The following is a 56,340-nucleotide window of genomic DNA, read 5'->3' as shown; positions in this document are numbered from 1 at the left end:
GGCGTGGGCCGCCTCGGCGGGGGCGGCCTCCGCGATGCCGGCGGTCGCCAGGAGACACACGCCGACGACCAGTGCCGAGGCGATGACGAGGGTCTGAACGCGGCCGGAGAGGCGGAGCATTCGGGTCGCACGGTGCTTGGCGATTGCGAGGCGGGTCATCGGGTGTCTCCGTGGTTGGCGGCTCAAAACCGATGATCCGACTGTCGGCGGTCAATGGGACGGTGATGGGGGCGCGGCGGGACAATGCGCAGGCAACTTTGTGTCAATTTGGGCCACTCGGTGGCGCGCGCGCCTCACAGATTAAGCGGGAGTTAACGGTCGGCCTGCGAGCTTGTCGTCGGGGCGTAGAACTTTAATGATTTAAATCGGCGGGATGATCGACCATCATCGGGCCGGACCGACGGCCAGGCCGCCGGATGGGGCGACGACGATGGAGCCGGCATCGACCGGCGAGTTAGGGAAGGTCCCGGTCTCGACGCGTGAGGCACGGGCAGACGAGGGGCTTGGAATGATTCGACACACCCACGCGGCCACGGAACGGAGCACGCGCGCGGTCGCCGCGACGGCGATCGCCGGCCTTCTCCTCGGCCTGGCGACGGCACCGGTGCAGGCCCAGTCCTCGACCGCGACGCCCGCCCCGGCCGCCACTCCGGCGGCCCCCGCCGCGAAGCCGGCCGCCGAAGCGGCGCCGGCCGCAGCCGCCGCGCCCACCGCCAAGCCGGCCGCAAGCGCCGCCGACACGTTGATCGAAAAGGGCAAGTATCTGGTCACCGCGGCCGACTGCTTGCCCTGCCACACCGGCCCGGACGGTCCGGACTTCGCCGGTGGCCTGATGCTGGACACGCCGTTCGGCGGCATCTCCTCGCCGAACATTACCCCGGACAAGGCGACCGGCATCGGCTCGTGGACCGAGGAGGAGTTCTACAAGGCGCTGCACCTCGGCATCGGCAAGGATGGCGAGTATCTCTATCCGGCGATGCCCTACACCTCCTTCACCAAGATCACGAAGGACGACGTGGCGGCGATCTACGCCTACCTGCAGTCGCTCGAGCCGGTGAACGCGCCGCGCAAGCCGAACACGCTGACCTTCCCGTTCAACGTGCGCGAAGGCCTGGCCGCCTGGGACCTGATGTACTTCACGCCCGGCACGTTCGTGCCCGATCCGAAGCACTCCGATCAGGTCAACCGCGGTGCCTATCTGGTCGAAGGTCCGGGTCACTGCGCCGAGTGTCACACGCCGCGCAACCTTGCCGGCGCCATGAAGAATTCCGACATGCTCGGCGGCGGCAAGCTGATGGGCCAGCCCTATTACGCGCCGGACATCTCCGGCTCGCTGCAGGACGGCATCGGCGACTGGTCGGTCGACGAGATCGTCGACTACCTCCACACCGGCGCCGACAAGACCAAGGGCACCGTCTTCGGTCCGATGGCCGACGTGGTGACCCACTCGCTGTCGAAGCTCACCGATGACGACATCACGGCGATCGCGGTCTACCTGAAGCAGACCAAGGCCGAGGGCGACACCGGCACGAAGCTGGCCGACGGCACCACCAAGGCCGGTTCCGAGGTGTATCTGAACAACTGCTCCCAGTGCCACCAGTCCACCGGCCTCGGCATCCAGGGCGCGATCCCGCCGCTCGCGGGCAACGACGCCGTCATGGCTGGCGGCCCGCAGGACGTCATCACCGCGGTGCTGGGCGGATTGCCGGGCGAGGGCGCCTACGGCCAGATGCCGGCGTTCGGCGGCCAGTTCGACGATCAGCAGATCGCCGACGTGGTGAACTTCGTGCGCACCAGCTGGGGCAACGACGCTTCCGCCGATGCCACCGCCGACATGGTCAAGCGCCTGCGCGGAGAGGTGACGCCGACGGGCGCCGCCTCCCAGTCCGCCCGCGGCTTCGGCTGTCCGGCGGTGTCGGCCTCGGGCTCGCAGGACGCGATCCCGCTGCCGGCACAGGACATCATCAACGGCTTCGCCGGGGTGACCGACGCGGAGATGGCGAACCGCGTGGGCGAGGTCTTGCGCCTCGTGAAATCCGCCAATCCGGGCGCCCAGGACGCCAACATCGTCGACGAGATGGTCGCCGCCTACTGCCCGGTGGTGGCCGCCGATGCCGACCTGACGGTTTCGGAGAAGCACGCCCGCATCAACACCTTCCTCAAGGAGGTGAGCAGCCAGCTCGGTGTCGGCCAGCAGACCTCCGCCGACAAGATCCTGGTGCAGGTGCCGCTGTCGCAGGACGTCGTCAACGACGTCAACGCGGCGGCGAAGGCGGCCAACGAACAGCCGGACGCCTATCTCGGCAAGCTGATCGAGGATCAGGTGAAGGCGCCCGCCGCCAAGTAGGCGGGGCGGCCAGACCTGCGCCCCGCATTGACACTGAGCGCCCCGCGTCGGCCACGACGCGGGGCGTTTGCTTTTCGCGCAAGCCATGGTCGCGGCGGCCAACGGCACCGGACCGGGCAGCTCGGTGAGAGCTAATCAGTCGGACCTTTTCCCATGAAGCCTTTCTGGAAATGGATCATCGGGTTCGGGATCGCCATTCCCGTTCTCTTACTGGCTTTCCTTCTCGCAACCGGCGAAAGGGGGCTGTTTTCGAGCAACGGGCCGAGAGTACGCACGTCCTTTGAGCCCCGGGATGTCGCGACCTATCAGCTGACGGGGCCGGAGGCCGAACGGCTCGGCTGGTCGCCGGAACGCCTGGGGACCATGCTCGACTACCTGTCCCGGCTGAGCGCGGATGCGTTTGTCATCGTGACGGAGGGCGAGATCGTTGCGTCCCTCGGGCCCCTCGACACGGTCTACAGCATCCATTCCGTGCGCAAGGCCATGCTCAATGCCGTTGTCGGTCAGCATGTCGGACACAGGCCGACGGAGATTCCGCTCGAAGCGACGCTGGAACAACTCGACATCGATGACGCGCCTGACCCGCTCACCCCTTTGCAAAGGCAGGCGACGGTTCTCCATCTGGTCAGGAGCGTTTCGGGTATCAATCACCCGGCCGCGGCAGAAGGCGGCATGAACGCCGACAAGGACGAGCGCCTGGGGCACAAGGAGAACCAGCCGGGATCGGTGTGGGCCTACAACAACTGGGACTACAACGCGCTGACCACGATTTTCGAACGGCGCACCGGCCTCACCGTCGCCGAAGCCTTCAGATCGGGCATCGCCGAACCGCTCGGGTTCCAGGATCTCTCGGGGGATTCAGTCTCGTACAGCGTGGAGCCGGAACGATCTCAACACCGGGCCGCCGCCTTCAAGCTGTCCGCCCGCGATCTCGCCCGGTTCGGACAGCTCTATCTCGATGGCGGCGTCGTCGATGGGAAAGCCGTGCTGCCGGCGACGTGGATCGATCGCATTTCGGACGACTATGTGGAGACCGGAATCTCCGGGCTTCGCAGCGGCCATGGCTATCTTTGGTGGATTCCCGGACCGGACACGGGCCTTCCCGAGGGGAGCTTTTTCGGCTGGGGACTGGGGCAGCAGGCGGTTTTCGTCATTCCCGCCTGGGACACGGTCATCGTGCACCAATCGGATACGGGGGAGTTCATCAAGCGCTGGCTGAAGCTTCAACAGGAGGGCGTCGACGGCGATACGGCGCTCGAGCGGATCGTCGTCCAGTGTCTCGAGAAAGGTGCACAGACGATCGAATTCTGCAGGGAAGACAGGTTCACCAGCCGCAGGGAATTCGACACCCTGATATCTCTGATCGCCGCCGCGCGCATTGCGGAATAGGCGGAGTTCCCCAGGGGCCCGTCCCCGGTGGGGTCGCTCGTGTCGCGCTCCGGTGGTGGCTGCTGATCCTGACTAGAGCGCCGACGCGATCTCCTCGACGATGGTCTCCGCTGCGCGGCGTCGGTCGTCGGCTATGATCACCGGCCGGGCGACGACGAGGTAGTCGGAGCCGGCGCGGATCGCGTCGGCGGGCGTCATCACCCGTTTCTGGTCGCCGGTGGCCGCACCCGCCGGGCGGATGCCCGGGGTCACCAGCACCACGTCGTCGCCGAGCCGGGTGCGCAGGTCGGCCACCTCCAACGCCGAGCAGACCAGCCCGTCGGCCCCGGCGGCCACCGCCTTTTCCGCCCGGTGGGCGACCAGTTCGCGGACGCCCGTCGCATAGCCCGCCTCGATGAGGTCGCCGTCGTCCATGGAGGTCAGCACGGTGACGCCGAGGATCATCAGGTCGCGGTCGCGGGCGGCCTCGGCCGCCGCGGCGATCGCCTTCGGGTAGGCGTGCAGCGTCAGCATCGCCGCCCCGGTAGACAGGATCGAGCGCACGGCGTTGGCCACCGTGTTGTCGATGTCCAGGAGCTTGGCGTCGAGGAAGACGGTCTCGCCATCGTCGGCAAGGCGGCGGGCGAGATCCAGCCCGCCGGCATAGATGAGCTCCAGCCCGATCTTGTAGGCGCCGACCATGCCGCGGGTTTCGGCCACGGCGGCCTTGGCCTCCGCGACGCTCGGCAGGTCGAGGCCGACGATCAGGCGGTCCTTGGCATCCTTCGGCTTCAGGCGCATCGCTCGGGCATCCTCCTGCGGGTCCATCGGACCGGCGACCTCCGCCCGACAAAGGGGGCGTTAAGGCACCGGCGTCGCCATTCTTTTCATTCGGGCGGCGGGTTGATACAAGGCGCGGTATCAAATCTCCACCCATGAAGGGCTAGAGCAGGTGCCTCGGACCGCGAAGATCGTCCGTCAGACCAACGAGACGTCCATTTCCGTCGAGATCGATCTCGACGGACGCGGGCGGACCGCGATCGCGACCGGCGTCGGCTTTTTCGACCACATGCTGGACCAGCTGGGCCGGCACTCGCTGATCGACATCACGGTCAAGGCCGAGGGCGACCTGCACATCGACGACCACCACACGGTGGAGGACACCGGCATCGCGCTCGGCCAGGCGCTGCGCGAGGCGCTGGGCGACAAGCGCGGCATCACGCGCTACGCCGATGCCGCGCTGCCGATGGACGAGACGCTGACGCGCGCCGCGATCGACATTTCCGGCCGGCCGTATCTGGTGTTCCGGGCGCCGTTCTCGGCGCCGAAGATCGGCACGTTCGACACCGAGCTGGTGGCGGAGTTCTTCCGGGCGTTCGCCATGAACGCGCTGGTGACGCTGCACGTCGAGACGGTATATGGCGACAACAATCACCATATCGCCGAAAGCGCCTTCAAGGCGGTGGCGCGATGCCTCGGCGCGGCGGTGGCGATCGACCCGCGTCGGGCCGACGAGGTGCCGTCCACCAAGGGGCGTCTGGCCGAATAGGCGGACCGGCCCGGCCGCTCCGTTTCCGGACAGGCCGCGCAGTCGAGATCGAGGAAATCGCGACATGGCCGTGTACACGGTCCTTCTTCCACCCCCGGCCAGGGCGTCGGGCGTCGAGCAGACGGCGGAGCGCACGGTGTTCGTGCGCGACGGCTTCTCGTGGCTGGCGATGCTGTTCCCGGTGCTGTGGCTGCTGTTCAACGGGCTGTGGCTGCTGCTCCTCGCCTTCATCCTGGTGGCCATCGGGCTCGAGTTCGGGCTGTCGCTGATTGGCGGCCCGGTGCCGGGGCTCGCCGGCATGGCGCTCGCCGTGCTCTTCGGCTTCGAGGCGAACGGGCTCCGGCGCTGGGCGCTGATGCGGCGCGGCTACCGCTTCGCCGGCATCGTCAGCGGCGCCAGGCGGGTCGACTGCGAGCGGCGCTTCTTCGACAGCTGGCTCGCCGAGGGCGCCGTCGTGGCCGAGCCGGCGACGCCGGCCCGCGCGGCCCACGTCGACGGCCGGCCCGCCGCACGGGTGGCTCCGTCGCCGCTTTCTCCCGGAGATCCCGGCATCTTCGGACTGTTTCCCGACACAAGGAATGCACGATGAACGTCGTCATCGTCGACTACGGCTCCGGCAATCTGCGCTCCGCCGCCAAGGCCGTCGAGCGGGCCGCCAAGGAAGCGGGCATCGACATCGAGCTGCACGTCACCGCCGACACCGACCGGGTGGCGCATGCCGACCGCCTGATCCTGCCGGGCGTGGGCGCCTTCGCCGACTGCCGCCGCGGACTGGAGACCGAAGCCGACATGCTGGACGTGGTGCGCGACACGGTGAGCCGCGTCGGCGTGCCGTTCCTCGGCATCTGCGTCGGCATGCAGCTGATGGCCGATCGCGGCCTCGAGCACGAGGTGACGCCCGGCTTCGGCTGGATCCACGGCGACGTGAAGCGCATCGAGCCCGCCGACCCCACCCTGAAGATCCCGCACATGGGGTGGAATACGCTCGACGTCACCCAGCGCCATCCGGTGCTGGAGGGCATCCCGACGGGTCCGGACGGCTGGCACGCCTACTTCGTGCATTCCTACCACCTCGACGTCTTCGACGACGAGGACCTGGTCGCGACCACCGATTATGCCGGCCCGGTCACCGCCGTGGTCGCCCGCGACAACATGATCGGCACCCAGTTTCATCCCGAAAAGAGCGAGAAGCTCGGCATCGCCCTTCTCGCCAACTTCCTGAAGTGGAAACCGTGATCCTCTTTCCCGCAATCGATCTGAAGGACGGCAACTGCGTGCGCCTGTTGCAGGGCGACATGGCGCGCGCCACCGTGTTCAACGACAACCCGGCGAACCAGGCGGCGGCGTTCGCCAGTGCCGGCTTCGAATGGCTGCACATCGTCGACCTCAACGGCGCGTTCGCCGGCAAGAGCGTCAACGTCGACGCGGTCGAGGCGATCCTGGCGGCGGTCGAGGTGCCGGTGCAGCTCGGCGGCGGCATTCGCGACATGGCGGGCATCGAGGCCTGGCTCGGCCGCGGCATCACCCGGGTGATCCTCGGCACGGCGGCGCTGCGCAATCCGGAGCTGGTGATCGAGGCCTGCAAGGCCCATCCCGGGCAGATCGCCGTCGGCATCGACGCGCGCGGCGGCCGCGTCGCGGTCGAGGGCTGGGCGGAAACGGCGGAGACGCTGGCCGTCGACCTCGCCCGGCGGTTCGAGGACGCGGGCGTGGCGGCGATCATCTACACCGACATCGCCCGCGACGGGATGCTGTCGGGCCTCAACCTGGACGAGACGCTGGCGCTGGCCGAGGCCGTCGACATTCCGGTGATCGCCTCCGGCGGGCTCAAGGACATGGCCGACATCGAGGCGCTGGCGGCGCCGCGCATGGCGCGGCTCGCCGGCGCCATCGCCGGCCGCGCGCTCTACGACGGACGGCTCGATCCGCAGGCCGCGCTCGTCCGCATGAAGCAGGCGGCCTGACTTTCCGATCCGCCGGGGACATGCTCTAGTCCGGATGTCCCCGGCCGCACCCACACTGCAGCGAACAGGCAACACGACGTGCTGAAGACCCGCATCATTCCCTGCCTCGACGTCCACGAGGGACGCGTCGTCAAGGGCGTCCAGTTCGTCGACCTCGTCGATGCCGGCGATCCCGTCGAGGCGGCGATCGCCTACGACGCGGCCGGCGCCGACGAGCTGTGCTTCCTGGACATCACCGCCAGCCACGAGGAGCGGGCGATCCTGCTTGACGTGGTGCGGCGCACCGCCGAGGTCTGCTTCATGCCGGTGACCGTCGGCGGCGGCGTGCGCACCAACGACGACATCCGCCAGCTGCTGCTGGCCGGGGCCGACAAGGTGTCCATCAACACCGCCGCGGTGAACGACCGGGACTTCGTGCGCCGCGCGGCGGAAAAGTTCGGCAGCCAGTGCATCGTCGTCGCCATCGACGCCAAGAAGGTGAGCCGCGAGGGCGAGCCGGACCGCTGGGAGGTGTTCACCCACGGCGGCCGCCGCCACACCGATCTCGACGCCATCGAATACGCCAAGGAGGTCGAGGCGCTGGGCGCAGGCGAGATCCTGCTGACCTCGATGGACCGGGACGGCACCAAGGACGGCTACGACATCGCGCTGGTGAAGGCGGTGTCCGATGCGGTGACCATCCCCGTCATCGCCTCCGGCGGCGTCGGCGACCTGGATGATCTCGTGGCCGGCGTGCGCGATGGGCACGCCTCGGCCGTGCTGGCCGCCTCGATCTTCCATTTCGGCACCCACTCCATTCGCGAGGCGAAGGAGCACATGGCGTCCGCCGGCATTCCGATGCGCCTGACATGAGCGGCGCGACAGGCAACGGCTTCGATCTGGCGGCGCTTGCCGCCATCGTGGCCACCCGCGCGGCGGCCGATCCGGAGACCTCCTACACGGCGAAGCTCGCCGGTCGCGGTCCGGCCTACTGCGCCCGCAAGTTCGGCGAAGAGGCAGTGGAGGCGGTGGTCGCCGCCGTCGAGGGCGACCGCGACGGCTTGCGCAGCGAGGCGGCGGATGTTCTCTATCATCTCCTGGTGCTGCTCCAGGTGAGGGACGTCGCCCTTGCGGATGTCCTCGCCGAGCTTGAGCGGCGGACGGGCCAGACGGGCCTGGAGGAGAAGGCGGCGAGAGCCCCGTCCGGTCAGGCGTCGCCTGGCCGATAGGAAGCGGCTCCGGCCAACGTGTCCGGAGCCAGTCGTGGCCGTCGGGGATCGGAACGATCCGGGCGGGAAGATCGCCAGGCCGTGAGGGCCGAGCGGGCGTCGGACACAGTCATGGACACATCCAATCCGATGGAGCTTTCGCCCTATCGCGTCTTCTCGAAGGCTGAATGGGCGCGGCTGAGGGCCGACACGCCGATGACGCTGTCGGCGGAGGAGGTGCAGGAGCTCCAGGCGTTCAACGACCAGGTGGACCTGGAGGAGGTGGAGGCGATCTACCTGCCGCTGGCCCGTCTCCTGTCGATGTACGTCGAGGCCACCCAGGCGCTGCACGCCACCACCAACCGCTTCCTCGGCCGCAACGACGGGCAGATCCCGTTCGTGATCGGCATCGCCGGATCGGTCGCGGTCGGCAAGTCGACCACCGCGCGCCTGCTGCAGGAGCTGCTCGCCCGCTGGCCCACCAGCCCCACCGTCGATCTGGTCCCCACCGATGGCTTCCTGTTCCCCAACGCCGTGCTGGAGGCGGAGGGGCTGATGGAGCGCAAGGGCTTTCCGGAAAGCTACGACCTGAAGACGCTGCTCGCCTTCCTGCACGACGTGAAGGCCGGCAAGCGTCACGTCGAGGCGCCGGTCTATTCGCACCTGACCTACGACGTGGTCGAGGGCGAGCGGATCACCGTCGACCGGCCGGACATCCTCATCCTGGAAGGGCTGAACGTGCTGCAGACGAGCCGGCTGTCGCGGGAAAGCCGCGGCGTGCCGTTCGTCTCCGACTTCTTCGACTACTCGATCTACATCGAGGCCGACGAGGACGTGCTGCACAACTGGTATATCGACCGCTTCATGCGGCTGAAGGGCACGCGCTTCCACGATCCGCGCTCCTACTTCCACAAGTACGCCGACATTTCCGAGGAGGAGGCGCTCGCCTTCGCCAACGGGCTGTGGGAGCGGATCAACCTGGTCAACCTGCGCGAGAACATCCGCCCGACCCGGCCGCGCGCCGACCTGATCCTGTCCAAGGACACCGCCCACCGCATCGACACGGTGGCGCTCCGGAAGATCTGACGGGCTGGCATTCCGAATGCGGGCCGGGGAAGGGTGGCTGCGCCGCCCTCCGTTAGATCCGTCGATCGGGTCACGGAAAAATCTGCCCGTCCCGAGGGCGCTTTCCAGAGGTAGGGTGTTTCCTCCGAAGCGTGGACGGGATGTCCCTCATGGACCGGGTTGTCGAAAAGTTCGTCGCGGCGGTGCTGGAGAAGAAGCAGCTCGTCTGCACGTACGATGGATCCCGCCGGGAATGCTGCGTGCACGTTGTCGGCTGGAAGAATGGCCGGGCGCGCGCCCTGGTGTTTCAGTTTGGCGGCGGGAGTTCGACGGGGCTTCCACCGGACGGAGACTGGCGCTGCCTTCGCCTCGACGGAGTGTCCGGCGTCACGCTCCGCGATGGCCCCTGGCACAGCGGAGACGGGGATCTGGCCTCACAGACCTGCGTGGATGACGTCATTGCCAAAGTCGAAGGCTGACCGTGCGGCGGACGGCGGCTGGCCAGGGAACTGGCGCCCCCGCGCAGCCGGGAGCTGGCGCTCCCGGCGTGGGCGTCGCGAGCGCCTCTACTCGGCCGCTTCCTTCAGCGCCTGGGGCTGGTAGTTGAGGATCGGCGCGAGCCAGCGCTCGGCCAGCTCCACCGTCCAGCCCTTGCGGGCGGCGTAGTCCTCGATCTGGTCGCGCTCGATCTTGCCGACGCCGAAGTAGTAGCTCTCCGGCCGGCCGAAATAGAGCCCCGAGACCGACGAGGCCGGCCACATGGCGAACGATTCCGTCAGCTTCACGCTGGTCGCGGCCTCCGCGTCGAGGAGGTCGAACAGCGTCTGCTTCTCGGTGTGGTCGGGCTGGGCCGGATAGCCGGGCGCCGGGCGGATGCCCTGGTACTTCTCCGCGATCAGGTCGGTGGGCGTAAGATCCTCGTCCGGGGCGTAGCCCCAGAACTCCCGGCGCACGCGCTGGTGCATGTGCTCGGCGAACGCCTCGGCGAGCCGGTCGGCCAGCGACTGGGACATGATCTTCGAGTAGTCGTCGTTGTCCTTGCCGTAGCGTTCCGCCACCGCGTCCTCGCCGATGCCGGCGGTCACGCAGAAGCCGCCGATATAGTCCGGCACGCCGCTGTCGAGCGGGGCGATGAAGTCGGCCAGCGCGGCGTTCGGCCGCTCGCGGTCGCGGGCGATCTGCTGGCGCAGCGTGTGCAGCGTGGCGATCTTCTTGGTGCGCGCCTCGTCCTCGAACACGACGATGTCGTCGCCCTCGGCGCCGGCCGGCCAGAAGCCGATGACGCCGTTGGCCGTCAGCCAGTTCTCCTCGACCATCTGCTTCAGCATCACCTTGGCGTCGTCCATGACGGCGCGGGCGGCCGGGCCGACCTTCGGGTCGTCGAGGACGAGCGGATAGGTGCCCCGGATTTCCCAGGCGGCCAGGAACGGCGTCCAGTCGATGTACTCGGCAAGCGTCGCCAGCGGGTAGTTCTCGAACGTCTTGGTGCCGAAGAAGCTCGGGCGGGTGATCTCGCTCGCGGCCCAGTCCACCTTCGTCCGCTTGGCGCGGGCGTCGGCGAGCGGCAGCCGCTTCTTGGCCGACTGGCCGCGCGAGTACGTTTCCGCCGTCTTCTCGTAGTCGGCGCGCACCTCGTCGAAGTAGCCGTTGCGGTTGTCGGCCATCAGCTTGGAGCAGACGCCGACGGCGCGCGACGCATCGGTCACGTAGATCGCCTGGCCCCGGTGGTAGTTCGGGTGGATCTTGACGGCGGTGTGGACCTTGGAGGTGGTGGCGCCGCCGATCAGCAGCGGCACGTCGTAGCCCTCGCGCTCCATCTCCGCGGCCACCGCGCACATCTCGTCGAGCGACGGCGTGATCAGGCCCGACAGGCCGATGATGTCGACCTTCTCCGCCTTCGCCGTCTCCAGGATGCGCTGGGAGGGCACCATGACGCCCAGGTCGATGACCTCGAAGTTGTTGCACTGGAGCACGACGCCGACGATGTTCTTGCCGATGTCGTGGACGTCGCCCTTCACGGTGGCGAGCAGCACCTTGCCGGCGTTGGAGCGATCGGTGTTGCCGAGCCGCTTCTTCTCCTCCTCCATGTAGGGCATCAGGTAGGCGACGGCCTTCTTCATGACGCGGGCCGACTTGACCACCTGGGGCAGGAACATCTTGCCGGCGCCGAACAGGTCGCCGACCACGTTCATGCCGGCCATCAGCGGGCCCTCGATGACGTGCAGCGGGCGCTCGGCGCGGGCGCGGGCCTCCTCGACGTCCTCGTCGATGTAGTCGGTGATGCCGTGCACCAGCGAGTGCTCGAGGCGCTTCTCGACCGGCTGCTCGCGCCAGGCGAGATCGACGACGCGGGCCTTGCCGCCGCCGGCCTTGTAGCGCTCGGCCGCCTCAAGCAGGCGGTCGGTGCCGTCGGCGCGCCGGTTGAGGACGACGTCCTCGCACAGCTCGCGCAGCTCGGGCGCCAGGTCGTCGTAGACGGCCAGCTGGCCCGCGTTGACGATGCCCATGTCCATGCCCTTCTGGATGGCATGGTAGAGGAACACCGAGTGCATCGCCTCGCGGACCTGCTCGTTGCCGCGGAACGAGAACGACAGGTTCGACACGCCGCCCGAGATGTGGGCGTGGGGCAGGTTCTCGCGGATCCAGCCGGTCGCCTTGATGAAGTCGTTGCCGTAGTTGTTGTGCTCCTCGATGCCGGTCGCCACCGCGAAGATGTTCGGATCGAAGATGATGTCCTGGGGCGGGATGCCGACCTGTTCGGTCAGGATCTTGTAGGAGCGCTCGCAGATCTGGATCTTGCGCTCGTAGGTGTCGGCCTGGCCGTCCTCGTCGAAGGCCATGACGACGACCGCGGCGCCGTAGCGGCGCACCTTCTCGGCCTGGACCAGGAACGCTTCTTCGCCCTCCTTGAGGGAGATCGAGTTGACGATGCCCTTGCCCTGGATGCACTTCAGGCCAGCCTCGATGACCGTCCACTTGGACGAGTCCACCATGATCGGCACGCGCGCGATGTCGGGCTCGGCGGCAATCAGGTTGAGGAAGGTGACCATCGCCGCCTCGGAATCGAGCAGCCCCTCGTCCATGTTGACGTCGATGATCTGGGCGCCGTTCTCCACCTGGTCGCGGGCGACCTCCAGCGCGGTGGCGTAGTCGTTTTCCTTGATCAGCTTGCGGAAGCGGGCCGAGCCGGTGACGTTGGTGCGCTCGCCGACGTTGACGAACGGGATGTCCTTGGTGAGCACGAACGGCTCCAGCCCCGACAGCCGCATGCGCGGCTCGATGGTCGGGATCTGGCGCGGCTTGTGGATCGCGGCGATCTCGGCGATGGCGCGGATGTGGTCCGGGGTCGTGCCGCAGCAGCCGCCGAGCACGTTGACGAGCCCGTCGCGCGCGAAGTCGTCGAGCTGACGGGCCATCGCTTCCGGGCTCTCGTCGTACTCGCCGAGTTCGTTCGGCAGGCCGGCGTTCGGATAGGCGCAGATGAGCGTGTCGGCGACCTTGGAGAGCTCCGAGATGTGGCCGCGCAGCTCCTTGGCGCCGAGCGCGCAGTTGAGGCCGACGGTCGTCGGCGCGGCGTGGGCGACCGAGTGCCAGAAGGCGGTCGGCGTCTGGCCGGAGAGCGTCCGCCCGGAGAGATCCGTGATGGTGCCGGAGATCATCACCGGCACGCGGTAGCCGAGCTCCTCGAACAGCAGCTCGAAGGCGTAGATCGCGGCCTTGGCGTTGAGCGTGTCGAAGATCGTCTCGAGCAGGATCAGGTCGGCGCCGCCCTCGATGAGGCCACGCGCCGCCTGGCCGTAGGCCTCTGCCAGCCCGTCGAAGGTGACGGCGCGGTAGCCGGGGTCGTTGACGTCGGGCGAGATCGAGGCGGTGCGGTTGGTCGGGCCGATGGCGCCGGCGACGAAGCGCGGCCGGTCCGGCGTCTGGGCGGTCACCGTGTCGGCGGCCGAACGCGCCAGCCGGGCGCCTTCCTTGTTCAGCTCGAAGGCCAGCTCCTCCATGCCGTAGTCGGCCTGGGCGATGGTGGTGGAGGAGAAGGTGTTGGTGGCGACGATGTCGGCGCCCGCCTCCAGATAGGCCCGGTGGATCCCCTCGATCGCCTCGCCCTGGGTCAGGATCAGAAGGTCGTTGTTGCCCTTCAGGTCCTTCGGCCAGTCGGCGAAGCGCTCTCCCCGGAACGCCGCCTCGTCGAGCCGCAGGTCCTGGATCATCGTTCCCATGGCACCGTCGAGCACGAGGATGCGATCCGCGGCGGCGGCGCGAAAGCGGTCGAAGGTGTCGGAGCGGCGAAGAGCCATTGGAAAAGTCCCTTGGTTCGTAGGCGAACGGCCCGCCGAACTCGGCCGGGCCATCAGGTGTCGTCGGCCGGGTCGCGTTGCGGTCGGACCGCAACGGTCCGAAAGGTCCGAATCGGTTCGACCCGGACCCGCAGGCGCCTCAGGCGGCGGCTTCGATCTGGGCGTCGGCGCGCAGGCCAAGCAGGTGGCAGAGCGCGTAGACCAGTTCGGAGCGGTTCATGGTGTAGAAGTGGAAGTCGGTGATGCCGCGGGAGTTGAGGTCGAGCACCTGTTCCGCGGCCACCGCCGCCGCCACCAGCCGCCGCGTCTCGGCATCGTCGTCGAGGCCTTCGAAGCGCCGCTCCAGCCACGCCGGGACGGTCGTTCCGCAGGCGGCGGAGAAGCGGGCGACCTGCTGGAAATTGTGGACCGGCACGATGCCCGGCACGATCGGCAGGGTGACGCCGGCCTTGGCGACGCGCTCCAGGTACGCCTCGAACAGATCGTTCTCGAAGAAGAACTGGGTGATCGCCCGCGTGGCGCCGGCATCCTGCTTGCGCTTCAGGTTGTCCATCTCGACGCTCCAGTCGGCGCTGTCGGGATGCCGCTCGGGATAGGCCGAAACGGAGACCTCGAAATCGCCGACGGCGCGGATGCCGGCGGTCAGCTCGGCGCCGTTGGCGTAGCCGCCCGGATGCGGGGTGTAGGCCGTTCCGGCGCCGGCCGGCGGGTCGCCGCGCAGGGCGACGATGTGCCGGATGCCGGCGGCCCAGTAGTCGCGGATGACCTCGTTCACCTCGTCCTTCGTCGCGCCGACGCAGGTCAGGTGGGCGGCCGGCCTCAGCGAGGTCTCGTCGATGATGCGCTTGACGGTGCGATGGGTGCGCTCGCGGGTCGAACCGCCGGCCCCGTAGGTCACCGAGACGAAGCGCGGCCGCAGCGGCTCCAGGCGCTGGATCGACGCCCACAGGGTGTCCTCCATCGCCTGGTTCTTCGGCGGGAAGAACTCGAAGGAGGCCGAAATCGGCGGGTGGGCCGCCTGAGTGCGGGCGAGCGGGGTGGTCTCGTTCATCCGGTGGTCTCCAAGGCTTGCGTGGTGGGCTCGGCGGCGATCTGCGTGCGGGCGTCGCGGCTGAGCCAAAGGGTGACGGTGAGATCGTCGGCGGAGGCGCCCTCGGGCGCGAGATCCTGCACGACGACGGTGTCGAGGCCGGCGAGCGCGAGCCAGGTCGAGACCTGCTCGTGGGAGAAGCCGAGCCGGCGGTGGGCATGGTCGGAGCGCAGGAACTCCAGCCCGTGCGGGGCGAAGTCGACGACCAGCAGCCGGCCGCCGGGACGCACCGCGCGGGCGGCCTCCTCGATCGCGCCGGCCGGGTCCTCGAGGTAGTGCAGGACCTGGTGAAGCGTCACCAGGTCGTAGGAATCCGGGGGGACGGGCAGGGCGAAGATGTCGCCCTGGCGCACGCGCGCGTGCTGAATGCCCGCCTTCGACAGGTTGACCCGCGCGACCGACAGCATCGCCGAGCTGGCGTCGATGCCGAGGGCGCGCTCGTAAAGGTCGGCGAACAGCTCGAGCGTCCGCCCGGTGCCGGTGCCGAGGTCGAGCAGCGACTGGATGGGCGCGGTGCCGATCAGCCCGCGCATGGCGCGCTCGACCGAGGCTTCCGGCACGTGCAGCGAGCGCAGGGCGTCCCAGGCGTGGGCGTTGGCGGCGAAGTAGGCGGCCGCCGTCTCGGCATGGCCGCGCTGCACGGCGGCGAGCCGCTCGCGGTCGCGCGACAGCGTAGGGTCGGCGGGGTCGAGCTGCAGGAGCAGGTGATCCGCCAGCCGCGAGCCGGAATCCACTTCGGTAAGCCGGTAGTAGGCCCAGGCGCCCTCCGGAGCGCGGACGATCAGGCCCGCGTCGGTGAGCAGCTTGAGGTGGCGCGAGATGCGTGGCTGGCTCTGGCCGAGGATGGTGGTCAGGTCCTTCACCGTGAGATCGGCGCCGGCGAGCAGGGCGAGGATGCGCAGGCGTGTCGGCTCGCCGGCGGCGCGCAGTCCGCCCACCAGTGCGTCAAGGCCGATCACGCTGTCGACAATCATCTCGTTTGTACCTTCGGGCACCACGTTCTGCCTCGGATCATTGGAGTTCGATATAAAGATATCTTTATACCTTGAACCCGCAAGAGGCAAGGGGGCGCGATGGCCCGCAGCCGACCTGCGAAGCAGCTGTGGGATTCGGGCTAAGATATTGAATTTTCAGAAATCAGCGGCGAGGGCGGCTGCCCAACGGGCCGGTCGTCCCACGGAGCTTTGGGGAAATTGCCCAATGCGGACGCGGCCATCCGAAGGGCCAGATCGCTTCGGAGCCCCGGGAGAAAAGCCGTCGGGCCACGTCCGGCCGGGCCTTGGCGTGAGCGCCACGCCGCCCATCGCCCGCGCCGATGCCGGCGCCGGCTCCCGGGTGCCGCCAGCCTCGCGAATGCGCGGTCAGGCGTCAGTCGAAGGAGATCCCGTTGTCGTCCATGTCGACGTTGCTGGCTGCGCAGATGCCGATCGGGATCGGGTCGTCCAGCACCTCGCCGCCGTTCTCCGGCGCCCAGCCGACCCGGAGGAGCCGGTCGCAGGCGCCCGTAGGCGCGCCACCGGAACCGGGCCGGTGCGGCGCGCCCCGCCGCTCAGAAGGCGTAGTCGGTGAAGATGTGGTCGAGGTTGGCGCCCCACGGGCCCTTGTACTGGTCGAGCATCCGCTCGGCCATGGTGCGGCCGGTGGCGATGACCTCCTCCAGCGGGCCGAGGAACTGTGTCTCGTCGCTGCCGGAGCTGTTGAGCCGCCCGCGCCGCTTCAGGCCCTCGCGGGAGAGCGCCACCATCTCGCGGGCGACCTCCAGCACGGTGCGTCCGGCGACGGTTGCCTGCAGCCCCTCGCGCGGAACGGCGTCGCGCAGCGTCTGCCGGTCTTCCTCGGTCCAGTCCTTCACCAGCTGCCAGGCCTGGTCGAGGATGCCGTCGTCGTAGAGCAGGCCGACCCACAGCGCCGGCACCGCGCAGATCCGCCGCCATGGGCCGCCGTCGGCGCCGCGCATCTCCAGGAACTTCTTGAGCCGGACTTCGGGGAAGGTGGTGGAGATGTGGTTGGTCCAGTCGCCGATGGTCGGCAGCTCGCCGGGCAGCATCGGCAGCTTGCCCTCCATGAACTCGCCGAACGTGTGGCCGGTCACGTCGACGTAGCGGTCGCCGCGCTTGACGAAGTACATCGGCACGTCGACCACCCAGTCGACGTACTGCTGGTAGCCGAAGCCTTCGTCGAACGCGAAGGGCAGCATGCCGGTGCGGTCGGGGTCGGTGTGCTTCCAGACCTCGGAGCGGAACGACAGGAAGCCGTTGGGCTTGCCGTCGAGGAACGGCGAGTTGGCGAACAGCGCGGTCGCGATCGGCTGCAGCGCCAGGCTGGTCCTGAGCTTCTTCACCATGTCGGCTTCGCTCGAATAGTCGAGGTTCACCTGGATGGTCGCGGTCCGGTACATCATGTCGAGGCCGAGCGTGCCGACCTTCTTCATGTACTCGGTCATGATCTCGTAGCGCTGCTTCGGCATGCGCGGCATGTCCTCGCGCGACCAGGTCGGCGCAACCCCGATGCCGAGGAAGCCGAGGCCGAGCGGCTTGGCGATCTCGCGCACCTGGGCGAGGTGGGCGTTGGCCTCGCGGCAGGTCTGGTGCAGCGTCTCCAGCGGCGCGCCGGAGAGCTCGAACTGGCCGCCCGGTTCCAGGCTGATGGCGCCGCCGCCGATCGGGTCGACGAGCCCGATGATGGCGTCGCCGTCCATGATGGGTTCCCAGCCGAGCAGCGATTCCATGCCCTTCAGCAGCTGCGAGATGCCGCGCGGCCCGTCGTAGGGGGCCGGATTGAGGGTATCGCGCACGAAGCCGAACTTCTCGTGCTCGGTGCCGATGCGGAAGGCGGCAGGCGGCTTTTCGCCGTCGGCGATCCACGCGGCGAGAGTGTCCCGATCCTGGATCGGCGTATCGTCAGTCGTGTCGCGAGCCATCTAGCTTCCGGCCATCTATCGATTTGGCGCCGGACATTAGCCGGGCCGATCCATCGAAACAAACGAGTTCTCGTGCACCGATCCGGGCGAAAATCCGATCGATCGCGAGAGGGGAAAAGACCAAGCAGGAAATCCGGCGTCAGCGCCAGTCCCCGAGCGTGGCCTGCAGGGTGGCGAGTGCCGCCACGGCGGCGGTATCGGCCCGCAGGATGCGCGGGCCGAGCGAGATCGCGGTGACGGACGGGTGGGCGAGCAGCACGGTGCGTTCGTCTTCCGAAAAGCCGCCCTCCGGCCCGATCAGCAGCGCCAGCGGCCCGGGCTCCAGTCCCGACAGCGCGGCGACGGGGTTGGCGACGCCGGCGCCCTCGTCGCAGAACACGATGCGCCGGCCTGGCTCGTCGCGCTCCCAGGTGGAGAGCAGGCGGTCGAGCCGCGCCGGCTCCGCCACCTCCGGAACGGCGATGATGCCGCACTGTTCCGCGGCCTCGATCACGTTCGCGCGCATCCGCTCCAGATTGACGCGGCTCGCCTGGGTGTGGCGGGTGAACACCGGCATCATCCGCCCGGCCCCCATCTCGACGGCCTTCTGCACCATGTAGTCGAGGCGCGCGTGCTTCAGCGGCGCGAACAGGTAGGCGAGGTCGGGCAGCGGCTCCTGCGGGCGCGTCTGCTCCTGGCAGGCGAGCGTCGTCGCCTTGCGGGCAAGCGAGGCGACCGTCGCGCGCCATTCGCCGTCGCGGCCGTTGAAGACGAGGATCGGCGCGCCCTCGGCGAGCCGCATCACGTTCTTCACGTAGTTGGTGCGCGCGGCATCGAGCTCGATCCGGGCCTCGGGGCCGAGCGGGTCGTCGACGAACAGGCGCGGCGTCGTGAAGTCGTAGCGGGCCATGGCGGAGACCGGGTCCAGGGTTCGGGATCCGCACGGGCCGGCTGCGCCCGCGCTTGCGCGTCCCGGCGGAATGAAGGAACGCCGTGCCGTCTTATGTCAGGGACGGCGGAGCTGTGAAGGGCCGCGTTCGCGGCTGGCCGCGCCACCGATCCCGGGGCAAGGGCTTCAGGCCGCCTCGCCATGGGGGCTGTAGCCCCGCACGAACAGCGCCACGCCGCTTTCGATCGTCTCGGAAACCCGCTGCTCGCTCAGCGGCGGCAGTCCGAGCAGGCCGTGCAGCTGGATGTCGGCGGAGACCAGCTGCAGGAACTGCCGGGCCGCCAGGGCCGGGTCCGGGACCGCCAGCTGCCCCTGCGCGTCGGCCGTGCGCAGCAGGGCCTCGAGCTTCTCGTGCACGATGCGGGGACCGGATTCGTAGAAGATCTCGCCCAGCTCCGGAAAGCGCGGAATCTGCGCGATGAGGCTGCGGTAAAACGCAAGCCCGTCGCACGACGCGAAGATCTGGATGAACTGCCGTGCGATCGACAGCAGGACCTCGTGGATCCCCTGCGACGTGGGCAGCGCCGACCAGATCAGATGCTCCGTCCGCTCGCACTTCTCGCTGACGAGGGCGGCGAACAGGGCCTCCTTGCTCGGGAAGTAGACGTACAGGGTCGCCTTGGAGACCGACGCCGCCTTGGCGATCGCGTCGGTGCTGACGGCGTCGTACGGGTGAATCAGGAAAAGCTGATAGGCGGCGTCCATCAGCTGACGGACCTTCGGATTGGAGCGGTCCAGCTCCGCCAGGTGCCTCAGATACTCCGGCACGCTGCTCGGCAGGGCAGGTGCCTCCAGGATTTGATCGCCCGCGGTATTGGCCATGGTCATCGCCTCCCCACATAATTGAACTAAACTGTTTAGTCAGAGATTGACACGGCCCCTCCGAGTGGTCAAGTAGATCATACTAAACCGTTCAGTTCGATTGCCGGAGTTTCATCATGCGCTTTGGGAGTGGGGCTCTGACCGACGCCGGTTGGCGGGTCGTGCGCGCTGGCCTGCTCGTCGCCGCCGTTGCGTCCCTCTCGGCCTGCGGTCCCGAGCAGTCGGCCGCGCCAAAGAAGGAGGAGCGCGTCGCGCTGCAGGTGGTCTCCTACGCGCCGGTCTCGCGCCGGATCGCGCTGGTCGGCACCGTCACCGCCCGCTTCGAGAGCAACCTGTCGTTCCGCACCGCGGGCCGGATCTCCGAGCGTGACGCCGGCGTTGGCGACCACGTGAAGAAGGGGGACGTCCTGGCCAGGCTCGAAACGAAGGAGCAGCAGGCGGACCTCGACATCGCCAACGCCACGCTGCGGGCGGCCGAGGCCACGCTGGCCCAGGCGGAGAGCAGCTTCAGCCGCCAGCAGAAGCTGATGCAGAAGGGCTTCACCACCCGCAGCAGCCTCGACGAGGCGCAGGAGCGCCTGCGGGTCGCGCAGGGGTCGGTCCAATCCGCCAAGGCCGACATCGGCACGGCCGAGAACGAGCTGTCGTTCACCACGCTGGTGGCCGACGCCGACGGGGTGATCACCGCGCGCGACGCGGAGGTCGGGCAGGTGGTGTCCGCCGCCCAGACCGTCTTCACACTGGCCCCGGACGGTGACCGCGACGCGACCTTCGAGGTCCACGAATCCCTGCTCACCCAGCCCCCGCCGGACGGTGACATCGAGATCCGGCTCCGATCCGACCCCGCCGTGCGGGCGAGCGGGGTGGTGCGCGAGGTCTCCCCGACCATCGATCCGCAGACCGGCACGGTCCGCGTCAAGATTTCGCTGATAGATCCGCCCCCCGCCATGGGGCTCGGCGCCGCCGTGATCGGCATCGGTCATTGGCCCCCGCAGGATCTCGTCTCGCTCCCGTGGACGGCGCTGACGGCAAGCGAGGGCGCCCCGGCCGTCTGGGTCTTCGATCCGCAGACGCGCAGCGTCGCGCTGCGACAGGTCGTCGTCGATCGCTACGAGACCGGCGAGGTGCTGCTCAGCAGCGGCCTCAAGAGTGGAGAGAGCGTGGTGGTCCGCGGTGGCCAGTTCCTTCACGCGGGCCAGGTCGTCACCGCCGAACCGGAGGCTTCGTCATGAGAGCGAAGATCGTTTTTGTCGGCCTCGTCGCGCTTGCTGCGCTGACCGGGCTCGCGGGCTGTTCGGAAAGCGACGCGGAACGGGAGCCGGCGGTACGTCCGGTCCTCTCCGTGGTGGCGTCGCTGCAGCCCGATGCGGTGGAAAGCTTCACCGGCAGGGTCGAGCCGCGCTTCTCGCACGAACTCGGCTTCCGGGTGCTGGGGCGGGTGGTCGCCCGCAATGTTCAGGTCGGCCAACAGGTCAGGGCGGGGGACGTCCTGGCGTCGCTGGATTCCCGGGCCCTCGAGCTCGCCGTCCGCCAGCTGGAGGCGGAGCTCGACAAGGCCAGGGCGCAGCAGGAGAACGCGGCCGCAACGAAGGCGCGCAAGGTCGCGCTCTTCAAGGTCAACGCGGCGTCGCAGGCCGAGGTCGACACCGCCGAGGAGGCGCTCGCCGCCGCGAACGCGTCGGTCCTGCAGGGGGAGGCCCGCCTCGACAAGGCCAACGAGAAGCTCTCCTACACCCAGCTCCGCTCCCAGACCGACGGCATCGTGACCGACGTCAACCTCGAGGTCGGCCAGATCGTGACCCAGGGCCTCACGGTGGTCACCGTCGCGCAGGCCGAGGTGCGGGAGGCCGTGATGGACGTTCCCGACGAGATCGCGCCGACGATCAGCGTCGGCGACGTCTTCACCGTCAAGCTGCAGGCCGACGTCGACCTGTCCGCCAGCGGGCGGGTGCGGGAGATCGCGCCGCAGGCCGACGAGGCGACCCGCACCCGGCGGATCCGCATCACGCTCAACGATCCCGCGCCGGCCTTCCGCATCGGAACGACGGTGCTGGCGACGCCCGCCGGCACGGACGTCGCCCACGTCGACCTGCCGCGCTCCGCCCTGCTCACGGAGGGCGACGGCACCTTCGTCTGGGTCGTCGATCCCGAGAGCCTGACGGTTTCCCGACGGCCCGTGCAGGTGGCGAACGCGTCGACCGGCGGGCCGGTCCAGATCGCGCGCGGCGTCGATGTCGGCGACAGGGTCGTGACGGCCGGCGTCCACTCCCTCGCCGAGGGTCAGAAGGTCAGCATCGACGTGGAGATGGCCATATGAAGCCCTTCAACCTGTCGGAATGGGCGCTGAACCACCGATCGCTGATCTGGTTCTTCATGATCATGGCCTCCGTGGCCGGCATCCTCGCCTACTTCAACCTCGGCCGCGAGGAGGACCCGAACTTCACCATCAAGACGATGGTGGTCTCCGCCGCCTGGCCCGGCGCGTCGGTGCAGGACATGACCACCCAGGTCACCGACCGCCTGGAACGCAAGCTCGAGGAAATCCCGACCCTCGACTACACCAAGAGCCTCACCTCGCCGGGCAGCACCACGATCTTCGTGAACCTCCTGGACACCGCCCAGGGCCGCGTCGTGTCCGACACGTGGGTGCGGGTGCGCAACATCCTGTCCGACATCAAGGGCGACCTGCCGTCGGGTGTGCAGGGGCCCTTCTTCAACGACGATTTCGGCGATGTCTTCGGCAACATCTATGCCTTCACCTCCGACGGGCTGACGCAGCGCCAGCTTCGCGACTACGTCGAGGCCGCCCGCACCCAGATCCTCAGCGTTCCCAACGTCGGCAAGGTCAATCTGGTGGGCGCCCAGGACGAGGTCATCTATCTGGAGTTCTCGACCCAGCAGATGGCGGCGCTCGGGCTCACCCAGGAGACCATCGTCAACGCGCTCAGCGCGCAGAACGCGGTTGCCCCCTCCGGCACGATCGAGGCCGACGGCGAGCGGGTCTTCGTGCGCACCAACGGGCAGTTCGGGTCGGAGAAGGACCTGAGCAAGGTCAACCTCTGGATCAACGACCGCTTCTTCCGGCTCTCCGACGTGGCGACGATCCGGCGCGGCTACGATGATCCGCCGTCGTCGCTCTTCCGCTACAACGGCCAGCCGGCCATCGGCCTCGCCATCGGCATGAAGCCGGCCGCGAACCTCCTGGAGTTCGGCGAGGCGCTGACCGAGAAGATCGACCGGATCGAGGCCGAGCTTCCCGTCGGCGTGACCATCAACAAGGTCTCCGATCAGCCGCACGTGGTCGAGGAGGCGGTCGGCGGGTTCGTCAAGGCGCTCATCGAGGCGATCGCCATCGTGCTCGCCGTCTCGTTCATCAGCCTCGGGTTCCGCGCCGGGCTGGTGGTGGCGCTGTCGATCCCGCTCGTGCTGGCCATCACCTTCCTGAGCATGGAGTATCTCGACATCTCGCTGCAGCGCATCTCGCTGGGCGCGCTCATTATCGCCCTCGGCCTGCTGGTCGACGACGCGATGATCGCCGTGGAGATGATGGTGTCCCGCCTGGAACTGGGCGAGAGCCTCGAGAAGGCGGCGACGCACGTCTACACCTCGACCGCCTTCCCGATGCTCACCGGCACCCTGGTGACGGTGGCGAGCTTCATCCCCGTCGGCCTCAACAACAGCGCCGCCGGCGAGTTCACCTTCACGCTGTTCGTCGTCATCGCGGTGTCGCTGGTCGTCTCGTGGATCGTCGCGGTGGTGTTCACGCCGCTGATCGGCGTGACGATGCTGCCGAAGACGATGAAGAAGCATCACGACAAGCCGAGCCGCTTCGCCCGCCTCTTCCGGTGGCTGCTGACCTTCTGCGTCCGCTTCAAGTGGCTGACCATCGCCGCGACGCTCGGCATGTTCGCGGCCGCGATCTTCGGCATGGGCTTCGTCCAGCAGCAGTTCTTCCCGTCGTCCGATCGTCCGGAGGTCATCATCGACTGGACCGGTCCGCAGAACGCCTCGATCAACAAGACCAGGGCGGACATGGACCGCTTCGAGAAGGCGCTCGAAGGCGACGACGACATCCGCTTCTGGTCGTCCTATGTCGGCCGGGGCGCCGAGCGCTTCCTGCTCTCCTACGACGTCCAGCCGGCGAGCCCGAATTTCGGCCAGATCGTCATCATGACCACCGGCGTCGAGGCCCGGGACCGGGTGATCGCGCGGCTCCGGGAGCTCGGCGAGACGGAGTTCATCGGAACGGACATCTTCGTGCACACCCTCGACATCGGACCGCCCGTCGGCCGTCCCGTCCAGTTCCGCGTCAGCGGTCCGGACACCTCGAAGGTCCGCGCCTACGCGCAGCAGGTGGCGAGCATCGTCGGCGACAACCCCAATACCGACCGCGTCACCTTCGACTGGAACGAGCCGGCGCGGATGGTGAAGATCGACATCCGCCAGGACAAGGCCCGCCAGCTCGGGGTGACGTCCAGGGACGTCGCCTCGGTGATGAACGGCATCGTCGGCGGCTCCACCGCCACGCAGATCCGCGATTCCATCTATCTGGTCGACGTGGTGAGCCGCGCGATCTCGTCCGACCGGTCGTCGATCGAGATGCTCGAGAACCTCCAGATCCCCACCAGGGGCGGCCAGTCCTTCCCGCTCGCGGCGATCGCGACGTTCCACTACGAGCAGGAGCAGCCCTTCATCTGGCGGCGCAACCGCATCCCCACCATCACGGTCAAGTCGGCCATTTCAGCGGCCGTGCAGCCGGCGACCGTCGTCGCCCAGCTCGAGCCGAAGCTCGACGCGCTGCGGGCGGAGCTCCCCGAAGACTACAAGATCGAGACGGGCGGCGCGGTGGAGGAAAGCGCCAAGTCGCAGGGCCCGATCGCCGCGGTCGCGCCGCTCATGCTGATCATCATGGCGACGCTGCTGATGGTGCAGCTCCAGAGCTTCCAGCGCATGTTCCTGGTGGTGGCGGTGGCGCCGCTCGGCATCATCGGCGTCGTCGCCGCGCTGCTCCCCTCCGGGGCGCCGCTCGGGTTCGTGGCGATCCTCGGCGTGCTCGCGCTGATCGGCATCCTGATCCGGAACTCCGTCATCCTGATCGTGCAGATCGAGCACCTGATCGCCATGGGCCACGACAGGTGGGACGCGGTGATCGAGGCCACCGAACACCGCATGCGGCCGATCATGCTCACCGCGGCCGCCGCCTCGCTGGCGCTGATCCCGATCTCCCGAGAGGTGTTCTGGGGGCCGATGGCCTACGCGATGATGGGCGGCATCATCGTCGGCACAGTGCTGACGCTCTTGTTCCTGCCGGCCCTCTACGTCGCCTGGTTCGGGATCAAGGATCCGAAGCGCCGGAAGGACAACCCGGAGCCGGCACCGTCCGGCGACCAGGAGCACGTCGCCCCGGCCTGATGCCGGGGACATCGCCTGTCGATCGGGTGTTCCCACCCGGTCGCGGAAGGCTCTAGGCTGGAGGGGGCCGGATCGCCGATTCGACCCCCGAACCCCTCAGCGAGCGCGAAGACAAGATGGCGCCGGAAAGCCCGACATCGCTGGCCTCCAATGCCGGCGAATACACCGTCTCGGAGATCTCCGGCGCGTTGAAGCGCACGGTGGAGGACGCGTTCGGCTTCGTGCGGGTGCGCGGCGAGATCTCCGGCTATCGCGGCCCGCATTCGTCGGGCCACGCCTATTTCTCGCTGAAGGACGAGCGCGCCCGTCTGGAGGCCGTCGTTTGGCGCACTGCCTTCTCCAAGCTGAAGTTCAAGCCCGAGGAGGGCATGGAGGTGATCGCCACCGGGCGCATCACCACCTTCCCCGGCGCCTCCAAGTACCAGATCGTCATCGAGGCGATCGAACCGGCCGGCGCCGGCGCGCTGATGGCGCTCCTGGAAGCGCGGCGCAAGGCGTTCACCGAGGAGGGCCTGTTCGACGCCGAGCGCAAGGTGAAGCTGCCGTACCTGCCGCGGGTCATCGGCGTCGTCACCTCGCCCACCGGCGCGGTGATCCGCGACATCCTGCACCGGCTCACCGACCGCTTCCCCGTGCACGTGCTGGTCTGGCCTGTGCGGGTACAGGGCGAGGAGTCCGCCGGCGAGGTCGCGGCGGCCGTGGCCGGCTTCAACGCGCTGACGCCGGACGGCCGGATCCCGCGCCCCGACGTGATGATCGTGGCGCGCGGCGGCGGCAGCCTGGAGGATCTCTGGGGCTTCAACGACGAGAAGGTCGTCCGCGCCGTCGCCGCCTCGACGATCCCGGTCATCTCGGCGGTCGGCCACGAGACCGACACCACCCTCATCGACTTCGTCGCCGACGTCCGCGCGCCGACCCCGACGGCGGCCGCCGAGCTCGCCGTGCCGGTGCGCTCCGAACTCATCGCCATCGTCGACGACCGCGCGCGGCGCCACTTCGCGGCGCTGCGGCGGCTGCTCGATGGGCGCCGGTCGGAGTTGCGTGGTCTCTCGCGTGCGATGCCGGGTCCGACCGACCTGGTGGCGCCGTCCCGGCAGCGGTTCGACATGGCCAGCACGCGGCTCACCAATGCCCTGTCCGCGGCGGTTGCGGCCCATCGACTGAGCCTTCAGAAGTCGTCGGGACGACTGCGTCCTTGGGTGCTGGCCGTGCCGGCGAGACGTCGCCAGTTCGACCAGTGCGAGAAGCGGCTGACGCCGGCGATCCTGCTGCGCACGGTGCTGGCGCACCGCAAGGACCTCGACGAGGCCGGCGGGCGGCTGGAGCCCGTCTACCGGCGCACCGTCGCCGCCCGGCGGGACCGGCTGGAGACCGCCTGGAAGCTCGTCGAGGCGCTGTCGCACCAGGGCGTGCTGGCGCGCGGCTTCGTGCTGGTGCGCGACGGCAAGGGCAAGGCCGTGACCCGGGCCGGCATGGTCACATCCGGCGAGGCGCTGACGCTGACCTTTGCCGACGGCGACGTGGGCGCCGTCGCGGCCGGTCCGGCGGCGGCGCGCCCGGCCGCGCGGCCCAGGCGCGCCGATCCGTCCGACAAGGGCGGCCAGGGCCAGCTTCTCTGAGCCGCTTCCGTTCCGGTTGAATCCGCCGGCCGGACGAGGCTCTATGGGCGAGCCGAGGGACGCCGACAGAGCGTCCGGCGCGCGCATCAGGCGTCTCGCCTGAGCGGAAGCTGGAGGAGACCGGACGTCCATGGACCTTGCCCTGTCCGAAGAAGACGCGATGATCGCGGAGACGGCCCGGCGCATCGCGCGCGAGCGCCTCGCGCCGCTGGCCGAAACGCTCGACCGCGGCGAGGGCCGCGAGGCCTTCCTGGGCAACCTGAAGAGCCTCGCCGAGCACGGCTTCATGGGGCTGAACGTGCGCGCCGATTATGGCGGCTCGGAAGCCGGAACGACGGCGTTCGCGCTGTCGATCGAGGCGTTCGCCGGCGCCTGCGCCTCCACGGCGGTCACGGCGTCGGTCACCAACATGGTGGGCGAGATCATCCAGGCGGTGGGCAGCGAGGAGCAGCGCCGGCGCTATCTGCCGCCGCTCTGCGACGGGACCTATCCCGCCGGCGCGTTCTGCCTCACCGAGGCGGGCGCCGGCTCCGACCCGGCCGGCATGACGACGCGAGCGGTGATGGACGGCAACGAATGGGTGCTGAACGGCGCCAAGCTGTACATCTCCTCGGCGCCCTACGCCGGCGTCTTCGTCGTCTGGGCGGTCACCGATCCGGACGCGAAAAAGGGCAAGGGCATCTCCTGTTTCCTGGTCGAGGCGGGCACGCCGGGCCTGATCGTCGGCAAGACCGAGAAGAAGCTCGGGCAGGCGGGCTCGGCCACTTGCGAGGTCTCCTTCGAGAACTGCCGGCTTCCGGCCGATGCGCTGATGGGGCGGCAGAACGACGGCTTCCGCGTCGCCGTGTCGGAGCTTGCCGGCGGGCGCATCGGCGTTGCGTCGCTGGCGCTGGGCATCGCCCGCGCGGCGATGGACGCGGGCATCGCCTACGCCAGGGAGCGCCGCCAGTTCGACCGGGCCATCGCCGACATGCAGGGCATCCAGTGGATGATCGCCGACCGGGAGACCGAGCTGGAGGCGGCGCGGCTGCTGATCCTGCAGGCGGCGTGGCTGAAGGACCAGGGACGGCCTTTCGCCCGCGCGGCGTCGATGGCCAAGCTCTATGCCAGCGAGGCGGCCCAGCGCGCCACCTACACGGCGCTGCAGATCCACGGCGGCGCCGGCTACCTGAAGGACTATCCGGTCGAGCGGTTCGCCCGCGACGCCCGGATCACCACGATCTACGAGGGAACCAGCGAGATCCAGCGGCTGATCATCGCGCGCGACGTGCTCGCCAACGCCTGAGGCCGGCAGGCCCGCTGAGGGGCGCGCGCGCCGCGGCGCGGGTGTTGATCGGCGTCAAGGCGGCGACCATCGTTCGTTCCTAGAGCATACTGCGTTCCGACCGATCCGGCCGGGACGGGCAGTAGGTGCTCACGAGCGTCAATCTGGAGCCGTCCATTGGGGTGTCGTTCACCCGCACGGAGGCGGCGCAGGACCCGAACCAGATCCCGCGGGAGATGATCCGGGCGCAAGGCAAACGGGAACAGGAGAGGGCAAATGCAGATCAGAGACATCGTTGTCGTGACGGACCTGTCGGGCGACCAGAAGCCGGCGCGGCTCGCCGTCGATCTCGCCGAAAAGACCGACGCGCACGTGACCGGAATGGCGCCTGCGCTCGAGCCGATCACGCCAGCGTATCTCGCCGGCCCGTTGCCCGCCGACATTCTCGACCGGGCGCGGGAAGCCTCCGAGGAAGTGGCCGACAAGGCGCTCGCGGCCTTCAACGAGATCGTCCGGGTGCAGGGCGTCAGCGGCGAGGCCTCCCGCTTCCGGCTGATCGAGGGCGCCGCGTCCGGTCTGATCCATCGGGTGCGGATGTCGGATCTGGCGGTGATCGGCCAGGATGCCCCGGATTCCAACGAGCCCGCCCGCGCCGCCCTCATCGAGGCGCTGCTGTTCGAGACCGGCGTGCCGGTGATGGTGGTGCCGTACATCTCCAAGGGCAGCTTCAATGCCAGGCACATGATGGTTGCGTGGGACGGCAGCGTCACCGCCTCCCGTGCGGTCCACGCCGCCCTGCCGCTGATGAAGCTCGCCGACAAGATCACCGTGATCATCGTCGACAGCGGCCAGCGCTTCGCCGGCGAGCCGGGCGCCGACGTCGCGCTCTATCTGTCGCGTCATGGCCTCGACGTCAGCATCGAGCAGGTGCCGGCGGTGTCCGGCGACGTCTCCGCCGCGCTCCTCAACTTCGTGTCCGACCGGGGCGTCGACATCGCGGTGATGGGCGGCTACGGCCACAGCCGCTTCCGCGAGTTCGTGGTGGGCGGCGCGACGCGCGGCATGCTCGACGCGATGACCGTGCCGGTGGTGATGGCGCACTGATCCCGACTTTGTCCCCAACCGCACGCCCGGGCCTCGCCGCCCGGGCGTCGCGAAAGCACTTCCCGCGCCCGCGCGGTCGGGCCCGCCCGCTCTTCTTCCTATCGCCGCATGATGCGATGGCCCGAATGCGATAGTCTGCCCGGGTGCCCGCATTCGGATCGACGGATCTGAACGGACCGCGCGCCGGGGCACGGCCAGGTCGGAATTCGGGAAGGCGGCATGACGATCCTCAATCTCGATGCGCTGTTCCGGCCGGACTCGGTGGCGCTGGTCGGACCCAGCCGGCTGGAGGAAGGCCGCCTCGCGCTGCTCGCCGAAAGGCTCGGCGCGACGGCGGGCCGGCGCTGGGCGCTCGGCATCGGCCCGGCGGTTGCGGGGTTCGAGGCGGCGCGCATCGGCGATCCCGGCGTGCGCCCGGACCTGGCGCTCTATCTCGGTGGTCCCGATACGGCGGCTGAGACCGTCGCCGCGCTGGCGGCGGCCGGAACCCGCGCCGTGGTGGCGCTGTCGCCGAGCTACGATGCCTGGCCGGACACGGTGATCGCCGAGGCGCTGGCCGCCGGACGGCCCCACCGGCTGCGCCTGGTGGGACCCGGAAGCCTGGGCGTCCGCGTGCCGGCCGCCGGCTTCGACGCGTCGCTGCTGGTGCATGACGGCCGCCCCGGCGACCTCGCCCTCGTCGCGCGGTCGGGCGCGGTGGTCAACGCGACGCTGGCTTGGGCCGAGCGGCACGGGGTCGGTTTCTCCGGCGTGGTGTCGCTGGGCCAGAAGGCCGACGTCGACGTCGGCGACCTGCTGGACTGGTTCGCCATGGACGGCCGCACGCGCGCGATCCTGGTCCACGTCGAGACCATCACCAACCCACGCAAGTTCATGTCGGCGGCGCGCGCCGCCGCGCGCACCAAGCCGGTGGTCGTGGTGCGCTCCGGCGTCACCCGCGACCGGGCGCAGGTGCCGGACACCCTGTGCGGCCGCCTAGCCCCCAGCGATCTGGTCTACGACGCGGCGTTCGCGCGGGCCGGCTTCGTGCGGGTGGCCGACATCGACGAACTGTTCGAGGCGGCGGAGACCGTCAGCCGCTTTCGCGCCGGGCCGGGCGGCCGCCTCGCGGTCGTCGCCAGCGGCCGCAGCCTTGCCTCCATCGCCGCCGACCGGCTCGCCGCGCGCAACGGCCAGCTCGCGACGCCGGGCGAGGCGACGCTCGCCGCGCTGGAGCCGCTGGTCCGGCGCAACATCCAGGCCGGCAACCCGGCCGTGCTCGAGGACGACGCGGCGCCGGAAACCCATGCGGCGGCGGTGGCCGCGCTGCTGGCCGACCGCGAGGTCGACGGCGTTCTGGCCGCCGCGGCCCCGACGCCCTTTTCCCCGGTGGCGCCGCTGGTCGACGTGCTGATCGATGCGGCCGCCGCCCACCGCCGCCAGGCGCTGCGTCCCAAGCCGATCCTCGCCGTCCTCCTCGGACTGGGCCCGGACGACGAGCGCCGGCTCAGCGAGGCCGGCGTGCTGGTGCGCAGTTCGCCCGGCGCGGCGATCCGCAGCTTCCAGCACCTGGTCGGCTACGGGCGCGGCCAGGAACAGCTGATGTCGACGCCACCCTCGGGGCCGGCGATGGAGGCGCCCGCCATCGACGAGGCGCGGACCATCATCCGTGAGGCTCTGGAGGCAGGTCGGGCCCGGCTTACCGACACCGACGGCCGGCGCCTGCTCCGGGCGTTCGGCATCGAGACCCTGGACCGGACCCTGGCGCGCACCCCGGAAGAGGCACGGGAGGCGGCCCGCGTCCTGCTGGCCGACGCCCCGCGTTGCCGGATCGGCCCGGCCACCGACGAGGGCGGCGGCGGGCGGCCGGTCGCGGTCGAGGTGGAAAGCGCGGTGGGCGCGGAACGGCTCGCCTCCTTCATCCTGTCCGGCGGGGCCTCGTCGTCCGCGACGCCGCTGCCCGAGGCGGTGGTTCTGGAACCGGCGCTCGTGCCCGGCGTCACCACGACCCTCGTCGCCGGCATCGTCGACGACCCGGCGTTCGGGCCGGCCGTCGTGCTTGCCCACGCGGGCGCATCCGCCTCGGCGGCGCCGGTCTCGGTGGCGCTCCCGCCCCTCGATTTTCGGCTCGCGGCCGAGATGGTCGACCGGCTGGAAATCGACGGGCGGCTGTCCGCAGACGTGGAGGCGGCGGAGGGCGACCGCGAGGCGCTGCTCCTGCTGCTGGTGCGCCTCGGCCAGCTCGCCGCCGAGTGCCCGGAAGTTCGCGCCATCGACATCGCCACCCTCGTCGTCGGCGCCGGACACGCGCGGGCGGCCGACGTGCGCGTCCACATCGCGCCCCTGAAGGCGACGGGCGGCCGGCTCGGACACCCGCGCCTGTCGATCCGCCCGTATCCGAGCAACTGGCAGCGCCGGCTGATCACCCGCGACGGCGCCAGCCTCGACATCCAGCCGATCCGCCCGGAGGACGAGCCGGCCTACAAGGCGTTCCTGGAATCCATCGATCCGGAGGACCTGCGCCTGCGCTTCTTCGCGCCGCTGCGCCACATCGGCCATGCGATGCTGGCGCGGCTGACCCAGCTCGACTACGCGCGGGCGATGGCGTTCGTCGCCAAGGATCCGGCCTCGGGCGACATCCTCGGCTCGGTGCGCCTCCACGCCGACCCGGACCACCGCGTCGGCGAATACGCGATTCTGCTGCGCTCGCACCTGAAGGGGAAGGGCGTGGGCTGGGGCCTGATGAGCCTGATCATCGAGTACGCCCGCGCCGACGGGCTGGAGGAGATCGTCGGCGAGGTCCTGCGCGAAAACACCACCATGCTGGCGCTCTGCACGGCGCTCGGCTTCAGCGTGACGCCGGTCCCCGGCGACGATGGCCTCGTGGAGGTCCGCCTTCCGGTGGCGCGCACCGACATCGTCTTCCACGACGACCTGCGCCACCTGGCTTCGCCCTCATGAGCGCGGCTGCCAGCCTCGGGCGAACGCCTCTGCCGCTTGACCGATGCCGCCCCCGCGATATCTGCAGGTGCCAGGTGACGCTGCCCGCTCCGCCCCCGCCTCCAAACGACAGGACCATCCGGTGCCCGCCAGGTCAGGCCTTCTTCGGGGATTCGTCCTGGTGGCCTGCCTCCTCGTCCTGGGTGGCCTCGTGACCGGCCGCGACCGCCTCTGGGAGATGATCGCCGGCCCGCCAGACCTGGGGGCGGTCGATTTCGCCTCGCTTGAGCCCGGTCCCCATCCCAACCACGTCGTGGTCTGCCCGCCGGGCCATTGTCGCCCCGCGGTCTCCGACCTGCCGGCGCCGGTGTTTGCCGTTCCCGCCGACCGGCTCTCCGCGCTCGTCGCGGCGGTGGCCGCGGAGGAGCCGAGGACCGAGCGGGTGGACGACGGCAGCGATCCGCTGCGCGCCCGCTACGTGGTGCGCTCGCGCGTCATGCGGTTTCCCGACACCGTGTCCGTCGAGGTCGTGCCGCTCGGCGACGACCGGTCGACGCTTTCGATCTATGGGCGCGCCCAGCTCGGCAGCGGCGACTTCGGGGTCAACCGCAAGCGGGTGGAGCGCTGGCTGCGCGAGATCGAGGCGCGGGCGCGGCAAGCGCCGGCCGGCTAGCTCGCCGGGCAGCTCGGGGGAATGCGGCCGAGCCAGGCCTTGCCCTGGTCGGACGTCGCACCCCGCACCAGCGGCCGGTCGACGGCGCGGATCGCCTCGATCGGCAGCTCCGGGCCGAGGCTGTCGGGCGCCAGCGGCACGGTGGAGACGACCAGCGCCCCGCTGCAGCGGACCTCGCGTGCGTTCGTCCAGGGCGCAAGATGCGGGCTCGCCTCCTCGAAGACGTTCACCTTGTGGCCGAGATCGAAGGCCAGCGAGCCGCCGAGCTGCCGGCCTTTCTGGATGCCCTGGGTGACGATCGCCTGCAGCGGTCCGCCGTCCGTCTCCGCCCAGTATGTCTCCGCGAGGCGCGCCATCGCCGGGCCGTCGAAGTCCGGATAGGCGGGCCGGGCCTGGGTGACCGGCGACAGCAGCCGGATGGCGCCGTAGCCGACGGCGAACACGCAGGCGAGGATCACGATGGCGATCCTCAGGCGCCGTCCGCCGACGCCCGCTCCGGCGCGCGCCGCCGCCACTGCCCACCACAGCGCGAACGACGGGGCGATCGGCGTCAGCCAGTGCGACTTGGCGTCGACGCCGAACAGCAGCGCGGCCAGCGCGATCACCAGGAACGGACCGAGCGCCGTCCAGGTGACGAACACGCCGACGGGGTCGGCCGGGCCGGCCGTCAGCAGCGCCCTCGCCGAGCGGGCGAGACCGCGCGGATCGGGCGTGGCGGCGACCGCGATCGCCACCATCGGGGCGATCGCGCCCAGCGCCGCGCCGGTGAAGGCGAGCGTCGAGGTGAGATGGTGAACGAGCCCGCGCGCCTCGGTCCGCACCGCCCAGCCGAGCGGCGAGGCGTCCTCCAGCGCCAGCGCCGCGATCTGGGGCGACAGCGCCAGCGCGCCGGCCGCCACCGCGATCCACGGGCCGGGCGTCAGGAGCTGGCGACGCCACGCAGGGACTATGAGGAAGGCGATGCCGAGGCCGGCGACCAGGTGCAGGATGGCGTACTTCGCCCAGAGCCCGCCGGCGACCGCCAGGCCGAACGCCAGCCACGCCGCCCAGCGGCCGCTGGAGAAGGCGCCCCAGGCGGCGGCCAGCGTCAGGCCCCAGAACAGCATCACGCCGATGTTGTGGTTGAGCTCGATGGGCGAGATCGTCAGATAGGGCGACAGCAGGCCCATCGCGGCGGCCAGCAGCGCGGCCTCCCGACCCGTGGTTGCGCGCGCCACCCACACCGCGCCGGCCAGCCCGCCGAGGGCGAGCGCCTGGGCGATCGCATAGAGCACCTGATAGCGCAGGGGCCCGGCGAGCCGGGCGATCTCGGTCAGCCACAGGGTGAACGGCGGATGGCGGGCATAGACGAGCCGCCAGTGCTGGCCGCCGATCGCGCCTTCCGCCACGTCGAGCCGGATCGAGCCCTCCAGCAGCGAGGGAAGCAGGATCCAGACGAGCGCGTGCAGCAGGAACGCCGCCGTCACCAGGACGACGACCGTGCGGGCGGTGTCGGGCGACGGGGCCGCCCGACCGGGTGTGGCAACGGTCATGCTCAGCCGTAGATGAAGAACGCGCCGAAGGCGACCGCGATGACGACCACACCGGGCGTCAGGTCGGAGATCCGTCCCGAGAACAGCTTCACCAGCACGTAGGTGACGAAGCCGAGGCCGATGCCCTCGGAGATCGAGTAGGTGAACGGCATGCCGAAGGCACAGACGGCGGCGGGCGCCACTTCGGTCGGGTCGCTCCAGTCGATGTCGGCGAGCCCCTGCAGCATGATGGTGGCGACGAACAGCAGCGCCCCGGCGGTGGCGAACGGCGGGATCGTGGCCGCCAGCGGCGAGAACAGCAGGCCGAGCGCGAACAGCGCCGCGACTGTAATGCCCGTCAGGCCGGTGCGGCCGCCAGCCGCGACGCCGGTGGCGCTCTCCACGTAGCTGGTCGTGTTGGAGGTGCCGACCAGCGAGCCGATGACGGTGGCGGTGGAATCGGCGAACAGCGCCTGGCGCATGCGCGGCAGCCGGCCGTCCTTGTCGAGCAGGCCCGCCCGGGCGGAGACGCCAAGAAGCGTGCCGGCGGTGTCGAACAGGTCGACCAGCAGCAGCGAGAACACGACGATCCAGAAGGTGCCGGTCGCCACCCGCGCGAAGTCGAGGGCGAACAGCGTCGGCGTCGGGTCCGGCGGCAGCGAGATCACGCCCTTGAATTCGACGAGGCCGAAGGGAACGCCCAGGATGGTGACGACCAGAATGCCGATGATGGTGCCGCCGACGAGGCCGATGGCGTTGAGGGCCGCGATCAGCGCGAAGCCGACGAGGGCGAGGATCACCGGGGCGGAGGCGAAGTCGCCGGCGGTGACCAGCGTCGCCGGGCTGTCGACGACGATCCCGGCGTTCTCCATGGCGATGATGCCGAGGAAGAGCCCGATGCCGGCGGAGATGGCGTGCTTCAGGTTGGCCGGGATGGAATCGATGATGACCCGGCGCAGGCCGATCAGCGAGATGGCGACGAAGATCACGCCGGAGCAGAACACCGCCGCCAGCGCCTCCTGCCAGGTGAAGCCGTCGGCCAGCACCACGGTGAAGGCGAAGAAGGCGTTGAGCCCCATGCCCGGCGCCAGCGCGATCGGATAGTTGGCGGCGAACGCCATGATCAGCGTGCCGGCGATGGCGGCAACGGCGGTCGCCACGAACACCGGGCCCTCCGGCATGCCGGCTGCGGCCAGGATGCTCGGGTTGACGAACAGGATGTAGGCCATCGTCAGGAAGGTGGTCACGCCCGCCAGGATTTCCGTCCGCACGGAGGTCCCGTGCGCGGTCAGGCCGAACGTGCGGTCGAGGCGGCCGAGCGGCCGGTCTTTGGGGGCAGGGGGCATCGGTGGGTCTCCTGGCCGGACGGGTCAGAGGGAGGCGCGGCGCAAGCGGCGGGGAGGCGCGCCTGGAGCGCCGCCAGTCTAGGCCTTTTTGGCCGGTTCGCCGAGAAGGGCATAGGCGGTTTGCACCGAAACCGCCGGCCGCCCGTCGCCTTCGGCGGCGAGCGTGATCCGGCCGAACGCCATGGTGCGGCCGAGGCGGAGGACCTCGGCGGTGGCGACGGTCGCCGTGCCCGCGATGGGCCGCAGGAAGTGCGTGGTCTGGTCGACGGTGGTCATCGGCCGGTACGCCTTCGAGGCGGCGCTGACCGCGAACACCATCGCGGTGTCGGCGAGCGCCATCAGCGCCTGGCCGCAGACCACCCCGTTGTCGCGGGTCAGCCGCTCGGAAAACGGCATGCGCAGCACCGCGTCGGTCTCCCCGATCCGCTCGATCGTCAGCCCGAGATCCTGGATCCACGGCGCGAACACGCTCTTCAGAAGATCGGTTGCGGCGGCGGTGTCGAATGTGCTCATCAAGGCGGTCCCCCCTGTGCGTCCTCCGCGGCAAACGGAAGTGTGCTCTCCATGAACTACCGTCACGCCTACCATGCGGGCAATGTCGGCGATGTCCTGAAGCACATCGCGGTCGCGCGCATCGTACGCTACCTGCAGAAGAAGCCGGCAGCGATCCGGGTGATCGACACCCATGCCGGCATCGGCCTCTACGATCTGACCGGCGACGAGGCGTCGCGGACGGGCGAAGCGGAGCGCGGCGTGGCGCGGGTGCTGGCCGCCGATGCCCCGCCCGAAGTGGCCGACCTGATCGCGCCCTGGCGCGAGATCGTGGAGGCGGAGAACCCGGACGGAACGCTCCGCCTCTATCCCGGCTCGCCGTGGCTGGTGCGCAAGCTGCTGCGTCCCCAGGACCGGCTGACGGCGGTCGAGCTGCACCCGGCCGACGTGGAGGTCCTGAAGGAGCTCTTCTACGGCGACGTGCAGGTGCGCACGGTGGAGCTCGACGGCTGGCTGGCGCTCAACGCCTTCGTGCCGCCCAAGGAGCGCCGCGGCCTGGTCCTCGTCGATCCCGCGTTCGAGGTGCCGGGAGAGCTGGAGCGCCTCGGCCGACGCCTGGCCAAGGCCTGGCGCAAATGGCCGACGGGCGTCTACTGCGGCTGGTATCCGGTGAAGACGGGGGGCGAGAGCGACGAGATCCGCGCGCTGCTGTCCGAGGCCGGCGTCGGCGAGGCGCTCGTCGCGGAGTTGACCGTCCAGCGTCCGGATCCCGATGGCCCGATGGCCGGATGCGGGCTCGCCATCATCAACCCGCCCTTCACGCTCGCGGGCGAACTCGAGCCGGTTCTGGGCTGGCTTGCCGGCGTTCTGAAACAGGGGCCCGGCGGTGGTTTTCGCGTCACACACCACGCCTAGTCACCGGTTGCGACGGTCGGGCGTCTTGATTCTCCCACCCCCTTCCCGCATCGTCCGGTCAACGTATCCGCGTCTGGGGGCTGCCATGTTCGTCCGTATCGCCGCTGCCGCTTTTCTGTCCGCCATGCTGTTTGCCCCGGCGCAGGCGGCGGACCCCTATGTCGTCGTTCCGGCGCCGACCTATCGCGCCGCCCCCGCGCCGGCGCCCGTCGCCGGGCCGCTGCCGGCCTGCGCCGACCAGAAGGTCGTCAACGCCGCGCTGAAGTTCGCCAACAGCGCCGAGCCGGTCTACCGGGTCGAACGGGTGGCCGCGATCGACAACGTCTTCGAGCAGCGGCTCGAGGTGGACAATCCGAGCCCGCTGGCGCGCCGCTACTGCAGGGGCCGCGCCGTCCTGGAGGACGGTCGGGTCACCACCGCCTACTTCCGGCTTGAGGAGCAGGGCGGCTTCGTCGGCTTCGGCTGGTCCGTCAACGTCTGCCTCGACGGCTACGACGGCTGGCGGGTCTACGACGGCTTCTGCCGCACGGCGCGCCCGGCGCCGGATCGCTGAGCCGCGCCTCGCACGATGGCGGCATGACGCGCATCGGACCGGGCAGGGGTCTCGCCGCGCTGCTGGCCGTCTTGCTGGCACTCGTCGCCTGGACCGGCGCGCTCCGCGCCGATGACCGCCCCGGCGACTTCGATTTCTACGTCCTCTCCCTCTCCTGGTCGCCGAGCTATTGCGCGGCCGCGGGCGATCGCGCCGACCCGGACCAGTGCGCGTCGGGTCGTCCCTACGCGTTCGTCGCCCACGGTCTGTGGCCGCAGTACGATCGCGGCTATCCGGAAAACTGCGCCGCGGGCTACCGCCGGCCCGACCGCGCCCTCATCGCCTCCATGCTGGACATCATGCCGAGCCGCGGCCTGATCCGGCACGAGTGGGAAAAGCACGGGACCTGCGCAGGGCTGACGCCGGAGCGCTACTTCGCCTTGCTCCGGCGCGCCTTCGACAAGATCGTCATCCCGGAGCGCCTCAAGCGGCTGGAAAAGACCATCGTCGTCGACCCTGAGGTTCTGGAGAAGGCCTTCCTGACGGTCAACGACGGGATGCCGGCCGACGCCATCGCGGTCACCTGCAGCAGCAACCGGATTCGCGAGGTGCGCATCTGTTTCACCAAGGATCTGACCGGCTATCGCGCCTGTCCCGAGATCGAGCGGTCCGCCTGCCGCCGGCAGAACCAGCGGATGCCGCCGGTGCGCGGAGGCTGACCGCGATGCGCCCGCGTCTCCCCGCGCTGCTCGCCCTGCTCCTCGCCGCCGCGCCGGCGGTTGCCCAGACGGACGCGGCGCCGACCGTCCCGTCCGATCCGTGGATGGCGGTGCCGGAGCCGGTGATGATCGAGCACCTGACGGTCTCCCGGTGCGAGGACCCGCTGTCGCCCACCTTCGCCGACGTGCCGCCGGTCGCCGGCCAGCTGTCGGCGGCGGCGACGCTCTACGCGATCCCCTGCACCGCCGGGGCGAGCCGGCCCACCTACCGTCTCTATGTGCACGAGACCGGCGAGATCGAGGGCGTCCACCCGACCTTCGTGGCAGTCTTCACCCGCGATCACGGCTGGCAGGGCACCGAGATCGTGCGCAACGTCCAGTGGGACGCGGACACCGCCCGGCTGATCGCCGAGGGCCCGGTCGACGCGGACGGCCGCGTCGGCGTCGGCATCTGGTCGTGGGGGGCGTTCCGCCTGAAGATGGAGCGCTTCAGCCTCATCGACGCGGCCGGGGCCGCCGAGACGGTCTACGCCTCGCCGGAGTGAGCCCGCCGCCAGACGGTCTGGGTGATCGACCAGTCCGGATCGAGGATCGTCTCGGGATCGGACACCAGCCCGTGCCGGGCGAGCACGGCCTCCGCCCTGCCGCTCGCGCAGTCGGAGAACAGCGGCGTCCCGCCGGGCAGCGCCACGCCGTGCGCGCGCGTCAGGTGGAAGGCGTCGTAGCCGTAGGCCAGGAACATGTCGAAGACGCCGCGTCCGCCGGGCACGCCGATGGCGCCGCCCTCGGGCAGCACCGTCGCCAGCATCTCCGGGATCGCGGCGATCTGCGGCGACCACCACCAGGCGTCGTCCCGGCGCTCGATGCCGTGGGCGCGCGACGACACCACGATGCGCAGCCGTCCCGTCCGGTTCGGCGTCATCTGGTGGGAGCGGCGGCCGAGCAGCACCGCGTTCATGCGGTCGAGGCCGGCCTGGAATGCGCGCCAGTCGGCCTCGTTGCGCAGCGCGTCGGGCATGCGCCCGTCCGCGTCGGCGATGCGGTCGTCGTCGGAAACGATCGCGAACCCTTCGACCGACCAGCGCGGTCCGTCAGGTCGCGAACTTGAAGAGAATGACGTCGCCATCGTGAACGACGTACTCCTTGCCTTCGTCGCGGGCCCGGCCCGCTTCCTTGGCGCCCTGTTCGCCGCCGTAGGCGATGAAATCGTCATAGGCGATCGTCTGGGCGCGGATGAACCCACGCTCGAAGTCCGAATGGATCACGCCGGCGGCCTGGGGCGCCTTGGTGCCGGCCGGGATGGTCCAGGCACGGGTCTCCTTGGGGCCGGCGGTAAAGTAGGTGATCAGGCCGAGCAGCCCGTAGCCGGTGCGGATCAGCCGGTCGAGGCCGGGCTCGTCGAGACCCAGTGTCTCCAGATACTCGATCTCCTCGTCGTCCGATAGCTGGGCGATCTCGGCCTCGATGGCGGCGGAGATGACGACACTCGCGGCGCCCTCGGCGGCGGCCTTCGCGGCGACCCGTTCCGACTGCGCGTTGCCGGTGGCCGCCGACGCCTCGTCGACGTTGCACACGTAGAGCACCGGCTTGGCGGTGAGCAGGTTGAGCCCGTCGATGTCCTCGGCCATTTCCGGGTTCTGGGCCACCAGCACCCGGACCGGCCGGCCTTCGCGCAGCAGCTCCAGCGCCGCCTCCATGATCGGCACGATGTGCTTGGCGTCGCGGTCGCCGCCGGTCGCCTTCTTCTTCAGCGGCGTGACGCGCCGCTCGAGGCTGTCCAGGTCGGCGAGCATCAGCTCGGTCTCGACGGTGTCGGCATCGGCGATCGGGTCGATCTTGCCCTCGACGTGGGTGACGTCGTCGTCCTCGAAGCACCGCAGCACGTGGGCGATCGCGTCGACCTCGCGGATGTTGGCCAGGAACTGGTTGCCCAGGCCCTCGCCCTTCGAGGCGCCGCGCACCAGGCCGGCGATGTCCACGAAGGTCAGCCGGGTCGGCACGATCTGCGCGGACCGCGCGGCGTCACGGATCTTCTGGAGCCGGGGGTCCGGCACGGCCACGTCGCCGGTGTTCGGCTCGATGGTGCAGAAGGGATAGTTGGCCGCCTGCGCGGCCGCCGTACGCGTGAGCGCATTGAAGAGCGTCGACTTGCCGACGTTCGGCAGGCCGACGATGCCGCATTTGAAACCCATTGCAGTCCTCGGAGTCGGGGCGTGGCGGACAATCCGTTCCGCCCGGATGAGCAAGGCCGGGTGATAGGACACTTTCGCCGGCCACCACAATCCGAAATCCGGTCCGGGCGGCATGGCCATGCCGGCGGTCGTCGCCTCGGATCCGCGGTCGCACCCGAAAAATCACCGGCGTCGGTTGTCCGCGTTCTTCCCAATTGCGCACCACGTGCGGATTTCCACGCCCAAATGTGCCCAAAAGCGGACCATTCCAAGAATTTGCCATGACCTAGTCATTCGTCGGGAACCTGACGGCGTCTCCGGTGTTATCCAGTACGAAATCGATTGAACTGAGTAATAAACAGGAGGACAAGATGCGTAAGAGCTTGCTCACCGCAGTTTCCGCGGCCGCTTTGATTTCGGCCGGCATGGTTTCGCCGACGTTTGCACAGTCGAATTCTGGTACGACTGCGCCCGCCCAGACGGATACACAGGCGACGCCGGCACCGAAGGGTGATGCTGCCAACGGCACGATGAAGTCCGACGCGGCGAAGTCTGACGCTGCCGGCACTTCGATGGACTCCACCGCGGCTCCGGCCGAGAAGATGGACACGACGGCGCCCGCCACCGGCGAAGCCGCTGTGACCACGGACGGGGACGACATGGCCGTCGCCCAGCCCGAGGGCACCTACATGGCCTCCGAGCTGACCGGCGAGCCGGTTCAGAACGGCGACGGTGAAGATCTCGCCGACATCGAAGACTTCGTCATCGACGAGGGCGGCCAGGTCACCCATGTCATCGTCTCGTTCGGCGGTTTCCTGGGGCTCGGCGACAAGGAAGTGATGCTTCCCTGGGAGCAGCTGCAGATCACCACCGATCCGGACGATCCGGACGACCATGTCGCGATGCTGTCCATGACCAAGGACGAGATCGAGGCGCTTCCGGAGTTCAAGACTCAGGAAGAGGTGCAGGACGAGACCGACGCCAAGGCGCCGGCCGCGACGACCACCGGCACCGGCATGGGCACCACCGGGACGACCACCGGTACCGGTACCTCCAACTGATAAGTCCCCCGGCGCTTCCGAGCGCCTGGAACGGACAGGAAGAGGGCCGTGCGCAAGCACGGCCCTTTTTCGCGTCCGGGCCTTGCGCGCCTGCGTGCCGGCGGCGGGCGGGTTCAGGAGCGTTTGATGAGCCTGCCGAGCGCGGCGAACGGCCCCGAGGGCTTGCCGTCTCCGCCGGCCTGGACCGGGTCGGCCTTGGCATCGCCGGCCGGCTTCGGCTCGGCCGCGGGCGCCGCGTCGGTGGGGCCGGCCTTGCCGGCCTTCTTGTCCGCCGGTTTCTTGGCTGGCTTGGCCTTCGGCCCGCCGGCGGTGGCCAGATGCACCTTGTTGGCGAAGGTGGAATCCTTGCCGGCGACCAGCAGCGGCGCGTTGTCGGCGATGGCGTCGAGCAGCGGTTCGAGCCAGGCCTCGTCGGCCTTGGCGAAATCGTGCAGCACGTAGGGCGCGACGCGGTCGCGGTGGCCGGGATGGCCGATCCCGATGCGCAGCCGGCGATAGCCCTCGCCGATGTGGGCGTTGATGGAGCGCAGGCCGTTGTGGCCGCCGTGGCCGCCGCCCGTCTTCATCCGGAACTTGCCCGGCGGCAGGTCGAGATCGTCGTAGATGACCAGCACGTCGGCGGGGGTGAGCTTGTAGAAGCGCATCGCCTCGCCGACCGCCTGGCCGGATTCGTTCATGTAGGTCTGGGGCTTGAGAAGCTGGGCCTTGTCGTCGGCAAGCGTCGCGTCCGCCGTCTCGGCGTTGCCGCGTAGGCGCCAGGGCGCGAAGCGGTGCCGGTCGTGGATGCGGTCGACGGCCATGAAGCCGACGTTGTGGCGGTTGCCGGCATAGCGCGTGCCGGGATTGCCGAGACCCACCAGGAGCAGCATCGGATGTCGCCTCCATCGAGGGCCGCCTGATACGGCGCTGCGGCCCGGAGGGGCCGCGGGAGTTCATGCGGTCGAAAGCAAAACCGCGCCGAACGGTGGTCCTCGGCGCGGTCGATTGCGTGGTGTCGGCGCGGGGGCCGGCAGTAAGGCGCGGGAAGGACCCGCGGGGCAGGAGCCGATCAGCTCTTGCCGCCGTCCTCGTCGCCGTCCGAACCCTCGTCCTCGCCTTCGGTCTCCTCGGCGTCGGTGTCGTCCACCTCGGCATCGGGTTCCTCGACTTCACCGGCGTCTTCCGCTTCCGTCAGCACGGCCGGGGAGGCGATGGTCGCGACCGTGAAATCGCGGTCGGTGATCGTCGGGGTCACGCCCTTCGGCAGTTCGACCGCCGAAATGTGGATCGAGTCACCGATGACCAGGCCCTTGAGATCGAAGGTGATCGATTCCGGGATGGCGTCGGCCGGGCACTCGAGCTCGACCGTGTGGCGAACGATGTTCAGCACGCCGCCGCGCTTCAGGCCCGGGGAGCCTTCTTCGTTGATGAAGTGCACCGGCACTTCGACAGCAACGCGGCTGTCACGGCCAACGCGCAGGAAGTCGACATGGACGAGGAAGTCGCGCACCGGCTCGAGCTGGTAGTCGCGCGGCAAGACCCGGATCGACTTGCCGTCGACCTTGATCGTCCAGACGTGCGTCAGGAAGCCGCCGTCGTGCAGCTTCCGGAACACTTCCTTGTAGGGGAGGGCGATCGGCAGCGGCTGCTGCTTGTCGCCGTAAATCACGGCAGGAATCATTTTATCGCGGCGCAGCGCACGAGCGGCCCCCTTGCCCACCCGATCGCGCACCGTGGCTTCGAGCACGTACTCTTGAGCCATCGGTATCTCCTTCATGGCATGAAACGAAACAAGGCCGCCAAACGGCGGCCCGTCTCCGGTCTCCCGCCTCCAGGGGTGCGGGCAGGGCGCCTATATACGGGGATCTCGGACCAGTTTCAACCGCAATTGGTGCAGGTTTCGGCGCATTCGCACGGCCGAGATCTTGGCCGCCAAGATCATCTACCGGCCGGCCGCCCGCCGGATCGCCGCGAGATCCACGGGACGGTCGGGCAACGTGATCTCGAAGACCGTGCCGTGCGCCGCCTCGGCGAGGCGGATGGTGCCGCCGTGGGCGCGCACGAGTTCCGCCGCGATCGCCAGCCCCAGACCGGTGCCGCCCTTGCGCGTCGAGGCCTGGAACGGCTGGAACAGGTGCTCGCGGACGCGCGCCGGAATGCCCGGGCCGGTGTCGGCCACGCGGATCGTGACGACCGAGCCTTCCCGGTAGGCCGAGATCTCCAGCCGCTTCACCAGCGGCCCCTCGGCGTCGCTCTCCATCACCTGCACGGCGTTGCGCGCCAGGTTGACCAGCACCCGGAACAGCTGGTCGGGATCGGCGTCGATCTCCAGCGACGGCTCCACCAGGTTGTCGAACACGATGTCGCGGTGCTGGGACAGGCCGAGCACCTCCCCGACGTCGTCGGCGAGGCGCCGCAGATGCAGCAGGCGCCTGGCCGGCGGCGCCTCGCGGGCGCGGCCGTAGGACATGACGGAGCGCGTGTAGTCGACGGCCCGGTCGAGGGCGCCGACGATCTTCGGAACGATCCGCTGCACCGTCGGGTCCGGGCTGGTCGACAGCCGGTCGGAGAACAGCTGCGCCGAGGCGAGCAGGTTGCGCAGGTCGTGGTTGATCTTGGAGACCGCGAGGCCGAGGTCGGCCAGCCGCCGCTTCTGGTGGATCGTTTCCGAGAGCTGGCGCTGCATGGTGGCGAGCTGCCGCTCCGCGTCGCCGATCTCGTCGGCCCGGTCGGACGGCACGATGATGCGGTTGGCGTCCTCCGGGTTCTCCGCGAAGTACCCGATGGCGGAGGACAGCCGCTTGATCGGCCGGACCAGCAGCCAGCGCAGGCTCATGTAGACCAGCACGGCGGAGATGATCGAGATGACCAGCGACAGCAGCATGATGTTGCGCGAGTAGGCGAGCATCGCGGCGCGCAGGCGGCTGTCGCTGATCACGATCTCCACCCGTTCGCCGCTGCCGGGCGCATCGCCGGTCACGCGGATGGTGCGCGGCTTCGGCTCCAGCAGCACCGCGAACGCCTCGGTGATCGCCTTCATCACGTGCATGTCGGAGAGATCGACGTGAACGTCGACGGTCTCCGGCGGCATGTCGATGGCCAGCAGCCGCCGCCGGTCACCGGTGACCAGCGCGATGGCGATGGTGTTGGTGGAACTCAGGAGCCGGCCCTGCAGCGCCTTCGGCACCTCGGTGCCTTCCGCCAGGACGATCGCCGCGACGCTGGCCGTCGCATGGGCGTCGTGCAGCCACGTGAGCCGGAAATTGGCGATCGACGGCACGTAGATGAGGATCTCGCTGATCATCACGAAGACGATGGTCAGGAACAGGAGCTTGCCGCTGAGGCCGGCGCGCCAGGGCCGGCGGGCCGGGCCCTGCGCGTCGCCCGCGTCGGGATCGGCGTCGGCCTGGCCGGATGCGGGGCCGGGGTGGTCGTGTCCGTCGGGCATCAGGCGCCCCCGGGGTTGCCGGCAGCCGGACGCGCACGGTCGGGAGCGCCGCCGGGCGGCGGGGCGACGGACGGCGTGGCGGCAGACACGGGGGCAGGCGGCAGGACCCGCATGGCAGGCGCTATCCCAAACGACGCAACCAGCCAAGGATGCGCCGCAGCCAGGGATTGGTCAAACTTCCCGCATAGTAGGATACGGCCGCGGTCTTGCTGATCTCCCCGAAGGTCGGATAGGGCGGCACGTAGCTGGCCAGCGTGCCGATGGAGACGTTCGCCGCCATCGCCAGCGCCCACGTGCCGATCAGCTCGCCCGCGCCGGCGCCGACGATGCCGACGCCGAGGATCTTCCCCCGCCGTCCCGTGACGATCTTGATGCGCCCCTCGGTGCGGCGCTCGGCACGGGCGCGGTCGTTGCCCGAAAACGATGCGGTCAGCACCTTCACGGCATCGCCGTGGCGCTCCCGCGCCTCCGCTTCGCCGAGGCCGATCTGGCCGATCTCTGGGTCGGAGTAGGTGACCTTCGGAATCCGCGAGCGGTCTTCCCGAACCGGCAGCCGGAAGACGATCGAGCGCACCGCCAGGCTGCCGTGGTAGCCCGCGACATGGGTGAACTGCAGCCCGCCGGTGCAGTCGCCGATGGCATAGACGCGCCGATTGGAGGTGCGCAGGCCGCGGTCGACGGTAATGCCCTTCGCGGTGTAGGCGATGCCGCCCTTCTCGAGATCGAGGCCGTCGACCGTCGGCGTCCGTCCGGTCGCGACGAGCACGTGGCTTCCGGCGATGCGCTGCCGGCCGCCCGCACCCGTGATCTCTAGCACCGGTCCGCCGTCGCCGGCCGAGACGCGCTCCGTGGTGGCGGTCTCGTGCAGCACGACGCCGTCGGCCGTGAGCGCGTCCCGCACCACGGCGACGAGGTCGGGGTCGTCGTGGGGCAGGATGGTGCCGCGCTCCACCAGCGTCACCGTGGCGCCGAGGCGGCGATAGGCCTGCGCCAGCTCCACGCCGATCGGTCCGCCGCCGATGACGATCAGATGGTCGGGCAGCACGGTGAGCTCGAACACCGTCTCGTTGGTGAGGTACGGGATCGTGTCCAGCCCCTCGATGGGCGGGATGGCGGGGGTCGATCCCGTCGCCAGCACCACGCGGCGGGCGCGGATGGTGGTGTCGCCGGCGACGAGGGTGCGCGGATCGACGAAACGGGCGCTCGACTGGAGGACGGTCACCCCCAGCCCCTCGAAGCGCTCGACGGAATCGTGCGGGGCGATGGCGCCGATCACCTCGTGGATGTGCCGGTGGACGCCGGCGAAATCGACGTCGGGCGCGGTGGCCGCGATGCCGAAGGCGGGGCCGCGGCCGCCCGCGTGGCGGATGGCGGCGGCGGCGATCAGCGCCTTGGAGGGCACGCAGCCGGTGTTGAGGCAGTCGCCGCCCATGCGGCCCTTTTCCACCAGCACCACCGGCGCACCGAACTGCGCGGCGGCGGCGGCGACCGTCAGCCCGGCCGAGCCGGCGCCGATCACGCAGATGTCGGGGGTGAGAAGGCGGCCGCTCACCGGGCGCGCTCCCGCGAGGCGCGCCAGCAGCGCAGGAGGGGCGGCACCAGCGCGATGAAGCCGAGGGCCGCGAGCGCCCCCAGGAACGTCGGGGTGAGCAGGGCCTTGGGGTCGATGGTGCAGGTGCCGGCGTCGACGCAGCCGGGATGGGCGGCCTCCTGGGCGGCAATCAGGCTGTCCAGGCCGGCGCCCAGGAAGGCGTAGGCGAAGGTGCCGGGCAGAATGCCGAGAAGGGTGGCGCCCACATAGGTGCCGAGCGGCACCCGGAACAGCGCCGGGGCGAGGTTGACCAGCCAGAACGGGAACACCGGCACCAGCCGCAGGAACAGGAGGTAGCTCCACGCGTCGTCGCGGAAGCCCTTCGAGAGCCGCTCGACGAACGGGCCGGCCCGCGCCCTGAGCGCCGAGCCGATGGACGAACGCGCCGCCAGGAAGACGATCGTCGCACCGATGGTGGCGGCCACGGTCGTGACCATCCCGGCGGCCACGATCCCGAACAGGAAGCCGCCGACGATGGTGAGCAGGCTCGCGCCGGGAAAGGAGACGGCCACCAGCACGATGTAGATGCCGGCATAGACGAGCAGCGCGACCACCACGTCGTCGGCCACGAAGGCGCTGAGCTCGGCGCGGCGCTGGATCAGGTGGGAGAGCGTCAGCGCATCGAACCAGCCGGAGGCCCACCCGACCAGCATCAGGACGAACAGCGCGGCGATCGGCAGCCACGCGAGCGGCGATGGGCCCCGGCGGTCCGCCGGCGAGGCCGCGCCCTCGGTTGCTTTGTCCTCAGTCGCCATGCTGGCGCCGCCCGTTGTCCGACTTCCCGACATCACTGGTCCGTGCTCAAACCCGTCGCGGACAACGCATTCCCGCCCCCGTCGTTCTACAGATGCCCGTGATCGTGGGCGGGCGCATCCGCCTTCTCCGCTCTCTCACCCGAAATTGACAGGAGCGGAGGACGGCTCGGGAAATATACCCGGATATTATTGACATCGATTTCGCCCGGGTATTAATGGCGCATCGTTGGTCGATATCAGGGGCTCGCCATGTCTGTCTCGCCGCCTTCCTTCACTGCCTTCGCCGGTACGCGCCGGATCGCATCCGGCTCGGCCGGCGACGTCGCCGTTGCGCTGAAGCGCGCGGTCGAGGCCGGGGAGGCGGGGCTGCTGGTGTTCGAGGACGCGGCCGGGCGGTCCGTGGACTTCGATCTCGGCGGTCCGCCGGAGCAGGTCCGGGCGCGCGCCGATGCGGCGCAAGCGCAGGGAGCGGGATCGTCGCAGCTCGACGACGCGCCGCGCGGCCGCGGCCGGCCCAGGCTGGGGGTGGTCGGGCGCGAGGTGACGCTGCTTCCGCGCCACTGGGACTGGCTTGCCGGGCAGCCGGGCGGCGCCTCGGTGGCGCTGCGCAAGCTGATCGACGAAAAGCGCGCTGCGGGGCGGACGGATGCCGCCGTTCTCTCCGCCCGGACCGCCGCGGACAGCGTCATGGGGGCGCTTGCCGGCGACCTGCCCAACTACGAAGAGGCGAGCCGGGCGCTCTATCGGGGCGACGCGGACAGATACGCGAATCTTCTGGCCGAATGGCCCCGCGACGTGCGATCCTACGTCCTTCGGCTTGCAGCGCCCGTCTTCGCGACGGACGAGACCGCAACCAATGCGCAGTCTGTCAGCGGCGCCACGTTGACTTGACCCGGCCGTCTTTTTATAAGCCGTGGCTCATCTCCTCGCCAAACGCTCGGACTATGGGCGCCGTTTACCCAGGCGGGCGGGTGTTGATCCGATTTTGCAGTCTATCCGACGGGCGTCGACGCGCCAGCCGCGGGCCCCTGAGAGCAGGTATTTTGTCCGATGAAACGTACCTATCAGCCGAGCAACCTCGTCCGTAAGCGGCGCCACGGTTTCCGCTCCCGCATGGCGACCAAGGGTGGCCGTCTGGTCATCGCGCGTCGGCGTGCCCGCGGCCGGAAGAAGCTGTCCGCGTAGTCGACCGACCCGAGGGGCGCGTGCCGCCCCGCTCCGGATCCGTGATGCAGCGACTTAAGAAACGTGCCGAGTTCAAGGCAGTGGGGCGAGGTGCGCGCACCGAACGCTCCGGTTTCGTGCTGCAGGCGCTGTGCGAGGCGGCGGGAGACAATCCGCCGCGGTTCGGCTTCACGGTGACCAAGCGCACGGGCAATTCCGTCGAGCGCAATCGCATCAGAAGACGGCTGAAGGCGGCGGTCTCCGAGCGACTTTCGGGGGCCAGGCCAGGGTGCTCCTACGTGCTCGTGGGACGACGGTCCGCGCTCACGCGGCCCTACCCGGAGCTCCTTTCCGACCTTGAAGTCGCGTTCGAGCGGGTTCACAACGCCGTCGACCGTCGGCCTCGAAGCCGGCGCGCCCGAGACTCCTGAACCGGTGCGGTCATGGACAACAAGAATTTCATCATTGCGATCGCGCTGTCGCTCGCCGTTCTGATCGGCTGGCAGTACTTCTTCATCGAGCCGCGCCAGCAGGCCGAGAAGCAGACTGTCGCCGAACAGCAGGCGACCAACGCGGCGCTGTCGCCCGACGGCAGCTCGGTGCCGCAGCCGACCGGCACCCCCGGCACTCCCGGCGCATCGACCGGCGTCGCCCCGAACGCCGCGCCCGGCCAGCCGGCCGCCGCCGACCGTCCCTCCGCGCTCGCCGCCACCCCCCGCGTCCCGATCAACACCGGCCGCGTCTCCGGCTCGATCAACCTCGTCGGCGGTCGCCTCGACGACCTGCGGCTGAAGGACTACCGCGAGACGGTCGACCCCAACAGCCCGACCATCGTCCTGTTCTCCCCGTCCGGCGCCCCCGATCCCTATTACGCCGAGTTCGGCTGGGTGGGCGGCGGCGACCAGGGCGCCGACAAGATCCAGGTGCCGGGTTTCGACACCGAGTGGACCGTCGACGGTGCCGGCGAGCTGACCCAGGACACCCCGGTCACGCTCACCTGGACCAACGACGCGGGCGTCGTCTTCACCCGCACCTTCGCGGTCGACGACAACTACATGTTCACGGTCAGCCAGGGCGTGCGCAACGAGACCAAGGACCCGATCACCCTTTATCCGTACGGGCTGATCTCGCGCCACGGCACGCCGCCGGTCTCCGGCTTCTTCGTGCTGCACGAGGGCCCGATCGGCGTGTTCGGCAAGGAGGGCCTCGAGGAGTACAAGTACAAGGACCTCGTCGAGGACGGTCCGATCAAGCCGGAGCGCACCGACAACGGCTGGCTCGGCTTCACCGACAAGTACTGGGCCTCGACGCTGATCCCCAACCCGGGATCGCAGTTCCAGGCGCAGCTTTCGGCCACCGAGCGCGGCGGCAAGCCCATCTACCAGACGGACTTCCTGGAAGACGCCGTGGTGATCCAGCCGGGCCAGACCGGCGAGGCGCGCAACCTGCTGTTCGCCGGCGCCAAGGAAGTCAACGTCATCAACGGCTACAAGTCGGCGCTGGGGATCGAGAAGTTCGACCTCCTGATCGACTGGGGCTGGTTCTACTTCCTGACCAAGCCGATGTTTTTCGCCATCGACTTCTTCTACAAGCTGGTGGGCAACTTCGGCGTCGCCATCCTCATCGTGACCGTGCTCGTCAAGGCGATCTTCTTCCCGCTCGCCAACAAGGCGTACGTGTCGATGAGCAAGATGAAGAAGCTGCAGCCGGAAATGGTCAAGTTGCGCGAGCGGTACAAGGACGACCGCGTCAAGCAGCAACAGGCCATGATGGAGATCTACAAGAAGGAGAAGATCAACCCCGTCTCCGGCTGTATTCCCATCCTCATCCAGATCCCGGTGTTCTTCTCCCTCTACAAGGTCATCCTGGTGACCATCGAGATGCGGCACGCGCCGTTCTTCGGCTGGATCCAGGATCTGTCGGCCCCCGATCCGACCACGATCTTCAACCTGTTCGGGCTGATCCCGTGGGATCCGCCGAGCATGCTGATGATCGGCATCTGGCCGCTGATCATGGGTGTCACCATGTGGCTGCAGATGAAGATGAATCCGACGCCGCCGGACCCGACCCAGGCGATGATCTTCAACTGGATGCCGGTGATCTTCACCTTCATGCTTGCCAGCTTCCCGGCCGGTCTGGTCATCTACTGGGCGTGGAACAACTCCCTGTCGGTCCTGCAGCAGTCGTTGATCATGCGCCGCCAGGGCGTGAAGATCGAACTGTGGGACAACGTCAGCGGCGTGGTGAAGCGCAAGAAACCGGAGAAGGACTCCGGCTCCTCGTGACCACGGGGCAGCCGGCGTCAGGCCGAAAGCGCACATCGTGACCGGACCGTCAGACCATCTCTTCGCGCGCCCCTGGCAGTTTCTGCGGGGCGCGCGGTCCATGGACGACCTGCCGCAGACGAGCACGATCGAGGTGGCGTTCGCCGGGCGCTCCAACGTCGGCAAGTCCAGCCTGATCAACGCGCTCCTCGCCCAGAAGGGCCTCGCCCGCACCTCCAACACGCCTGGCCGCACCCAGGAACTGAATTTCTTCTACGCCGAGGACGCGCCGCTCACCATCGTCGACATGCCGGGCTACGGCTACGCGTCGGCGCCGAAGAAGACGGTGGAAGCGTGGACCGACCTGGTGTTCTCGTTCCTGCGCGGCCGCCAGAAGCTGCGCCGCGTCTACCTCCTCATCGACGCGCGCCACGGCCTGAAGGCCATCGACGAGGAGGTCATGACCTCCCTCGACAAGGCCGCGGTCTCCTACCTCATCGTCCTCACCAAGGCCGACAAGATCTCCCCCGCGGCGCTCCAGACGCTGCTGGCGGAGACGGCGGAGAAGATCCGCAAGCGGCCCGCCGCCCATCCCTCCATCATCGCCACGTCCTCGGTGACCCGGGACGGCATGGAGGAACTGCGCGCCGAAATGGCCACGCTCGCCCGCGAGTAGGCCGCCGCCGCCACGCCGGTGATTGAGCCCGCCCCCGGCGGAGGCTATAGAGGCCAACCGGATAACAGCTCAGGGAATGCGGCCATGACGATGTCTGACGCGGAGATGGAGGAAGCCGACCTGTCGCGGGCGCGGATCATCGCCGAAGCGCTTCCCTTCATGCTGCGCTACGACGAGCGCACGATCGTCGTGAAATACGGCGGTCACGCCATGGGCGACCCGGCACTTGCCCGTGCCTTCGCCGAAGACATCACGCTGATGAAGCTCGCCGGCATCAATCCGGTGGTGGTGCACGGCGGCGGCCCCCAGATCGGGGCGATGCTCGACCGGCTCGGCATCCGTTCGGAATTCCGCGGCGGCCTCCGGGTCACCGACAAGGCCACCGTCGAGATCGTCGAGATGGTGCTCGCCGGCTCCATCAACAAGGAGATCGTGCGGGCCATCAATGCCGCCGGCGGCCGGGCCGTCGGACTGTGCGGCAAGGACGGCCGGATGGTCACAGCCCAGCGGCTGACCCGCACCGTCATCGATCCGGATTCCAACATCGAGAAGGTCGTCGATCTCGGCTTCGTGGGCGAGCCCAAGGAGGTGCGCCGCGAGGTCCTCGACATGCTCGCCCAGAGCGAGATCATCCCGGTGATCGCGCCCGTCGCCCCCGGCGACGACGGCGAGACCTACAACGTCAACGCCGACACGTTCGCCGGCGCCATCGCCGGCGCCCTCAACGCCTCCCGGCTGCTGTTCCTCACCGACGTCGCCGGCGTGCTCGATCACAACGGCAAGCTCATCAAGGAGCTGACGGTTGCCGAGGCGCGCCGGATGATCATCGAGGGCACCATCAGCGGCGGCATGATCCCCAAGGTGGAGACCTGCATCGAGGCGCTCGAGCGCGGCGTGAAGGGCGTGGTCATCCTCAATGGCAAGCTGCCCCACTCGGTGCTGCTGGAGCTGTTCACCGAACGCGGTGCCGGCACCTTGATGACGCCGTAGGCCGGCACCTTGATGACGCCGTAGGCCGGCGCCATCTCCGTGTCGGCGGGCGCCACCCCGTCCGGACCGCTCCGGTCCGGACCGCGAAGCCTCCAGGCACCGCCAAGCAACAGGACGGTCAATCGTGCGTATCGAAGGTGAACCCGGATCGGAAGGCCCCGAGGCCATGCCGCCGTCGGATGCGTTCCGCCATGTCGACACCTGGGTCTTCGACCTCGACAACACGCTGTATCCGGCGCACTCGAGCCTGTTCTCCCAGGTCAACGACCGCATCCGCGACTACGTGCAGACGCTGCTCGGGCTGGAGGCGCAGGCCGCCCACGACCTGCAGAAGGACTACTACCAGCGCTACGGCACCACGCTGCGCGGGCTGATGATTGAGCACGCCATCTCGCCGGACGCCTTCCTGGAATACGTCCACGACATCGACCATTCCCCGCTGCAGGCCGACGCGCGCCTCGGCGATGCGATCGCCGCGCTGCCGGGCCGCCGCTTCATCATGACCAACGGCTCGCGCCGCCACGCGGAGAACGTCGCCGCCCGCCTCGGCATCACCGACCATTTCGAGGACATCTTCGACATCGTCGCCGCCGATCTCGTGCCGAAGCCGGAAGAGGCGACCTACGCGCGCTTCCTCAAGAAGCACGGGCTGGAGCCGACATCGGCCGCGATGTTCGAGGACCTGTCGCGGAACCTGACGGTGCCCAGCCATCTCGGCATGCGCACCGTGCTCGTGGTGCCCGAGGGCACCCGCGAGGTCTTCCGCGAGAGCTGGGAGATGGAGGGCCGGACGGCATCGCACATCGATTACGTCACCGACGACCTCTCCGCCTTCCTGGAGGGGCTGTTGCCGGCCGTCGTGGACGGGACCCCGCGCCAGCGTTGACTCGTTCGCCCCGGCGGCTATCGTCCGCCGCGACAGTTCCGATGGAGCTTCCGCGGGCCGCGCGTGCGTGCCGGAGCAGCCGTCGAACCCCGACCGATTGGAGATCCCGATGACGCTTGCCGCCGCGCCCGAAACCCTCGCCTCGATCATCGATGAGGCCTTCGAGAACCGGGCCAACATCGGCACCGACACGGGCGGATCCGTGCGCGAGGCGGTGGACGCGGCGCTGGGGCTGCTCGACCGCGGCGAGGCGCGCGTCGCCGAGAAGGGGGCCGACGGCTGGGTCGTCAACCAGTGGCTCAAGAAGGCGGTGCTGCTCTCCTTCCGCCTCAACCCGATGACCCCGGTCCCCGGCGGGCCGGGCGGCGGCACCTGGTGGGACAAGGTCCCCTCCAAGTTCCAGGGCTGGGGTGCCACCGACTTCGAGCAGGCCGGCTTCCGCGCCGTGCCCGGCTGCATCGTGCGCCGCTCCGCCCACATCGCCCCCGGCGTCGTCCTGATGCCCTCCTTCGTCAACCTCGGCGCCTTCGTCGGCGCCGGCACCATGATCGACACCTGGGCAACCGTCGGCAGCTGCGCCCAGATCGGCGAGAACTGCCACATCTCCGGCGGCGTCGGCATCGGCGGCGTGCTGGAGCCGCTGCAGGCCGGTCCGGTGATCATCGAGGACAACTGCTTCGTCGGCGCCCGCTCGGAGGTCGCCGAGGGCGCCTTCGTGGGCGAGGGCGCCGTGCTCTCCATGGGCGTCTTCATCGGCGCCTCGACCAAGGTCGTCGACCGCGAGACCGGCGAGACCTTCGTCGGCCACGTCCCGCCCTATTCGGTGGTCGTGCCGGGCGCGCTGCCGGGCCGTCCGCTGGCCGACGGCCAGCCGGGGCCGTCGCTCGCCTGCGCCGTCATCGTCAAGCGGGTGGACGAGCGCACCCGCGCCAAGACGTCCATCAACGACCTGCTGCGCTCCTAGCGCGGTCGGATACACGGCAAGGAGCGCGACGGTGGATCTGGAACATCTTCTGCTGTCGGGTTCGGGCCGGATCGGCCGCGGCCGGTTCCTGGTCGGGCTGGTGGCGGTGGCGGTCTATGCCGGCTTCGCGGTGATGGTGTTCCGCGTCCCGGAAGGGGCCTTCTGCGAGGTCGACGCCGACGCGGTGATGGGGCGGATCTATTTCGCCGCCCTGGCGCTGATGGTGCTGGTGGGCGCGGTGATGCTGATGGCGCTCGGCGCCAAGCGGCTGGCCGACATCCGCTGGCCGGAGTGGCTGGCCGCGGTGGTGGCGCTGGGCGTCGTCGCGGCGCTGGTGTCGCTCCGGCTCGAGGCGCTCGGCCCCTGCGCCGCGATGACGCCACAGCGGCTGCCGATTGTCGCAGGCGGGGCGGGACTTCTTGTCCTGCTCCTGGTTGTCGGGCTTGTCTGGCCCGGGCGGCGGCCGAAGCCGGCGGGCCCCGAGGCACCGGAGGATCCGACGCGCGCGGTCGGGCTGTGACCGGTCGGGCGGTGGGCGGGCATGCAGCCGGCGGTCGAGGGCACCTGTCCGGGCCGTTGCCGGTCTGACGGTTTCGCGGCGTTCAGGCGCGGGCCCGTCCGGGCCGTTTCGATCCGGTGCGCGCCTGCGGGTGCTCGGAATCGGCCGCGGCCTCACTATCTTGGGCATATCCCGTCCGGATCGCTCCGACCCGGGGGACATGCTCCCGGACCGGCGCCGGTCCGGGCGTCGGCAGGAACTGGATCGCGCCGCGTTGGGTGCAGAAGGCTAGGTGATGAACCAGACACAACGACCGGCGCGCAAGGTGCCTTCCGTGCTTTGGGTGGCGTTCGGCTTCGATGGCAGGATCTCCCGCCAGCCGTTCTGGCTCGGGTTCCTGCTGATCACCCTGCTGGCGAGCATTCTGCTCACGCCCTATCGCCCCGAGGGCGACGAGGCCGTCATGGTCGACATGGGCTTCGCGCTGATCCTGATCGTCGCGCTGTGGAGCGAGCTTGCGCTGGCGGTGAAGCGGCTCCACGATCGCGGCCTTTCCGGGTGGATCGCCCTCCTTCTCTTCGTCCCCGTCCTGAACCTGGTCGTCTTCCTGGTGATCGGCCTGTTCCCGGGCGACAAGGGACCCAACGCATACGGGCCCGCCCCGAACACCCGAAAGCCGTGAGCCACCACCGTGAATGACGCCGCCTCCAAGACGAACCTGCCCGTCCCGACCGATCCGGTCACCCTCACGCAGGAACTCATCGCCTGCCCCAGCGTCACCCCCAACGAGGGCGGCGCGCTGACGCTGCTGGAGGCGGTGCTGCGGCCGCTCGGCTTCGCCACCCACCGGGTCCGGTTCAGCGACGAGGGCACGCCCGACGTCGACAACCTGGTCGCCAGCATCGGCACCGGCGCGCCGCACCTGATGCTCGCCGGGCACACCGACGTGGTGCCGCCGGGCGCTGGCGCGCTGTGGACGCGGCCGCCGTTTTCCGGCGACCTCGACGGCGCCTATCTCTACGGGCGCGGCGCAGTCGACATGAAGGGGGGCGTCGCGGCCTTCGTGGCGGCGCTGGCGCGCCTCAAGGCCGAGGGCTGGCCGGAGACCGGGACGGTGACGCTGCTCCTCACCGGCGACGAGGAGGGCCCCTCCATCAACGGTACCGAGAAGCTGCTCGCCTGGTGCGCGGAGCGCGGCATGACCTTCGACGGCGCCCTGGTGGGCGAGCCGACCAACGTCACCGAACTCGGCGACATGGCGAAGGTCGGCCGCCGCGGCTCGCTGTCGGGCACCCTCAGGGTCGAGGGTCGCCAGGGCCACGCGGCCTATCCGCACCGGGCGCTCAATCCGATGCCCGCCGTCACGGCGATTGCCGACGCGCTGCAGGGCACGCCCCTCGACGAGGGCAGCGAGGCCTTCCAGCCGACCAGCCTGCAGATCGTCGCCATCGACACCGGCAACCCTGCCTTCAACGTCATCCCGGCCTCCGCCGAGATCCGCTTCAACGTCCGCTTCTCCGACCGCTGGACCTCGGCCACCCTCAAGGAGGAGCTGCTGCGCCGGGTCGAGACGGTGCGCCCGGAGGGGATCACCACCGGCGTCGTCTGGGAAAAGGCGTCGGAATCCTTCCTCACCCGCGACGAGGCGCTCGCCGCCCGCCTCACCGAGGCGGTGCGCGCGGTGACGGGCCGCGAGCCGGAGCTCTCCACCGCCGGCGGCACCTCCGACGCGCGCTACATCCAGGCCTATTGCCCGGTGATCGAGTTCGGCCTCGTCGGCGACACCATGCACCAGATCGACGAGCGGGTGCCGGTCGCCGACCTCGAGGCGCTGACGGAGATCTACCG

General features: G+C 69.6%; 53 protein-coding genes (2 of these 53 cut by a window edge). 34 read left to right on the top strand and 19 right to left on the bottom strand.

Translation table 11 applies throughout. From position 1 onward, the window contains the following. Nucleotides 1–159 carry the 5' portion of a hypothetical protein gene (locus AB7M35_RS11185; RefSeq protein WP_453959766.1) on the bottom strand. Its footprint begins 192 nt before the window's first position, so the window shows 159 of its 351 coding nt (coding positions 1–159); its start codon is at nt 157–159; its stop codon lies off the left edge, out of view. Nucleotides 160–508: 349 nt separating this feature from the next. Here AB7M35_RS11185 and AB7M35_RS11180 point away from each other — a divergent pair, with 349 nt between their 5' ends. Beyond that, complete coding sequence (locus tag AB7M35_RS11180) at nt 509–2,347, top strand: c-type cytochrome (protein WP_453959765.1); 1,839 nt, start codon at nt 509–511, stop codon at nt 2,345–2,347. 153 nt (nt 2,348–2,500) lie between these two features. Continuing rightward, nucleotides 2,501–3,736, top strand: a complete 1,236-nt coding sequence (locus AB7M35_RS11175; RefSeq protein WP_453959764.1) for a serine hydrolase domain-containing protein — start codon at nt 2,501–2,503, stop codon at nt 3,734–3,736. Between the two features lie 72 nt (nt 3,737–3,808). On the opposite strand, the gene pyrF is transcribed toward AB7M35_RS11175, so the two are convergent. Next, nucleotides 3,809–4,543, bottom strand: coding sequence for an orotidine-5'-phosphate decarboxylase (pyrF, locus tag AB7M35_RS11170; protein ID WP_453959762.1), 735 nt, complete (start codon nt 4,541–4,543; stop codon nt 3,809–3,811). A 124-nt stretch (nt 4,544–4,667) separates the two neighbouring features. Here pyrF and hisB point away from each other — a divergent pair, with 124 nt between their 5' ends. The 8 genes from hisB to AB7M35_RS11130 all read left to right on the top strand — a co-directional run bounded on the left by hisB (nt 4,668) and on the right by AB7M35_RS11130 (nt 9,959). Beyond that, nucleotides 4,668–5,264: an imidazoleglycerol-phosphate dehydratase HisB gene (gene hisB, locus AB7M35_RS11165; RefSeq protein WP_453959760.1), complete on the top strand. Its 597-nt coding sequence runs from the start codon at nt 4,668–4,670 to the stop codon at nt 5,262–5,264. 64 nt (nt 5,265–5,328) lie between these two features. Beyond that, the gene (locus tag AB7M35_RS11160) at nt 5,329–5,853 is read left to right on the top strand and encodes a DUF2628 domain-containing protein (protein ID WP_453959758.1); all 525 of its coding nucleotides are present in this window, start codon (nt 5,329–5,331) and stop codon (nt 5,851–5,853) included. Then, a complete protein-coding gene (hisH, locus tag AB7M35_RS11155) occupies nt 5,850–6,500 on the top strand; it encodes an imidazole glycerol phosphate synthase subunit HisH (protein ID WP_453959755.1) in 651 nt (216 codons plus the stop codon). Before AB7M35_RS11160 ends, hisH begins: the two co-directional genes overlap by 4 nt. Beyond that, nucleotides 6,497–7,228 (top strand): 1-(5-phosphoribosyl)-5-[(5-phosphoribosylamino)methylideneamino]imidazole-4-carboxamide isomerase, encoded by a 732-nt coding sequence (gene hisA / locus AB7M35_RS11150; protein WP_453959752.1) that lies wholly within the window; start codon nt 6,497–6,499, stop codon nt 7,226–7,228. The genes hisH and hisA overlap by 4 nt, the downstream gene beginning before the upstream one ends. A 78-nt stretch (nt 7,229–7,306) precedes the next feature. Further along, nucleotides 7,307–8,080, top strand: a complete 774-nt coding sequence (gene hisF, locus AB7M35_RS11145) for an imidazole glycerol phosphate synthase subunit HisF (RefSeq protein ID WP_453959750.1) — start codon at nt 7,307–7,309, stop codon at nt 8,078–8,080. Continuing rightward, on the top strand, nt 8,077–8,436 hold the full coding sequence (locus AB7M35_RS11140; RefSeq protein ID WP_453959749.1) for a phosphoribosyl-ATP diphosphatase: 360 nt from the start codon (nt 8,077–8,079) through the stop codon (nt 8,434–8,436). Before hisF ends, AB7M35_RS11140 begins: the two co-directional genes overlap by 4 nt. 111 nt (nt 8,437–8,547) lie before the next feature. Beyond that, the gene (gene coaA / locus AB7M35_RS11135; protein ID WP_453959747.1) at nt 8,548–9,501 is read left to right on the top strand and encodes a type I pantothenate kinase; all 954 of its coding nucleotides are present in this window, start codon (nt 8,548–8,550) and stop codon (nt 9,499–9,501) included. A gap of 149 nt (nt 9,502–9,650) precedes the next feature. Continuing rightward, nucleotides 9,651–9,959, top strand: coding sequence for a hypothetical protein (locus AB7M35_RS11130; protein WP_453959745.1), 309 nt, complete (start codon nt 9,651–9,653; stop codon nt 9,957–9,959). Between the two features lie 87 nt (nt 9,960–10,046). Here the strand turns inward: AB7M35_RS11130 and metH are convergent, their stop codons facing one another. The 6 genes from metH to AB7M35_RS11100 all read right to left on the bottom strand — a co-directional run bounded on the left by metH (nt 10,047) and on the right by AB7M35_RS11100 (nt 19,538). Then, the gene (gene metH, locus AB7M35_RS11125) at nt 10,047–13,778 is read right to left on the bottom strand and encodes a methionine synthase (protein ID WP_453959742.1); all 3,732 of its coding nucleotides are present in this window, start codon (nt 13,776–13,778) and stop codon (nt 10,047–10,049) included. A gap of 139 nt (nt 13,779–13,917) precedes the next feature. Next, on the bottom strand, nt 13,918–14,829 hold the full coding sequence (gene metF / locus AB7M35_RS11120; RefSeq protein ID WP_453959740.1) for a methylenetetrahydrofolate reductase [NAD(P)H]: 912 nt from the start codon (nt 14,827–14,829) through the stop codon (nt 13,918–13,920). Beyond that, nucleotides 14,826–15,842, bottom strand: coding sequence for an ArsR/SmtB family transcription factor (locus AB7M35_RS11115; protein WP_453959737.1), 1,017 nt, complete (start codon nt 15,840–15,842; stop codon nt 14,826–14,828). Before AB7M35_RS11115 ends, metF begins: the two co-directional genes overlap by 4 nt. A 575-nt stretch (nt 15,843–16,417) precedes the next feature. Beyond that, nucleotides 16,418–17,788, bottom strand: a complete 1,371-nt coding sequence (locus AB7M35_RS11110; RefSeq protein ID WP_453959735.1) for a glutamate--cysteine ligase — start codon at nt 17,786–17,788, stop codon at nt 16,418–16,420. Between the two features lie 139 nt (nt 17,789–17,927). Continuing rightward, complete coding sequence (locus AB7M35_RS11105) at nt 17,928–18,677, bottom strand: 16S rRNA (uracil(1498)-N(3))-methyltransferase (protein ID WP_453959733.1); 750 nt, start codon at nt 18,675–18,677, stop codon at nt 17,928–17,930. Nucleotides 18,678–18,842: 165 nt separating this feature from the next. After that, the gene (locus tag AB7M35_RS11100; protein WP_453959732.1) at nt 18,843–19,538 is read right to left on the bottom strand and encodes a TetR/AcrR family transcriptional regulator; all 696 of its coding nucleotides are present in this window, start codon (nt 19,536–19,538) and stop codon (nt 18,843–18,845) included. A 116-nt stretch (nt 19,539–19,654) separates the two neighbouring features. Between AB7M35_RS11100 and AB7M35_RS11095 the strand changes: the two genes are divergently transcribed. From AB7M35_RS11095 to AB7M35_RS11060, 8 genes are all read left to right on the top strand, one after another. Continuing rightward, complete coding sequence (locus AB7M35_RS11095; RefSeq protein ID WP_453959730.1) at nt 19,655–20,770, top strand: efflux RND transporter periplasmic adaptor subunit; 1,116 nt, start codon at nt 19,655–19,657, stop codon at nt 20,768–20,770. After that, nucleotides 20,767–21,855 (top strand): efflux RND transporter periplasmic adaptor subunit, encoded by a 1,089-nt coding sequence (locus AB7M35_RS11090; RefSeq protein WP_453959728.1) that lies wholly within the window; start codon nt 20,767–20,769, stop codon nt 21,853–21,855. Before AB7M35_RS11095 ends, AB7M35_RS11090 begins: the two co-directional genes overlap by 4 nt. Then, the gene (locus AB7M35_RS11085) at nt 21,852–24,950 is read left to right on the top strand and encodes an efflux RND transporter permease subunit (RefSeq protein ID WP_453959726.1); all 3,099 of its coding nucleotides are present in this window, start codon (nt 21,852–21,854) and stop codon (nt 24,948–24,950) included. The genes AB7M35_RS11090 and AB7M35_RS11085 overlap by 4 nt, the downstream gene beginning before the upstream one ends. Nucleotides 24,951–25,066: 116 nt before the next feature. Then, on the top strand, nt 25,067–26,569 hold the full coding sequence (xseA, locus tag AB7M35_RS11080) for an exodeoxyribonuclease VII large subunit (RefSeq protein WP_453959725.1): 1,503 nt from the start codon (nt 25,067–25,069) through the stop codon (nt 26,567–26,569). Between the two features lie 130 nt (nt 26,570–26,699). After that, entirely contained in the window at nt 26,700–27,854 is a 1,155-nt protein-coding gene (locus AB7M35_RS11075) for an acyl-CoA dehydrogenase family protein (protein ID WP_453959723.1), read from the top strand. Nucleotides 27,855–28,109: 255 nt separating this feature from the next. Next, entirely contained in the window at nt 28,110–28,937 is an 828-nt protein-coding gene (locus AB7M35_RS11070) for a universal stress protein (RefSeq protein WP_453959722.1), read from the top strand. A 219-nt stretch (nt 28,938–29,156) separates the two neighbouring features. Then, the gene (locus AB7M35_RS11065) at nt 29,157–31,877 is read left to right on the top strand and encodes a GNAT family N-acetyltransferase (protein WP_453959720.1); all 2,721 of its coding nucleotides are present in this window, start codon (nt 29,157–29,159) and stop codon (nt 31,875–31,877) included. Nucleotides 31,878–32,037: 160 nt separating this feature from the next. After that, nucleotides 32,038–32,529, top strand: a complete 492-nt coding sequence (locus AB7M35_RS11060; protein ID WP_453959718.1) for a DUF1499 domain-containing protein — start codon at nt 32,038–32,040, stop codon at nt 32,527–32,529. Here the strand turns inward: AB7M35_RS11060 and AB7M35_RS11055 are convergent. The 3 genes from AB7M35_RS11055 to AB7M35_RS11045 form a co-directional block, all read right to left on the bottom strand. Next, nucleotides 32,526–34,061, bottom strand: a complete 1,536-nt coding sequence (locus tag AB7M35_RS11055) for a glycosyltransferase family 39 protein (protein WP_453959715.1) — start codon at nt 34,059–34,061, stop codon at nt 32,526–32,528. The genes AB7M35_RS11060 and AB7M35_RS11055 overlap by 4 nt on opposite strands. A 2-nt stretch (nt 34,062–34,063) precedes the next feature. Next, nucleotides 34,064–35,386 carry an NCS2 family permease gene (locus AB7M35_RS11050; protein WP_453959713.1) on the bottom strand — a complete coding sequence of 441 codons (1,323 nt, stop codon included), beginning with the start codon at nt 35,384–35,386 and terminating at the stop codon, nt 34,064–34,066. A 78-nt stretch (nt 35,387–35,464) separates the two neighbouring features. Next, nucleotides 35,465–35,899: a PaaI family thioesterase gene (locus tag AB7M35_RS11045; protein ID WP_453959711.1), complete on the bottom strand. Its 435-nt coding sequence runs from the start codon at nt 35,897–35,899 to the stop codon at nt 35,465–35,467. 51 nt (nt 35,900–35,950) lie between these two features. On the opposite strand from AB7M35_RS11045, the gene AB7M35_RS11040 reads away from it, so the two are divergent. The 4 genes from AB7M35_RS11040 (at nt 35,951) to AB7M35_RS11025 (ending at nt 38,589) form a co-directional block, all read left to right on the top strand. Then, nucleotides 35,951–36,793: a 23S rRNA (adenine(2030)-N(6))-methyltransferase RlmJ gene (locus tag AB7M35_RS11040; RefSeq protein ID WP_453959709.1), complete on the top strand. Its 843-nt coding sequence runs from the start codon at nt 35,951–35,953 to the stop codon at nt 36,791–36,793. A gap of 85 nt (nt 36,794–36,878) precedes the next feature. Further along, nucleotides 36,879–37,346, top strand: a complete 468-nt coding sequence (locus AB7M35_RS11035) for a hypothetical protein (protein ID WP_453959706.1) — start codon at nt 36,879–36,881, stop codon at nt 37,344–37,346. A gap of 23 nt (nt 37,347–37,369) precedes the next feature. Next, nucleotides 37,370–38,044, top strand: a complete 675-nt coding sequence (locus AB7M35_RS11030) for a ribonuclease T2 family protein (protein ID WP_453959703.1) — start codon at nt 37,370–37,372, stop codon at nt 38,042–38,044. Between the two features lie 5 nt (nt 38,045–38,049). Then, nucleotides 38,050–38,589, top strand: a complete 540-nt coding sequence (locus AB7M35_RS11025) for a hypothetical protein (RefSeq protein WP_453959701.1) — start codon at nt 38,050–38,052, stop codon at nt 38,587–38,589. Here the strand turns inward: AB7M35_RS11025 and AB7M35_RS11020 are convergent. From AB7M35_RS11020 to AB7M35_RS11010, 3 genes are all read right to left on the bottom strand, one after another. Continuing rightward, nucleotides 38,571–39,170 (bottom strand): hypothetical protein, encoded by a 600-nt coding sequence (locus AB7M35_RS11020; protein ID WP_453959699.1) that lies wholly within the window; start codon nt 39,168–39,170, stop codon nt 38,571–38,573. The genes AB7M35_RS11025 and AB7M35_RS11020 overlap by 19 nt on opposite strands. After that, nucleotides 39,136–40,236, bottom strand: a complete 1,101-nt coding sequence (gene ychF / locus AB7M35_RS11015; protein ID WP_453959697.1) for a redox-regulated ATPase YchF — start codon at nt 40,234–40,236, stop codon at nt 39,136–39,138. Before ychF ends, AB7M35_RS11020 begins: the two co-directional genes overlap by 35 nt. A gap of 265 nt (nt 40,237–40,501) precedes the next feature. Beyond that, entirely contained in the window at nt 40,502–40,798 is a 297-nt protein-coding gene (locus AB7M35_RS11010) for a hypothetical protein (protein ID WP_453959695.1), read from the bottom strand. Here AB7M35_RS11010 and AB7M35_RS11005 point away from each other — a divergent pair. Beyond that, nucleotides 40,788–41,276 carry a PRC-barrel domain-containing protein gene (locus tag AB7M35_RS11005; RefSeq protein WP_453959694.1) on the top strand — a complete coding sequence of 163 codons (489 nt, stop codon included), beginning with the start codon at nt 40,788–40,790 and terminating at the stop codon, nt 41,274–41,276. The genes AB7M35_RS11010 and AB7M35_RS11005 overlap by 11 nt on opposite strands. Before the next feature lie 113 nt (nt 41,277–41,389). Here AB7M35_RS11005 and pth read toward each other — a convergent pair whose 3' ends face one another. The 5 genes from pth to AB7M35_RS10980 all read right to left on the bottom strand — a co-directional run bounded on the left by pth (nt 41,390) and on the right by AB7M35_RS10980 (nt 47,049). Then, entirely contained in the window at nt 41,390–42,145 is a 756-nt protein-coding gene (gene pth / locus AB7M35_RS11000) for an aminoacyl-tRNA hydrolase (protein ID WP_453959693.1), read from the bottom strand. Nucleotides 42,146–42,324: 179 nt separating this feature from the next. Next, complete coding sequence (locus AB7M35_RS10995) at nt 42,325–43,017, bottom strand: 50S ribosomal protein L25/general stress protein Ctc (RefSeq protein ID WP_453959691.1); 693 nt, start codon at nt 43,015–43,017, stop codon at nt 42,325–42,327. Between the two features lie 180 nt (nt 43,018–43,197). Next, entirely contained in the window at nt 43,198–44,703 is a 1,506-nt protein-coding gene (locus AB7M35_RS10990; RefSeq protein WP_453959690.1) for a sensor histidine kinase, read from the bottom strand. 121 nt (nt 44,704–44,824) lie between these two features. Next, nucleotides 44,825–46,255 carry a dihydrolipoyl dehydrogenase family protein gene (locus AB7M35_RS10985; protein ID WP_453959687.1) on the bottom strand — a complete coding sequence of 477 codons (1,431 nt, stop codon included), beginning with the start codon at nt 46,253–46,255 and terminating at the stop codon, nt 44,825–44,827. After that, nucleotides 46,252–47,049, bottom strand: coding sequence for a TVP38/TMEM64 family protein (locus AB7M35_RS10980; protein ID WP_453959685.1), 798 nt, complete (start codon nt 47,047–47,049; stop codon nt 46,252–46,254). Before AB7M35_RS10980 ends, AB7M35_RS10985 begins: the two co-directional genes overlap by 4 nt. Nucleotides 47,050–47,298: 249 nt before the next feature. Between AB7M35_RS10980 and AB7M35_RS10975 the strand changes: the two genes are divergently transcribed. From AB7M35_RS10975 to dapE, 11 genes are all read left to right on the top strand, one after another. Continuing rightward, nucleotides 47,299–47,940 carry a DUF2239 family protein gene (locus AB7M35_RS10975; protein ID WP_453959683.1) on the top strand — a complete coding sequence of 214 codons (642 nt, stop codon included), beginning with the start codon at nt 47,299–47,301 and terminating at the stop codon, nt 47,938–47,940. Nucleotides 47,941–48,099: 159 nt separating this feature from the next. Continuing rightward, nucleotides 48,100–48,234, top strand: coding sequence for a 50S ribosomal protein L34 (gene rpmH / locus AB7M35_RS10970; protein ID WP_453959681.1), 135 nt, complete (start codon nt 48,100–48,102; stop codon nt 48,232–48,234). 44 nt (nt 48,235–48,278) lie between these two features. After that, entirely contained in the window at nt 48,279–48,644 is a 366-nt protein-coding gene (gene rnpA / locus AB7M35_RS10965; protein WP_453959679.1) for a ribonuclease P protein component, read from the top strand. A 12-nt stretch (nt 48,645–48,656) separates the two neighbouring features. Beyond that, complete coding sequence (gene yidC, locus AB7M35_RS10960; protein ID WP_453959677.1) at nt 48,657–50,498, top strand: membrane protein insertase YidC; 1,842 nt, start codon at nt 48,657–48,659, stop codon at nt 50,496–50,498. A 37-nt stretch (nt 50,499–50,535) separates the two neighbouring features. Beyond that, on the top strand, nt 50,536–51,153 hold the full coding sequence (yihA, locus tag AB7M35_RS10955) for a ribosome biogenesis GTP-binding protein YihA/YsxC (RefSeq protein WP_453959675.1): 618 nt from the start codon (nt 50,536–50,538) through the stop codon (nt 51,151–51,153). Nucleotides 51,154–51,243: 90 nt separating this feature from the next. After that, nucleotides 51,244–52,143: an acetylglutamate kinase gene (argB, locus tag AB7M35_RS10950; RefSeq protein WP_453960704.1), complete on the top strand. Its 900-nt coding sequence runs from the start codon at nt 51,244–51,246 to the stop codon at nt 52,141–52,143. 166 nt (nt 52,144–52,309) lie between these two features. Further along, entirely contained in the window at nt 52,310–53,029 is a 720-nt protein-coding gene (locus AB7M35_RS10945; RefSeq protein ID WP_453960702.1) for a pyrimidine 5'-nucleotidase, read from the top strand. Between the two features lie 109 nt (nt 53,030–53,138). Next, a complete protein-coding gene (gene dapD, locus AB7M35_RS10940; protein ID WP_453959673.1) occupies nt 53,139–53,993 on the top strand; it encodes a 2,3,4,5-tetrahydropyridine-2,6-dicarboxylate N-succinyltransferase in 855 nt (284 codons plus the stop codon). A gap of 31 nt (nt 53,994–54,024) precedes the next feature. Further along, nucleotides 54,025–54,513, top strand: coding sequence for a DUF805 domain-containing protein (locus AB7M35_RS10935; protein ID WP_453959670.1), 489 nt, complete (start codon nt 54,025–54,027; stop codon nt 54,511–54,513). Nucleotides 54,514–54,787: 274 nt separating this feature from the next. Further along, nucleotides 54,788–55,174 carry a DUF805 domain-containing protein gene (locus AB7M35_RS10930; protein WP_453959668.1) on the top strand — a complete coding sequence of 129 codons (387 nt, stop codon included), beginning with the start codon at nt 54,788–54,790 and terminating at the stop codon, nt 55,172–55,174. Nucleotides 55,175–55,183: 9 nt separating this feature from the next. Then, nucleotides 55,184–56,340, top strand: partial view of a succinyl-diaminopimelate desuccinylase gene (gene dapE, locus AB7M35_RS10925; protein ID WP_453959667.1) — the 5' portion only. It continues 52 nt past the right edge of the window; 1,157 of the gene's 1,209 nt are visible here — the first part of the coding sequence; its start codon is at nt 55,184–55,186; its stop codon lies off the right edge, out of view.

This window comes from Amorphus suaedae (assembly GCF_053629675.1).
This window is presented reverse-complemented; position numbering and strand designations above follow the sequence as displayed.

Coding starts and splice junctions, on each gene's coding strand:
- AB7M35_RS11160 (WP_453959758.1), top strand. CDS start 5,329: ATGGCCGTGTACACGGTCCTTCTTCCACCCCCGGCCAGGGCGTCGGGC.
- coaA (WP_453959747.1), top strand. CDS start 8,548: ATGGACACATCCAATCCGATGGAGCTTTCGCCCTATCGCGTCTTCTCG.
- AB7M35_RS10930 (WP_453959668.1), top strand. CDS start 54,788: ATGAACCAGACACAACGACCGGCGCGCAAGGTGCCTTCCGTGCTTTGG.
- AB7M35_RS11175 (WP_453959764.1), top strand. CDS start 2,501: ATGAAGCCTTTCTGGAAATGGATCATCGGGTTCGGGATCGCCATTCCC.
- AB7M35_RS11105 (WP_453959733.1), bottom strand. CDS start 18,677: ATGGCCCGCTACGACTTCACGACGCCGCGCCTGTTCGTCGACGACCCG.
- AB7M35_RS11025 (WP_453959701.1), top strand. CDS start 38,050: ATGCGCCCGCGTCTCCCCGCGCTGCTCGCCCTGCTCCTCGCCGCCGCG.
- rnpA (WP_453959679.1), top strand. CDS start 48,279: ATGCAGCGACTTAAGAAACGTGCCGAGTTCAAGGCAGTGGGGCGAGGT.
- AB7M35_RS11115 (WP_453959737.1), bottom strand. CDS start 15,842: ATGATTGTCGACAGCGTGATCGGCCTTGACGCACTGGTGGGCGGACTG.
- pyrF (WP_453959762.1), bottom strand. CDS start 4,543: ATGGACCCGCAGGAGGATGCCCGAGCGATGCGCCTGAAGCCGAAGGAT.
- pth (WP_453959693.1), bottom strand. CDS start 42,145: ATGCTGCTCCTGGTGGGTCTCGGCAATCCCGGCACGCGCTATGCCGGC.
- AB7M35_RS10990 (WP_453959690.1), bottom strand. CDS start 44,703: ATGCCCGACGGACACGACCACCCCGGCCCCGCATCCGGCCAGGCCGAC.
- AB7M35_RS10945 (WP_453960702.1), top strand. CDS start 52,310: ATGCCGCCGTCGGATGCGTTCCGCCATGTCGACACCTGGGTCTTCGAC.
- AB7M35_RS11065 (WP_453959720.1), top strand. CDS start 29,157: ATGACGATCCTCAATCTCGATGCGCTGTTCCGGCCGGACTCGGTGGCG.
- AB7M35_RS11030 (WP_453959703.1), top strand. CDS start 37,370: ATGACGCGCATCGGACCGGGCAGGGGTCTCGCCGCGCTGCTGGCCGTC.
- metF (WP_453959740.1), bottom strand. CDS start 14,829: ATGAACGAGACCACCCCGCTCGCCCGCACTCAGGCGGCCCACCCGCCG.
- AB7M35_RS11040 (WP_453959709.1), top strand. CDS start 35,951: ATGAACTACCGTCACGCCTACCATGCGGGCAATGTCGGCGATGTCCTG.
- AB7M35_RS11035 (WP_453959706.1), top strand. CDS start 36,879: ATGTTCGTCCGTATCGCCGCTGCCGCTTTTCTGTCCGCCATGCTGTTT.
- AB7M35_RS10995 (WP_453959691.1), bottom strand. CDS start 43,017: ATGGCTCAAGAGTACGTGCTCGAAGCCACGGTGCGCGATCGGGTGGGC.
- AB7M35_RS10980 (WP_453959685.1), bottom strand. CDS start 47,049: ATGGCGACTGAGGACAAAGCAACCGAGGGCGCGGCCTCGCCGGCGGAC.
- rpmH (WP_453959681.1), top strand. CDS start 48,100: ATGAAACGTACCTATCAGCCGAGCAACCTCGTCCGTAAGCGGCGCCAC.
- AB7M35_RS11100 (WP_453959732.1), bottom strand. CDS start 19,538: ATGGCCAATACCGCGGGCGATCAAATCCTGGAGGCACCTGCCCTGCCG.
- AB7M35_RS10975 (WP_453959683.1), top strand. CDS start 47,299: ATGTCTGTCTCGCCGCCTTCCTTCACTGCCTTCGCCGGTACGCGCCGG.
- AB7M35_RS11090 (WP_453959728.1), top strand. CDS start 20,767: ATGAGAGCGAAGATCGTTTTTGTCGGCCTCGTCGCGCTTGCTGCGCTG.
- AB7M35_RS11095 (WP_453959730.1), top strand. CDS start 19,655: ATGCGCTTTGGGAGTGGGGCTCTGACCGACGCCGGTTGGCGGGTCGTG.
- AB7M35_RS11045 (WP_453959711.1), bottom strand. CDS start 35,899: ATGAGCACATTCGACACCGCCGCCGCAACCGATCTTCTGAAGAGCGTG.
- AB7M35_RS11050 (WP_453959713.1), bottom strand. CDS start 35,386: ATGCCCCCTGCCCCCAAAGACCGGCCGCTCGGCCGCCTCGACCGCACG.
- AB7M35_RS11075 (WP_453959723.1), top strand. CDS start 26,700: ATGGACCTTGCCCTGTCCGAAGAAGACGCGATGATCGCGGAGACGGCC.
- AB7M35_RS11130 (WP_453959745.1), top strand. CDS start 9,651: ATGGACCGGGTTGTCGAAAAGTTCGTCGCGGCGGTGCTGGAGAAGAAG.
- AB7M35_RS11005 (WP_453959694.1), top strand. CDS start 40,788: ATGGACTCCACCGCGGCTCCGGCCGAGAAGATGGACACGACGGCGCCC.
- AB7M35_RS11070 (WP_453959722.1), top strand. CDS start 28,110: ATGCAGATCAGAGACATCGTTGTCGTGACGGACCTGTCGGGCGACCAG.
- yidC (WP_453959677.1), top strand. CDS start 48,657: ATGGACAACAAGAATTTCATCATTGCGATCGCGCTGTCGCTCGCCGTT.
- AB7M35_RS11110 (WP_453959735.1), bottom strand. CDS start 17,788: ATGGCTCGCGACACGACTGACGATACGCCGATCCAGGATCGGGACACT.
- metH (WP_453959742.1), bottom strand. CDS start 13,778: ATGGCTCTTCGCCGCTCCGACACCTTCGACCGCTTTCGCGCCGCCGCC.
- AB7M35_RS11140 (WP_453959749.1), top strand. CDS start 8,077: ATGAGCGGCGCGACAGGCAACGGCTTCGATCTGGCGGCGCTTGCCGCC.
- argB (WP_453960704.1), top strand. CDS start 51,244: ATGTCTGACGCGGAGATGGAGGAAGCCGACCTGTCGCGGGCGCGGATC.
- AB7M35_RS11180 (WP_453959765.1), top strand. CDS start 509: ATGATTCGACACACCCACGCGGCCACGGAACGGAGCACGCGCGCGGTC.
- AB7M35_RS11085 (WP_453959726.1), top strand. CDS start 21,852: ATGAAGCCCTTCAACCTGTCGGAATGGGCGCTGAACCACCGATCGCTG.
- dapD (WP_453959673.1), top strand. CDS start 53,139: ATGACGCTTGCCGCCGCGCCCGAAACCCTCGCCTCGATCATCGATGAG.
- ychF (WP_453959697.1), bottom strand. CDS start 40,236: ATGGGTTTCAAATGCGGCATCGTCGGCCTGCCGAACGTCGGCAAGTCG.
- AB7M35_RS11055 (WP_453959715.1), bottom strand. CDS start 34,061: ATGACCGTTGCCACACCCGGTCGGGCGGCCCCGTCGCCCGACACCGCC.
- xseA (WP_453959725.1), top strand. CDS start 25,067: ATGGCGCCGGAAAGCCCGACATCGCTGGCCTCCAATGCCGGCGAATAC.
- AB7M35_RS11020 (WP_453959699.1), bottom strand. CDS start 39,170: ATGGCGACGTCATTCTCTTCAAGTTCGCGACCTGACGGACCGCGCTGG.
- hisH (WP_453959755.1), top strand. CDS start 5,850: ATGAACGTCGTCATCGTCGACTACGGCTCCGGCAATCTGCGCTCCGCC.